The sequence below is a fragment of the Polaribacter sp. IC066 genome, assembly GCF_007997085.1.
Taxonomy (GTDB): Bacteria; Bacteroidota; Bacteroidia; order Flavobacteriales; family Flavobacteriaceae; genus Polaribacter.
On the sequence record NZ_VORR01000038.1, the window covers coordinates 1 to 41,664 of the forward strand.

The window sequence follows — 41,664 nt, forward strand, 5'->3', positions numbered from 1 at the left end:
AAAACTGAAAATGGTGCACAGATATATGCAGTTATTAGATCAGTAACAGATACCTGTATTAAGAATGGTCAAAATATTTTCGCTGCTTTTAAAACTATTGCTGTTTTAAAGGCTGAATAGTTACAAATATTTTTAATCGGACACCAATGTTTTTTTATAAATCAAATAAAGTTACAGCTTACATCTATTACTGAATCGACTCTATTTCTTTCAATAATTTTTTCGTTTCTGGTAAAGGAGAAATACCATATTCTTCTTCTAAAATTACCTCGCATTTCATGTAGGTTTTTATGGCTTGTGGTCTGTTTCCTTTTACAATATAAGCTTGCATTTGTATTCTGTACGCATCTTCCCAAGTATTATCAATGGCCAATGCTTTCTGCGCCAAACGGATACTTTCTAGGGGGTTTTCATCAATTAAAATTTCTGCCAATGTAATATAAGCGCCTAAAACCAAAAGTTGTGTTTTTTCTCGTTCCTCGGATGTCCAATCTTCGTAAACTCTATTCGGTAAATAAGCTCCTTTGTATAAGTTAATGGCAGTTTTATAAGCAGTTTTTGCCACGGAATTATCATGATTAAAAGCTTCATTACCAACAATTATATACCTTTCTAAAGCTTCTACATCAACCCAAACTTTCTCTAAATCAATTTGATAACTTACACCTTGTCTTAAAATATATTCAGGTTCTGTTCTAGAAGGTCTATGAGGTTCTAAAGCTTTATGGATTCCGTGTAAGGCAACTTTAAAATCACGATCATTCCAGTCTTCCCATAAGCCATCCATAATTTTTTCTTTATGAAGTGCATTTCTCTGTCGGTTAGAAATAAAATATTGTAGTAGCTGAACTGTTTTATCTCTTCCCCATTCCTTGGCTTCAATTTTTTGTTGATTTCTCCACACGCAAAAGCTCCCTAACGTTTCAATGCGAATTGTTGCATTTTCTTGAAAGGTTTGTAATTCTTGCAATTGTTGATGGAGGTCTGACATCGTGTTACGATTTCTTTTGTATCGCATCCATTTTAGTAGAAAGGTTTTTTATTTCTGTCGATAAACTTTCTATTTGATTTTGAATCTTATTAAAGTCAGATCTTGAGGCATTTCTCCATTCGTTCATTTGTACTTTTTCTGAAATCTCTTCGCCAAAAATATTTATTTTATCCTGAATTTCATCTTGAAAATGTGTGAACTGTTTTTTAGGATCTTTGAGGGTATCTCTCAATACTTTTGGTCCTACATTTTTAATCGTTTTCCACATAGAAAGGCTTTTATCAATAATACTCTCTTGTTTTTCTGATGTTTCGTATCTGGTTGCTTCTTCTGTTAATTCGGCTAATTTTTGCTGCATAAAAGTTAGCGCATCATTAAAATCTGAAAAGCGTTTTTCGTCTCCATCTTGCACATGAGAAATTTTACCACGCCATTGAATTTTAGATTCGCCATTCTCTTCAAAGATTTGTTGATGAAAACGAACCATAAAAGAGGCTGTTTGTTCTTGTGTTTTTGTCATGATTTTAATTTTATCCGGGTTCTTTTTCAGAACCCACTTCATATCTTATTAAACCTTTAAATGCTGCGGTTACCGTATTTCCTTTATATAAAACTTTATAGATTTCTTCAGATATTGGCATATCAACCTTGTAGTCTTTTGCTAACTCCATGACCACTTTTGCCGTTTTTACACCTTCTGCAACTTCATCCATTTCTTCTATAATTTGTTCTAAACTTTTTCCGCGTCCTAATTGAAAACCAACATGATGGTTTCTACTTTTAGAGCTAGAGCAGGTGGCAACTAAATCTCCCATACCGGCTAAACCAGCAAAAGTGCTTTTTTTACCTCCCATCGCAATGCCCAATCTTGTTAGTTCTGCCAAACCTCTTGTTATAATGGCAGCTCGGGTGTTATCGCCAGCATCAGCGCCATCGCTCATGCCTGCTGCAATAGCAATAATATTTTTTAAAGCGCCTGCTAACTCACAGCCAATAACATCAGAATTTGTGTACACTCTAAACAAGCCAGAGCTAAATACCGATTGTAATTCTGTTGCAATTGTCTTATCAACCATTGCAATTACAGCGGCAGCAGCATTGCCAAAATGAATTTCTTTTGCCAAATTTGGGCCAGTTAAAACTCCTGCAGGATGCCCAGGCATTATTTCGTTAATAATTTCTGTCATTCGCATTTTGGTACTAATTTCTAGTCCTTTTGCTAAATTTATAATCGGAACCCAAGGTCTAATATGTGGTTTAGCCTCTTCTAAAACTTTTCTAAAAACTTGTGCCGGAACCCCCATAACAATTACATCTGCTTCTTCTACTGTTTCTTTAATAGAATTAGATGCTCTTAAAGAATGTGTGAGTTTTGCGTTTGGTAAATATTTTTGGTTTGTATGTTTTTCGTTAATCTCTTTAACAGTTTCTGCATCTCTAGCCCAAATAATAGTAGCACTATTTTTTGCAGTTAAAGACGCTACTGTTGTTCCCCAAGAACCACCGCCTAATAAGCCAACTTTTAGTTTCATAAATTTAGTTTTATTAATTATCTAATTCTTTCAAAAATAGGTTTCTTACTTCTTCTACATAGGTGTTTATATGTTTTGGTTTCCATTCAGAGGTGTCTACAGGGTCTAAAACAACCACTTCTATATGTGTTGGCTTAAAGATTTTACTGCCTTTTGGCATCGCCATATACGCGTTTTTTATTACGATTGGTACAATGGGTACACCTGCTTTCATAGCCAGATGAAATGCACCTTTTTTAAATTCGCCTAACTTTTTACTACCGCTCCTTGTTCCTTCTGGAGCAATGGCTACAGAAGTTCCGTTTTTAAGAATGTCAGCAGCATTATTCATAGATTCTAATGCTTTTTGTTTGTTAGATCTATCAATAAAAATTGCGCCCATCGCTTTAAAAATTGGCCCAAAAGGAGTTAATTCTAATTCCTTTTTTGCAATTCCAGTTACATCTTTTCTTAATAGTTTTAAAATGATAAAAAAGTCTGCGGATGATTGGTGATTAAAACAAAAAACGGCAGGTCTATGATCTACCAAATTATGCTTCCCTTTTACGGCAATATCTAATCCTGCCAATTTAGTTCCGAGATCTCCAATACTTGCAATTGTAGCATTGGCGCCTTCTTGTCGAGACATCGATAAGGAACCTTTTATCAATCCTTTTACTGCAGATGGATAAATACTTGCCGCAGCCAAACCTGTTCTTAATCCGTTTACCAAAGGTTTCTTTGTGTTTTCTTTAAAACGTAGAATTGGCCAATTGTTTTCGAAAGCTAATTGAGAAAGCTTTGTATCTGGATTTGTAGCAATTGGTTTTCCTACAATTTCTAACAGCGGATAATCGTCGATACTATCTGTGTAAAAGAAACTTTTAGAAAGGTCGATATTGTTTGTTTTTGCAAAGGTGCGGCCGGCTCTTGCTTTGCCTTCAGACCAGCACATTTCTGAAATAACACCCGTAAATTTTTCTTTTTTGACTTCCATTTCCGTGCAAAAAATATTTTTAATCCCCAATTCGTTTGCAATGGGAGTTACTTGATACCGTGTTGCTGCCGAAATAATAACCACTTGATGGCCTCTTTTTAAATGCGAAGCAATTAAGGTTCTAGATTCAGGATAAATGGTTGAAGCCAAATGTTCTTGATAAATTTCTTCTCCTAAATCGATAAATTGTTTTTCTTTAATTCCTTTTACACCCAAACAAGAAATTTTAGTAAGGCTTTCAAAATCTCTATTACCAGCAGCATACGCAATAATAGCAATAAATTGAGAAAGCAATTCTTTAGGAGTCGATTTTCCGCTTAATAAACGGGATTTTACAAATTGCTTTGCAGAGAAATCATTGATAATCGTTCTGTCTAAATCGAAAAAAGCGGCAATATGAGGGCCTTCTTCATCTTTTTCTATTTCTTGAGAAATACTTTTTAGTTCCGAACCCGGAACAACTTCATTCTCATCCGTATTTTCAGTAGTAGATTTTTTTGCTTTAACCAATTCTAATTTCTGCAAAAAGCGTAAACGTTCGGTAAGATTGTCTAATAAATCCATCCAATTATCTAATTCTTTAAAATCGATTTTTTTATCAACAGGCGTTAATTTACTGTTTTTGGCTAAACGCAACGCACTTACTAAAAACGGTTTAGAAACACTATCTAATCGGCTAATTCTATTTTGCCAATGCAATTCTTTACCTTTAAAAAGGCAGAGCTCTATAAAATTGCCATCAGAAAACTCATCTTCTAAATCCCAAGTATTTAAAGTGTGACAAACTACTTTGTTAGATTCTAGGTAGACCAATAAAAGCCCTTTAGAAACAAATAATTCTTGTTTTGCTAATAAGTTTTCAATATTTCCTTCGGGATCACTAACAATCTCTCTCCAGTTTTTATCAAATAAATGTAATTCTGCTTCAATTTCAGAACTAAAATGGGGTTTATTGGTATAGAAAAATTCAAACTTAAAAAGGTTTCTTAAGCGCATTATTTCTTCCCAAAAAGACAAAATCCTATTTGTTTTTTCATCTTTAATTTTTACCAAAGCCATTTCTATAAAAGCTCTGTGATATAAATGTGCAGACGCCATATTTGCGTAATACGTTGCTGATAAAAATTCTGTTGGTGCTAAACTATATTGGGTTTTATAACCTGCTTTATTTTTTTGAACAATGCTTGAACTTTTTAATAAGTTTAATGCTTTTTGTACAGAAGCACTAATGCTTTTTCCGCGTTCAATTAAAACATCTTTTTTACGTTGCTCAATATAATTCATCAATTTAATTACATCGGCTTCAATCTCTTTTTTAGTGAGTGCAAAGTTGTTTAATAACACGTTACAGACTAATGAAACTGTAGTTACTGGGGTTATCATATTTGCTTTGTGAATCAATTCAAAAGCAAAACGGGGTAACGTGTTTTTATCAGAATAACTGTCTTCTTCAATATCCGGAATAATAGCATTTTGATGTTCGCCAACTTCAACAGGATCTCCAAACCTTAGGGCCGCTTTGCCATATTCATTGCCTAATTTTTTAAAATAGTTGACAAAAGCTTTGATGTCTTCAGATTTTTTTTCTCCTCCTTTTCCTTCTTCTGTCATTTGTTTTACATCCGGAATCAAATCATACACAATAGAAACGGGTACATATTTTATATTTCTAGTGCTTTCTTGCGCGCCCTCCATGATGTATTTTAAAATACCCATTTGCGGATAAACAATCTTGCCAGTTCTAGAACGAGTTCCTTCGATATTCCATGTTAAATGATCGCCATTTTCTATCATACAAGAAATATAATGTCTTAAAGCAGCTTTATAAATCTGATCGTCTTTAAAACTTCTTCGGATAAAAATTAAACCCGAGTTTTTTCCTAATTGTTTAAAACCAGGAAATGCCAAATTAATACCACCAAAAGTATAGGGAATTGGCATTCCATAACGTGCTAATGTGGTTACCAAAACCACGGTATCTAAATAGGTTTTATGTGTTAAAATAAATGCAACCGAATTTTGGCGCATTAATTTCATCAACTTTTTTATTTCTTGCGGATCAATGTCTATTTTGCTGTTGTACGCTTTAGACATCATAAATTGGAATCCTTTTACAGACAACATATTCGCAATAGGGTTTTGTTGCGAGTATAATTCTGAAATACATGCTGCGCCTTTTTTTTGAACTTCAGCAAGATCCATTTCTTGCTCTTTGGCAATTGCTGCTAATGTTTCTTGAAATTTAGGACTATCGATAACGTTCTGTAAATTATGTTCCATATTTAATTAAAAAAAAGGTTTGTAAATTTTGAGGCTCCTTTTTGTTCCCAAAATTTAGGGAAAAATAAGGTTTCAAATTTCTCAATAATTGTTTTGCTTTTTACCGTTTCTATATTGGCGTTTAATGCATTGGCCACGGTTAAAAGCACCGTTGCGTTTGCGCCCATTCCGCAATGACTCCCAAAAACTTCTACATTTTTAATATCATTTCTATAGGTTTCTGCTTCCATGCAATTTTTCCACGGAATTAAACCATCTGTTTTTGTGTAAATACAAGTAATAGGAAGGTTAGGGATTTCTTCTAATTCATTAATAAATTTAAGATTTCTTTCCTTTATTTTGGTACCTCTTAAAAATTCTAGTGTTTTTATAATCGGAGTTTTCATGTTTTTTACACCCCAAACAGGAGAACCGATAGTGATGAGTTGTTCTACTTTTTCTGGGTATCTATTGGCAATTATTTTAGCGAAAATTCCACCACCACTCCAGCCAACAAGGCTTACTTTTTCTTGATGCTTTTCATAGATTTCATCTAGCTTTTCAATTAATTTCGGTAATGATTTTGAGTTGATCATATTTACGCCCAACTCCCACTTATAGGTTTTAAAACCCGAAGATCTTAAATATTTTCTAACAAAGGTTGTCGAGGCATCGTTGCCTAAATAAGGGGGCATTAGCAAAACAGGTTTGCTTTTTTTACTTTTATGTTTCGGGATAAAAGGATACAACCAAAACATAGAAGTCCATTCTACCACAGAACGGGTTTCTAACAGCACATTAAATAATGGGGGCGGCGGTATGTTTGTGTTAATTCTATTAATTTCTGCTTTAAACTTATTGATAAGGTTTGCGATTGTATCTTTTTCAATATCTATAAAAACTTCGTTTTTATAGATACTTTCTAGCAATAAAACCAAGGTAATATAATCTCTATCAGGACCAAAATCTTCGCAAATAGAAATACATTGTGCACTCAGAATATTTAGATTTTCTTTTTCTAATTTCACTTTTTTAATGATTTTAGAAAGCTGTTTCGCATACGGATGCCTATCAAAACTATTGATAATAATTGCTTTTGCCTGCTTTAATGTTGCACCTTGAGAAACGGCAATGGCAACCGCAAATTTGGTGAATGCTGTATATACTATTTTGTTACTTTCCATACATTAATTTTTGGCTTTGAATCTTGCATTAAGCCAGATTAAGAGATCTTGCTCAACCTCATTTTTATGAACTTCATTTAGCATTTCATGTCTGCCACCTTTGTATAATTTTAAGCTAAGATCTTTAATACCTGCTTTTTTATAGTTTGCTGCAACTTTTTTTACGCCTTTTCCCATTTCTCCAACAGGATCTTTATCTCCAGAAAAAATATAAATAGGAAGTGTTTTAGGCGTGTTTTGAAACATTGGGGATTTGTTTATTTTTTTGCTTCCTTTTAAAATATCTAAAAAAACACCTAAAGAAAAATCTTCTACTCTTAAAGGGTCTGCTTCAAAAACATCAACTTGATGTTCGTCACTACTAATCCAATCTACTTTTGTTCTGTTTGGTTTAAATTTTTTATTAAACTGATTAAAAAAAAGGTTTTTTAAAATTTCGTTACTTCTGTGTTTTCCGTTTAGTTTGCTAAAAAATGTTGTGCTTATAAGACCAAATGTGCCCAAGCCTTTCATAAAACTTGCAGTTCCAGATAAAATTAAAGCTTCTACATCATCACCAAATAGCGTCACATATTCTCTGCTTAATAAAGAACCCATACTGTGTCCAAATAATATTATTTTTTTATGTGGATGTTCTTTTTTTATGATTTCTGATAGTTTTCTCATATCAAGAATCGCATCAGAAAAATAATCATCACCATCATAAAACCCTAAATGATCATGACTTTTTGCGGATAATCCGTGAATTCTATGGTCATGCGCGTACACCTCGTATCCTTTTTTTTGAAGCAGTTTTGCGATCGATTGATACCTGCCTGCATGTTCACCAACACCGTGAGAAATTTGAATAATTCCTTTTAAAGCTTTCTTTTTATTTGCGGGCCATTTATAATAAAAAATAGGCTCGCCATCAAAAGATTGATATGTATCTGTTTGAAAACTCATTAATTTTCTTCTAGAAATTGTATCAATAATTTTAAAAATTTATCAGAATTCTTTTTAGTACCGCTTATTTTAACTCTCCCTTGAATTATTATTTCATCCAACAATAATTTCTTTTTGTAGAGGTTGCTTAAATTTTCGTCATCAATTTGTATGTGTACTAGAGGTTTTGTTGTTTTTTTCTTTTTAACACTTACAGATTCTTCTGCAATATTCAGCTGATAATTTACGCTACTTTCTCCTAAATTTAAATGAAAATCATACAAACCAATATGTTGTTTTCGTGTTTCTTCATTTTCAGTAAGGTATTTTTTTAATGTGCTAAAAAATGCTGTACTTTTTGCTTTTTGAACGGTAGCGGTTGTTTTCTCTTGTGCTTTCTCTAAAATAACTTTTTCTAGTTCGTTTGCAGATTCCCTAATATATCTAGAGAATTTATCAGCATCTGGCATTGTTTTCGCGTCAGAAGTTGTGGTGATAGAAACCAAACCATTATAACTAAAAGCGGCAATAATTAACCCAAATCCGTCTAAAACAGGTGTTAATCCAAAAATAGATAAAATTTTCTTACCTCTTAAATATAAAGGTACTTGTGGGCCAGGTACGTTGGTAATTGTAACGTTAAACGGCGGCCTGTGAAATTCTTTAATATTGTATTTACTATACAAACCTGCGGCTAAATTTGCCAAGCCAAAAGGTACAGCATCTGCCATTTTAGAGAGTGCTTTTGCCCCAACTGCTTTGTGTTTGCTTTTGCCTACATTGGTTTGTTCTTGTATATATTCTAAACGCTCAATCGGATCTTTTATATGGGTTGCAATTCTAACCAACATATTAGAAATTTGATTGTTCATTTCTTGCTTTTCGCCTTTGCTTCGAATAGAAATCGGCACATTTGCCACTAGCGGCTGAACTGGTAATTTTTCTTTTTCTTCTAAATATTTCCTAATTCCGCCTGCACAAATAGCTAAAATTACGTCGTTAATGCTCACGTTCATAATTTTACGAAGTGTGTTTATTCTCTCAAAAGATAAAATAGCAGTGCCCCATGTTCTTTTAGGCGAAACCGATTTATTAAAAATTGTGTTTGGTACAGAAAACTTGCTTCTAGAAATTGATTTTTTATTATTCAATTCCCATTTTATTTGTCCTTTGATAAGAGAAAAAGCAGTTTTACCAATCAATCTAGGAGCTTTTAAAGGATCTTTAAAAAATGTTTGTGAACTTTTTAGTAATAAACTTAATTCGTCTGGTAAGGGTTCTGGTTCAAATGGCTTTGGTTTCGGAATTTCTTTATCTTGATCATCCATACTTTTATCAAATAAAAGACCCATAATTCCTACACCAGAACTGCCGTCTATCATTACATGATGTACTTTTGTAACAATGGCTACAGAGCCTTTTGGTACTTGAGAAACCGCATCTAAACCTTCAATAAAACTGATAGACCAAAGTGGTCTTCTTAAATCTAAAGGACTGCTAAAAATTAAAGACGTCATTTCTCTTAAAGTCTTCCAATCCGAAGGGTCTGGTAGTTTAAGTCTGTTGATGTGTAAATCAATATCAAAATTAGGATCATCTACCCAATACGGATAATCTAAATTCATAGGTACATTTAAAAGTCGTTTTCTAAATTTCGGAATTAAGTGAAGTTTAGAGGCAACGATATCTTTAAAATCTTCAAATTTTAAAGAACCTTCAACAATGGTTAAGGTAGCAATGTGCATCGGACTTGTAGGGGATTCTGCATATAAAAAGGCAGCATCTTGCCCAGATATTTGTTGCACAGAATCGTCTAAAGTTCCTTGTAAAATATCTTTAATTACTTTCTTGGACATGAATTTCTAAATTTATGTATTCAAATTGAGTAAAAATTATAGATACAATAAAGTAGTGTCTATACTTTTAGTTACTCTGCAAGATAATTAAATTTCATTACATTTTCTACTATGAAAGTTATTGAAGTTTTATCTAAATTAAGTCAAAATAAGAGGGTTTAAATTTTTAAATTACTATACTCTGATAAAACTATGCTGAATTTATAAGGGAAATTTAATTTTGAAAAATAGCGAAGTGATCAATTTAAAATTGTGAGTGAAACCATCCTGTGCTTTATATCTTGAACTTGTTTCAGTATTCGACGTAATACCTACTTAAATATGTGTGATATTTTATCAAAATTTAAAAGGATATTCTTTTTGAGACCTTAATGGAGAAGTTTTTAGGTTGTTTACTAGAGATGTGCCAAAAAAAAAAGCCTCAAAAAAATTAATTTTTGAGGCTTTAACAAATTGGAGCCGATGGAGGGACTCGAACCCACGACCTGCTGATTACAAATCAGCTGCTCTAGCCAGCTGAGCTACATCGGCTTTTATTTTAAGTTTGCAAATTAAACACAAAAATTGAAGTTGAGCAAATTAAAAATGACTTTTTTTTAATAAAGAAAAAAAATTATTGCACCGCTTCTTTATACACTTTTAAACAGCGTTCACGAGCAAATTTATGTGCTACAATTTCTTTAGAATAGGTAAACTCTTGAAATTCTGGCACCCATTTTTGAATGTATTTTAAATCTTTATCAAATTTCTGAATTTGTGTTGTAGGATTAAAGATTCTAAAATATGGAGATGCATCAACACCAGTACCAGCAACCCATTGCCAATTGCCAATGTTACTTGCTTGCTCATAATCGTGTAATTTTTCAGCAAAATAGGCTTCTCCCCATCGCCAATCAATTAATAAATGTTTGCATAAAAAACTACCCACTAACATTCTAACGCGGTTGTGCATAAAACCTGTTTGGTTTAATTCTCTCATACCAGCATCTACCAAAGGGTAACCCGTTTCTCCGGTACACCAAGCTTTAAATTCCTCTTCGTTATTTCGCCATATAATTCTGTCGTATTGTGGTTTAAAACTGTCTTTTGCCGTGTGCGGAAAATGCCATAAAATTTGCATAAAAAACTCACGCCAAATAAGCTCTTTTAAAAAGGTTATATTCTCGCTTTTAGAGGCTTTGTCTACCATTTTACGAACACTTACAGTGCCAAATCGTAAATGGGTTCCTAATCTCGACGTGCTGTTTTTTGCCGGGAAGTTTCTTGTTTCTTCATAGGTATCAATTAAGTTTTTAGAAACTTTGTAAGAAGCTACTTTAATAGCGGATTCAGTAAAACCAATTTCAGCTAGAGATAAAAATTGGTGATTTTCTTGTTGTATAAAGTTAGCAAGATTTTCTTCTGATGGGAAAAATTGAATTCCTTGAGATTCAAAAGCTGCGATCCATATTTTTGAAAAAGGAGTGTAGACTTTGTAAGGGTTTCCGTCTTTTTTTACAATTTCATTTCGCTCAAAGATTACTTGATCTTTATAGGTTTTAAAGTGGATTTCTTTGGATGTTAAAAAATCTTTTATTTCTAAATCTCTTTGAACGGCGTACGGCTCATAATCGTGATTTGTAAACACAGTGTCAATTTTATATTCTGCCGATAGTGTGCTGAAAATATCAAGCGGTTTTCCATGATAGATAGAAAGACTACTGCCAATTTCTAAAAGTTGGTGCTGAATATTTTCTAATTCTTGATGCAGAAAAGTTACTCTTGAATCGTCTTTTGGTAATTTGTTTAAAATATCTTCGTCAAAAATAAAAACAGGAAGCACCTTTTTATCCGAAGTTAATGCATGGAATAATCCACAATTATCTTCTAATCGTAAATCTCTTCTAAACCAGAAAATGTTTATGGTGGTTTTCATCTTTATTGTTTTTTGTTTGATTGTTAAAAATAATAATGCCACAAATTCACAAATATATAAAATCGTTTGATAGATTTAAGTGTGTAAATTTGTGGCAAAAATAAGCTGCTATTAGTTATTTTTTATATTCTCCAAAAAGCTCTAATAATTTCGTTTGTCTATAAGCAAAAATTTCTTCTAATTTAGGCTTTACAATAAATGGATGTACTATTTGACCCAAAATACCTAAAGGAACTTTATAGTCGATAATGTCTTCCATTTCTACGCCACCGTCTATTTCTTTTATAAAATGCTTATGATGCCATAGTGCATATGGTCCGTACATTTGCTCATCAACAAAATATTTTTTATCTTCTATATGTGTAATCTCTGAAACCCATTTTGTTTTAATTCCTAATAACGGAGTTACAATATACTGTATAATTTGGCCTGTATAGAGTGGTCTGTCAATAGTAGAAATAATATTGAAACTCATATAATCTGGCGTAATTATTTTTAAGTTTTTAGGATTTGATAAAAATTCCCAAGCGGTGTCTAAACTGATTGGTAACTTTTGAGATTTATGAAGTGTGTATATTTTCATGTTAATTATGGACTAAAATATAAAGATTTAAAGAGGTTGCGATACACAACCAAATTATATATGGGAGCAATAAAAATTTGTAATTACCTACTTTATCACTAAACTTAAAGAAGTATATACATAGCAGAGCGGTTAATAAAGTGATTGCAATTAAGCCAAGCAGCACCAAATGTTGATTGAAGAAAAGATAATTCCAACTTACGTTTAAAACAAATTGAAGCAGAAAAATAACTTTCATTTTCTGTGTATTTTCTACGCTAAAAAGTTTTCCTAAATACATAGAAAAACAAATCATAATCAACGTCCAAGCAGCTCCAAAAACCCAACCCGGAGGTGTCCAAGGAGCTTTGTTTAAATTTACGTACCAACCTGCCATTGGGCCGTTTTGATTGAGCCAGTTCCCAATTGCTAATCCTCCAAAATTTATAATGAGAAATAAAGTAATTAGCTTCGCCTGCTTCATAAAAGAACTATTTGTTTTTTAAAGCTTCAATTTCTTTTAAAATGTTGTCAGCTTCCAAGTATTTTTGGTCACTATCACTTCTGCTAATAGATTGAAGTTTGAAACCTTCTTCCATTAATTTTTTATATTTTTCTTGAAGCTTATCAGCTTCAGGTTTTTTTTTAAATATGCCGAACATTATTTTATGTTTTTTATGATTTTAGAACTTAATGGCTTCGTTAGAGAAAAATAATAATCAATCAATTCTCCATTTTTATCAACCATGTATTTTTGAAAGTTCCATTTTACGGATGAACTTTTGTTCCCGTTTAAACTTTTATCTGTTAACCAAGTATAAAGAGGATGCTGATTGCTTCCTTTTACATCAACTTTTTCGGTAATTAAAAAAGTAACCCCGTAATTCACTTGACAAAATTCTTCAATTTCATCAGAATTACCCGGTTCTTGTTTGCCAAATTGATTGCAAGGAACACCAATAACGACCAAATTGTTTTTATAGGATTTGTGCAACTCTTCTAGATCTTTATATTGCGGTGTAAAACCACATTTGGATGCTACGTTTACAAAAAGAATAGATTTATTTTTAAATTCGGATAAATCAATAGCTTTTCCTTGTAAACTATTTATTTTTATATCGTAAATATTTTTCATTTCTATACTTTAAGTTATATTTTAAAACTTACAATACCGCAATCTAGCTCAAATATCTGACCTGACATTGATACTGCTTTGTCAGAGATTAAAAAAGTAGCCATGTCTGCAACTTCTTGAGGTTGTAAGAATTTTTTTAGAGGATGACGGTCTGTGATATTTTCTATCATTCTGTCATTCCTTAATAATTTTGATGCTAAATCTGTATTCGTTACAGTTGGTGCAATTGCATTTACACGAATTAAAGGTGCTAATTCTGCGCCTAAAGTCTTTGTAAGCCCCTCTACAGCAGCTTTTGCTGCAGCGATACTTGCATGAAAAGGCATTCCTAATTTCACTGCAACCGTACTAAATAATAAGATAGAAGGCTTTGTGCCTTTCTTTAAAGCAGGCAAATAGTGTTGAATTGCTTTCACGGCACCAATTACGTTAATTTCGAAGTCATCTCTAAAATCTTCTAGTTTTAATCTTGCAATAGGTTTTAAATTGATGCTACCTGGGCAGTAAATCAGGCTATCTATTTCTTCTATTTCAGGTAAATCATCCGTGAGAATATCCAAAGAAAAATGAGTAAGATTTTGATGAGGCTCTAAAGTGTTTGATCTGCTAATATTAATTACTTTATGATTCTCAATTAAAGATGTTACAATCGCTTTGCCAATTCCTTTACTTCCTCCTATAACTACTATTTTCTTCATATATCTGTCTTTTATCGTCTTCCTTTTAAACGCTTTTCTATTTTCTGTTTCACAGCTGTTAAGCGTTTCATTTGATCCATAATTTCTGGATCTTTTTCTAACTTAAATACTTCGTTTAGTTCTAGAATAAGTGCTTTCACTTCTCTAGACGCTAAAATTCTGTCACTTGTTGTTTTAAAAGAGAACTTTCTATGTTCAAATTCTAATGCTCTATCTAATAATTCCATTCTTATTTCTCGGTTTTTTTCTAACTTTCGAATATAATTATAAAAGTTAGAAAACCAAGAAAAATATGTATATATTATGCAGTAAGCGGTTTTCCTTTTAAACGCTTCTCAATTCTTTGTTTTATAACGGTTAAACGCTTCATAATATCCATTAATTTAACGTCTTTACTCTTTTTGTATACTTCATTTAAACTTAAAATCAGGTCTTTCGCTTCTCTAGCCGCCATTATTCGATCGCTAGTTGTAGGAAATCTCATTTTTCTTGTTTCAAACTCTAATGCTTTTTTTACTAATTCCATAATTTAATACTTTAAAGTGTTTTGTAATTCTGCTATTTTCGACTGCTTTTTAAATTCACCCCCAAAATAAGAGGTAGTTGTAGAAGAAGTGTCATCTTTTATTCCTCGAGAGGATACACATAAATGTTTGGCATCTATGATTACAGCAACATCTTCTGTTTTTAAAACTAATTTTAATTCTTCTGCAATTTGGTTTGTTAAGCGCTCTTGCACTTGTGGTCTTTTTGCAAAATATTGTACGATTCTATTCAATTTTGATAATCCAATTACCTTTCCTGATGAGATGTAAGCAACATGCGCTTTGCCTATTATGGGTACAAAGTGATGCTCACAAGTCGAATAAACCGTAATGTTCTTTTCAACTAACATCTGATTATACTGGTAACTGTTCTCAAACAATGTTATTTCTGGTTTGTTTGCTGGGTTTAATCCTGAAAAGATTTCATCAACATACATTTTGGCAACCCTACTGGGCGTTCCTTTTAGAGAATCATCAGTGATGTCGAGGCCCATCACGTCCATTATTTCTTCAAATAAAATACTGATTTTTTCTTTCTTTTCTTCTTCAGAAATATTGAAAGCACTTGGTTTCATAGGTGTTTTTAAACCCGCACTAAAGTGATCATCTGAAGATGAATCAACAGAAAAACTACTTTTCTTCTTTATAATTTGCTGTCCATTAGATTGTAAGTCTGTAATCATATTGTCTTTTTTAGGTGCTGTCTTTAAGGACTCTAATCTTAAAAGCAAAGCACGGTTAGTTATCTTTTGGATACAGAGTTGTTAGAAATTGATTTTTGTCTAGAACATTTAAAACGTCCTTTTGCAAAAGTTCTTAATTTTTCATGTTTTGTTTTTCTTCCTTGTACTCTAGCCCGCCACATTCTAAAGCTGCTTGGTTTCATTTCTTTTCGCATCAAATCAATGACTTCTTGTTCTTTTAAACCAAACTGAAAGTCGATAGCTTCAAATGTTGTTCTGTCTTCCCAAGCCATTTCTATAATTCTATCAATAGCTATGCCGTCTAATTGTTCCATATATAGATTTAGTTTATTGCGTCATAAAAAGAATAGTTTTTCTCATTTTCTATCTTAAAATCTAGCAGTTTATCGAGAAAATTTTTATTTTCTTTCAATAATTTGTTGTCTTTAAATCTTACAAAATTACCTTGAGCATGAATGCTATATCCAGAGGTTTTGTAAATGTGCATTTGATAAAAAGGAATTGCCCAACTGTAATTTTTTAATCCTTTTGTAATATGAACTAAAATTCCTTTTTTTCTAATTTCGATATTCCCATAATTAATATCAGCAACACTATTTAAAATGTTTTTAAAACCTGGGCTAACGTCTTCGATAACCATTCTTTTAGAGCCGACACCTTTTACTTTAATAGCTTCTATAAAGGAGTATGAGTCACCGATTAAATCAGTAATTGTTAATTTGTCGCCCTTGTCTGAAAATGTTGTATTGAATATCATGCTCAAATATACGAAAAATAGATTTTGTTTAATCTATTTTACATATCGATAAACAGTATTTAACAAAAGATTATGAGATGTACCTAAATGAGCAGTAAATAGTTGAGATCTTAATCGCTTTTTAGCATTTTTTTTCGGTCTGTTATGGTGTGTTTTTTTAGAATTCTTTTGTTTTCTAATAGTACTTCTGGGTCTTGCCTCATTTTGTAAAGAATGTCGCTTGCCTTTTTTCTGGTAAGTTTGATATCTACAATAGGCTTCGGATAGTCTCTACCCAATTCAAAACTAGCAAATTGCTGATCTAAAGGAGTCATTAAATAAGGCTCATGGATAAAAGCTGTAGAAAGTTTTGTCAATTCTGGCACCCATTTTTTTATAAAAGTGGCATCTGCGTCATGCTCAATACTATTTTTTAGCGGACTGTAAATTCTAATCGTGTTAATACCCGTTTCTGCAGCCTGCATTTGCATTTGTGAAAAATGAATTCCGGGCTCAAAATCTAAAAATTGTTGCGATAAATGATGGGTAGCATCTTGCCAAGGCTGCCATAATATGTGCGTAAAAAACGATACCAACATAGAACGCATTCTAAAGTTTAAGTATCCTGTTTCATTTAAACAACGCATACTTGCATCTACCAGTGGAAAACCAGTGTAGCCGTCTCTCCATGCTTTTTGATATTTTAAAGAAACACTCTTTTTTAATTTGTGATAGCCTTTATTAACACTCGCTTCTTCCATGGTGTGTTCCATTTCAAACTTCTGAATAAAATGGGCTTGCCAACGCAATCTAGAAACAAATGCACCTAAATGTTTCTTATTAGCATCGTTTTTAGCGGCTAATGCTTTTTGAAAAACTTGGCGAATAGAAACATTTCCCCAAGCAAGATAAGGAGATAACCTACTACAACTTTCTCTAGCTAAAGCGGGTTTAGAAATATGATTCATGTAATTTACATGGCGTGTTTCAAAAAAGCTATTGGCGTATTTCCATGCCATTTTTGTGCCTCCTTTTTGAAAAATTTTATCTTTAGGAGTTTCTAATTCCGTCACAAAAAACGCTTCTTCTATTTTTTTAATTTCATCAATAGATACAAAATCACCTTCTTCTAATTGGTATTCTAATTGGGGTTTGTACATAAAATCGTCCCATTTAGTAAACCAATCATTTCTATTTAACAACCCACGTAAAACGCCATTGTTGTTGTTTTCTACCCAGTTTATAGAGTTGTTTCTACAATATCTTGTAAAATCTTTATCTCTGGTGTAGGTAATTAGTAAACCTGTTTCTTGATGAGAAAAAACAGTGTCAATTTTATAATAATTTAGCAATTGATTGCAAGTGGTAACAACTTCGGATGTGACACAAAGTACTTTTGTATCGAACTTTTCTAAATCTTCATTTAAATCTTTGATAGATTGTTTGATGAAATTCCAATGTCTTTCTGAATAATGAGCATCACTTAACAGGGATTTCTCAAAAACGTATAACAATAACACACGTTTTTTAGATTTTAAAGCATTAAAAATAGCCTCATTATCTTGTAAACGTAAATCTCGTTTTAACCAAATAACATTTATTTCTTCGTTAATATTCATCTATATTTTGAATAATATGATTCGCTTTTTCTTTAATTTTACTTCTATCTTCGGATGACATTTTGTTTAATAAACTATACATCATTTTCATTCTAAAGTTAGAAGATAACTTTTCTTGCTTTTCATCTAAAAAGTTCCAATATAAACTATTGAAAGGACATGCATCGTCTTCGAACTTTTTCTTTTTGTCATAATGACAGCCATCACAGTAATTACTCATTTTATGAATATAACTTCCGCTAGAGACATACGGCTTTGTAGCAATTTTGCCGCCGTCTGCAAACTGACTCATACCTCTGGTGTTTGGTAATTGCACCCATTCTATGGCATCTACATAAATACCTAAATACCAAGCATCAATTTCATCTGGGTGAATTTGCGTTAACAAAGCAAAATTACCCGTAATCATTAAACGCTGAATGTGGTGTGCATATCCGTTATCCAAAGAATTATTGATGGCATTTTTTAAACAATTCATTTTTGTGTTTCCTGTCCAAAAGAAATCAGGAAGTTTATTTTTATTTTCTAAAAAGTTTTCCTGCTTATATTCTGGCATTAACATCCAATACATACCTCTCATATATTCACGCCATCCAATAATTTGTCGAATAAAACCCTCTACTTGAGAAATATCTATTTCATCTGACCGTTCTCTGTAGGTTTGCAAAGTAGCATCAATAATTTCTTTAGGAGACATCATTTTTGTGTTCAAAGCAAAAGATAATTTTGAATGGAATAAATACCAATTATCGGTATGCATGGCATCTTGAAAGTCACCGAAATGAATTAATAAATGTTCGCAGAAATAGTCTAATTGCTCTAAAGATTGCGCTCTAGAGATTGGGTATTCAAAGTATTTCTGATTAATTTTTCCTATGGTTTTTACTTCGGCTTTCTCTAGGTCAGCAATAATCTCGGAAACATCGTTGTCAAAGTTTTTTGCTGGCGGAATGAAAGAATCTCCTTTCCATTTCTTTCTATTACTTGCATCAAAATTCCATTTGCCACCTTCAGGCTGCTGATCAACCATTAAAATTTGATGTTTTTTACGCATATTGCGATAAAAAGTTTCCATCAAAAATGTTTTCTTGCCTTTAAAAAATGTTTTTAAATCTTCTCTTTCAGTATAAAAATGTTCTGTTGAAAAAGTTTCAGACGCTATGTTAATTTGCTGACAAAAATCTTTTAGTTGTTTGTCTAATCGATATTCATCTGGGCTTTGATATTCAAACTTTTCAATACTATGCTCTCTGATAAGGTTTGATAAGTTCTCTGTTAAACTTTGCGTATTATTTTTATCATTTATCTGATAATAAACAACTTGGTGGTTTTTGCTTTTTAATTCGTTGGCAAAATTCCGCATAGAAGCAAAAAAGCCGGCAATTTTCTGAATATGATGCGTTACATAATCTGTTTCTTGACGCGTTTCGAAAAAACAGTATACGGTTTGCTCATCTACTTCTTGATACCAAGAATGATTGCTATTTAATTGATCTCCTAAAAGTAAGCGTAACTTTTTCATTTGTATTTTATTTCCTTCAGAACTTTAAGAACCCTGAAGGTTTTATTGAATTTTATTTTTATGTCTTAAAGATCTTACCTATTTGTAAAATTATTCTGTTGTTAAAACAATGTTTTTTCTAACCAGATCTTTCTAAACTTATGATTGCCATCATAGCGTTCTGCTTGCAATTGCGTATTGAATTTTCTGTCTCTAGGGTCATTGCCAACTCCGGCAACATACATCCAATTGCCGTAATTGCTGTGTACATCATAATCGAGTAATAACGATTCAAAATAAGATGCACCAATACGCCAGTCTAGTAATAATTCTTTGGCAAAATAAGAAGCTACATTTTGTCTGCCTCGATTGCTCATCCAGCCCGTTTCTTTAATTTCAATCATGTTGGCATTTACAAAATCATCTTTTGTTTCGCCATCAATCCATTGTTGAATAATTTTTTGGTCTGCACTCCAGTCGTACTCTCTGTCTAGAATTCCGCCAATTTTAAATATTTTAGACTCATATTTTAAAGAGATGTATTTAAAGTAATCTCTCCAAATTAATTCGAAAACTACCCAATAGGTAGATTGATTTGAACCAAATTCTTTCTCGTATTCTTTTACCTTATAATAAATAGTTTTGGCAGATAAACTGCCATTTGCCAACCAAGCAGAAAATTTTGTTGAATAATCGATGCCGACTAACCCATTTCTAGTCTGTTTGTAAAAGCCAACTTTTCTAGTTTCAAAAAAATAATGATCAATTCTTTTTAAAGCTTCAGTTTCGCCCCCTAAAAAAGGAAAAGCAGAATTTCTGTGCGTCTTAAAATCATCAAAACCTAATTCTTTTAAAGAAGGGATTTTTGTAGAATTTTCAATTAAATTCTCTGAATCTAATTTAGAAACATTATTTTCAGGTAAAATATCTACATACTTTTCTAGTTTTTTTCTGAATCCCGTAAATACATCTGGAATGTTCTCAAATTTATTACTAACTGTATCTGGATGATATAAAAACTGATCATACTCTTCTATAATACTGATGTTTTCAGGAATGGATTCTTTGATTGAAGTATTCGTTTTTATTTCTTCTGGAGTCCATTCTTTCTGTGAGTAAATAGCATCAACCTTAAAATTAGTACAAATATTTTTAAAAACTACTTTAGGATCCTCAAAATAGGTGAGGAGCGTAATATTTAATTTTGCTAAATTTTTTGTAAGATCTGCAATCGTTTCAATTAAAAACTGCGCTCTATATTTTTCTGTTTTTTTAAATCCGAATTTGTCTTTTTTAAAGAGTTTTGGATCAAAAACATATAGGGCAATCACTGTATCATGATTGTCAATTGCCTTTTTTAAAGAACTATTGTCTTGCGTTCGTAAGTTATTACGAAACCATACTACTCCGGTGTTTTTTTGTTTCTCCTGCATTTTTCGCTACAAAATTTAACTTCGTTCCAATTTTTTTCCCACTTTTTTCTCCATGTAAAAGGTCTTTTACATACAATGCAATCCTTTTCTGGTAAATGTTGTTTTTTATGCATTTTTCTGAAAGGGATCTGCTCCCTTGTTATTTTTATTTCAGCTTGTTAATATTGCTAATCATCCCATTAAAAACAAACCAATGAAAAGGCATCACTGAATACCAATACAATCTGCCTGCTAAACCATGAGGTCTAAAAGTTGCTGTTTGATGTATAATACCATCTCTAACTTTAAATTCTAACCAAGCTTCACCTGGCATAATCATTTCTGCATATAATAATAGTTTTCCTTTTTCTTTATCCGCATAAATAACACGCCAAAAATCTAAAGCATCCCCAACATTTAATTCCGTTGGGTGTCTTCTGCCTCTTCGCAGACCTGCACCTCCATAAAACTGATCTAGAAACCCACGAATTTTCCATAAAAAAGTACCGTAATACCAGCCCGTTTCACCACCAATTGCCCAAACTCTATCGAGTACTATTTTTCTGTCTTTTACTTCTCTTTGTTTAAAATCTCTAAAACAGCCATATTCTGGTACATTTATAAATTGATCTACAAAACCATGCAATTTCCCACTACTGATATAAGAATCTTTCCAACTAGAAATAATACTATTCTGTTCAATTTTTTTGAATGCTAATTCCAATGCTTTTTTGTAAGACATTGGTGTAATGTCTAAAATTTCATTGATGTTACTTTTATTTCCGATTACTTCTACACCCATAGAATTTACAAGGGTAGCGGCTAATTTATAGGAAGTTGAAGTTACAAAATAAAGCCAATAAGAAGAAAGTTTTGGTGTCATGACAGGCACAATAACAATCGTTCTTTTTAGTTTTCTAAACTCGGCAAATTGTAATAACATTTCTTTGTAGGTCATAATTTCTGGACCAAAAACATCATAAGAAGTATTATACAATTGTTCGTTAAACAAGGCTTTGTGTAAAAAGTTTAAAACATCTCTAATACCCAAAGGTTGTGTTTTTGTTTCCAGCCACTTTGGCGCTATCATAAAAGGTAGCTTTTCTACAATATCTCTAATAATTTCAAAAGAAGAACTGCCAGAACCAACAATAATTCCTGCTTTAAAAGTGGTTAGTGCATATTTGCTAGAACTTAATGTTTTTTCAACGTTTTTACGAGATAATAAATGTTTAGAGAGTTTAGTGTCATTGGTAATTCCGCTTAAATAGATAACTTGTTTTAACGCTGTTTTTTCTGCAAATCGTTTAAAATTAAAAGCACATTTCTCTTCTAAAATATGAAATTCTTTCGCAGAATTAGACATGGAATGTATTAAATAATAAGCAGCATCTATGTCTTTAGGAATATCATGTAATGAGCTTGATTCCAGAAAATCGGCCTCAATTAAAATAATATTTTTTTCTTCTCTAAAGTAACTTTCTGCCCTTTTAACATCCCTTACAGGACAAACAACTACATGGCCATCATTGATTAATAGTGGTATTAATCTTTTGCCAATGTACCCTGTTGCACCTGTAACTAATATCTTCATATTTTATGTTATTTTTTTGGTCGTTGATAACCGAATCTTTCTTTTAACGCAGGAACGGCATAGCCATCTAATCCGTTTATAGTTACTACTTTTCCTGCGGATAAATCTATAAATCCGTCTTCATGAATTAACTTTTCATTCACAAATAATTTTTCAATTTGCGCCACAATCATCAAAACATCATTCGATTTAATATACACTTCTTCTACATATTTCATTTCCATTTGCACAGGAGAGTTTTTTACAAAAGGCGCGATACAACCTTCTTTAAACTCTGATTCTAAACCAGTTATATCAAATTCTGAAACATCTCTTGGATATTTTGCTGATGTTTCATGGGCTTCTTCCATAATATCTTCAAAAATATGATTGATGGTAAAGACGCCGGTATCTCTTATATTTTTATACGTATCTCTAGGAACCGTGGTGGGTCTTAAAATAAAACCTAACGTTGGCGGATTTGAACCTAAATGCGTTACCGAACTAAAAACAGCAAGATTTGTATTGCCTTCTGTAGAAATACTCCCTAATAAATTGGCTGATTTAAAACCAGAGCAACTGTTAATTAAGTTAATTCTAAAGATTTTATCTAAACTATTAATGTCATTAATATCAAAATATTTCATGTATGCGACTGCTTATTATTTCAACAAATATACAAATTGTTTAACTTATTTACTTTTAAGCTAAACAAAAGTTACGTTAATTTTTTTTTAGAATTAAAAAGATAATTAGTAAAAACCTTATAACCATATGGTTATAGCTTTTTTATTCTTCTAGAATTATAAAGATATGAATCTTTTTTTTGAATCGTTTAAATTCGTTTATCAGATGCTCTATTTTCTGTTTTTCGTTTTTTTTGTGAAAGAAAAAGCTACCTCGGTCAATTTTGATCAAGGTAGCTTAAAAAAAGTTTATTATTGGATATTCATTTCCATATCATGATCATATTTGCAGCAACCTGGTAAATTTTCATAAGCTTCTTCATTTCCTGCCATTTTTTCGGTGTCATAACCAGAGGTTGCAATTGCTTTATGGATTGCCATTGCATCCGTTTTTGTAGCATCAAAAGAAACCGCTATTTTCTTTTTATCTTTATCCCAGGTGGCTTTAGAAATGCCTTCAACCTTTTTTACTGCATCTTCTATGGTGGTTTTACACATTCCGCAATTTCCTCGAACACCAAAAGAAATGTCTGTTGTCGCTATTTCTGCCGTTACTGCTGTTGTTGTTTCTTCTTTTGGTTTATTGTCGTTTTTACAACTTGTTAAACCCATTGCAGCGATTACAGCGATACTTAAAATTACTTTTTTCATTGTTTTAAAATTTAATTATTATTCTATTATTTGTTTTATTTCTCCGCAGGTAAGCATGGCATCTCCAAAATAAGGATTGATTACTTTTTCCTCTTTACTCAACCAATATGCACCTTTATTGCTATCTGCCATTGGGCAAAATTGATGATACACTTTTTCATTGATGCCAAAGACTTCAATAGCATTCGTGAGGTCGTATGATAGCTGTTTGAAATGATTTCTTTGTTCTTTAAGGTTCGTTGTTTTTGAAATTAAAGTTGCGGATGCTTTTATCTCTTTTTCAATCGACATCCAATGTTTATGCACTTCTTTGTCTTGTAATAATTTCATATCAACGTTAGATAGTTTGCTGATTAGGTTTCGCGATATTTCAATTCCGGTATTCGAATTGCCTTTCACAAAAGCATCTTTTAAGTGAATGTATTCCTCAAAAACCATTTTTAATTGATCTTGAAAATCGTTTGAGACTTTTATTCTTTTATTGATGTTCGTATAGCTTTCATTCTTTGCAGAAGCCGTTTCCTCCATGCCAAGATGATCTTCATGCCCCGTCATTGTTTTTCTGCCCTCTTTATTCATCATCGATTTTTTGCCTTGTAATTGAGCAGCAGCATCTACTGTAAAAGTGCCATTTGTTACGATTTCATCTCCATTTTTTAAACCCTCTAAAATTTCATAATTGTCACCAATTTTATTGCCTAAGGTAATTTCTTGCAGTTCAAAAATTGGTTCTTCAGGATTGGTTTGCACATACACTACAGATCTTTTTCCCGTCCATAAAACTGCGGATGCCGGAATTATGAATGTTTGTTTGCTATTGCTGTTTAAATTTGTAATTGCTCCTTTTACAAACATTCCTGGTTTTAATAATTGTTCTTTATTATTCAGAACGACTCTTAATTTTAAAGTTCTTGTATTTTGATTTAAAATAGGATCTATAAAAGCAACCTTTCCTTTAATTTCTGTACTTTTATTTGCATTTGTTGTGATTAAAATATCTTGCCCTTTTTTAAATTGATTCATCTGATTTTCATATACATCAAAGTTTGCCCAGACAGTATGTAGGTTTGAAATTTTTAGCAAAGGTTGCCCTTCTTTTACCGTTTCTCCTTGTGCAACTAATTTTTGGGATACAGTTCCTGAAACCGTTGCGTATACGGGGAAGTTTTGTGTTACTTTACCCGTTTCTTCAATTTTTGCAATCTGACTTTCAGAAACCTTTAATAGTTTTAGTTTGTTACGAACCGCATTGTACAATTCTGGCTGTGTATCTTTTAAGGAAGCCGTTGTAATTAATTCTTGCTGTGTTGCAAATAATTCTGGCGAATAAATTGTGGCCAAAAGTTGCCCTTTTTGCACTTTTTCTCCGGTCGAGTTTATATACAAACGTTCTATTCTGCCCGAAAAATAACTTGTTTGTATTTTATTTGTTTCTTCATTTTCTGCTATTTTTCCTGATAGGGTAGTAGTCACATTTTTATTTACGATATTACCAACAACAGAAGTTTGAATGTTTGCCAAAGCCATCGCGTTTTCTGTAAGTTTAAATTCATCTGCATTTAAACCATCTGCACTTGTTGCTGCGGGAATTAAATCCATTCCGCAAATAGGACAATCGCCAGCTTCGGGTTGCATAATTTGAGGATGCATAGAGCAGGTCCACATTTTATTCGTTTCTGAAACGGCATCATGATTGTGTGTTGTTTTTTCTTTGGATGAATTCCCGAAAAGAATCCAACCGAAAAGGAGTCCGATTCCTAAAATTCCGATATAAACAATGTATTTTTTCATTTCTATTTGTTTTTTCTTTTAATAATTTTCTTATTGAGAGAACTAGTAAGCGATAATAAAAAGCTATTTAAAACTGTAATTAATCCTAAAAGTTAAAAGCTCTTAAAGCAATTGTATTAAAGTTGTCTCTGCTTTCATAATCCATTGTGTGTGTCATCTACAAAAAATCAAAGCAACGCTAACCTTGGTGCCTAACATTTTGGAATTTACCATCTATAATTGATACATAAGCTTTGACATTTTTATTTAATGTATAGAACACAACATAAGAGGGTATTATTTCTTTTCGATATTCGTGATGCTTTCCTGTCCCTTCAATTTTATCAATAAAAGTAACTTCTAATCCATTTTTCATATAGTTTTTAGTCATATAAAGAGCCTCTTTTTCTGAAATTTCATCTCTTAATTTCACATCAATTGCATTAATTAGATTCTTAAGAGCTTGAGGTTAAAAGTCTAAATTTTTGAATTGATCTTCATGAATTTCATCCATATCTGTCTAACTAAAATATAAATCACTAAGAGTCAAAATAGAAATTGAATACCCAATAGCAATCTTAAATAATGATGTGTTTTTCTGATTTTTATTGCCGTTTTCTTATGAACCACCTTATTGATTTATAGTGAACGGAAAGCTAATTTTTACTTTTTCCCAATGAAGAGAAATACTGCCTTCTGTTTCGCTAATTTTACTTATTTTATATTCTAAATGCTCTTTTATTTCAGCTGAAATAATTGGTATTACCTTAAATCGAATTACATCTTCATCTTGATTATACTCATCTTTTCCATGTTGATTCCAATTTTTATTAATCATAATAGTCCAATCATCTTTTGTCGGAACTATAAAAAAACCATATTTACCAGCTGGTAATGTTTTACCATCAATAATTAAATCTTTGTTGGTTTCTATATAAGTTGCCTTTTGCGCACCTGCTTGCCAAACATTATCGTAACCAACTAAACCGCCAAATATAATTCTACCTCTAACTCCTGGTGATGAATAATCTATATGAATATGAGCATCGCCAATTATAGCCATGGTTTCTGTATGTGGACTTAATACTTTCTTTTTAGGTATTTCATTTTTTTTGTTTGTTATAACACTATTTTCCTTAATGTCTTTTTTCTTTGTTTCATTTTTACAACTCAACACTAATAATGTTAGAGCAACTACTACTATTATTTTCTTCATCATTATATTTTAATATTTTTTAATCTTAATGCATTCACAATTACAGAAACCGAGCTAAAACTCATGGCTAATGCCGCTATCATTGGTGATAATAAAATTCCGAAAAAAGGAAATAAAACACCTGCCGCAATAGGAACTCCAAGTGTGTTATATATCAATGCAAAAAATAGATTTTGCTTGATATTTCTCATTACAGCATGACTCAATTTTTTTGCTTTTACAATACCATGTAAGTCTCCTTTTACCAAAGTAATCATTGCACTTTCTATCGCTACATCTGTTCCTGTTCCCATCGCAATCCCAACGTCACTTTTCGCTAAAGCTGGTGCGTCGTTAATTCCGTCTCCAGCCATAGCAACAACTTTTCCTTGTTTTTGAAGTTTTTCTACTTCTTTCATTTTATCTTCTGGCAACATACCTGCTTTGAAATCGGCAAGATTTAATTCTGATGCTACTGCTTGTGCGGTATTATGATTATCACCTGTCAACATAATTACTGCAATTCCTTTTTCTTGCAATTCTTTGATGGCTTTTTTACTTGTTTCCTTTATTTTATCACCAATAACCACGTAACCAACAACTGCCTTATCAACAGACAAATAAGAAACTGTTTTACCTTGTTTTTGAAAAGATGCTGCTTTTTCTTTCATTTCTGATGAGATTTCTGCATTTGCATATTCCATCATTTTAGGATTACCCAATGCTACTTTTTTATTGTTGATAGTAGCCTCGACACCTTTACCAGTAACAGCAGTAAATCCCTCTGATTTTATTGTTTCCGCATTTTGCTCTTTCCCATATTTTACAGTTGCTTCTGCTAACGGATGTTCGCTATTGGTGTTTAGTGATACAATATATTGCAACACTTCTTTTTCGCTAAAAACAGCATCGAATGCACCTGTTTTTTCTACCGTTGGTTTTCCTTCAGTAATCGTTCCTGTTTTATCAATAATTAAGGTATCTACTTTGTCTAGTTTTTCAAGCGCTTCGGCATTTTTAATCAATACACCATTATGAGCACCTTTACCTACACCAACCATCACAGACATTGGTGTTGCCAAACCTAAAGCACACGGACACGCAATAATTAACACTGCAATTGCATTTACAAATGCATACACATAAACGGGTTCTGGTCCCCAAATTACCCAAGCGCCAAAAGTTAGTAGTGAGATTATAACCACAACAGGAACAAAATAACCAGATACTTTATCTGCTAAATTTTGAATTGGCGCACGACTTCTACTGGCATCGTTAACCATATGAATAATTTGAGAAAGAAGGGTATCTCCACCTACTTTTTCTGCTTTCATTAAAAAAGATTGATTTCCATTTATTGTTCCAGAACTTACTTTATCATCTTCTGATTTATCAACAGGAACAGGTTCTCCAGTAATCATAGATTCATCAATAGTAGTTTTTCCTTCAGTTATAACACCATCCACAGGAATTTTTTCTCCTGGTTTTACTTTCAGAATATCATTCAGCTTAATTGTATCGATTTTCACTTCAACCTCTTCACCATCAACAATTTTTACCGCTTTGTTGGGTGCTAATTTTAGCAATTCTTTTACTGCTGAATTGGTTTTGCTATGTGCACGCGCTTCCAACAATTGTCCCATTAAAACAAGTGTTAAAATTACAGTTGCAGCTTCAAAATACACATGAACTGCTCCAGAATCTGCTTTAAATTGTGCTGGAAAAACGTCTGGAAAAAATAGTCCGAAAACACTAAATAACCACGAAACTCCTGCTCCAATTCCGATTAAAGTAAACATATTTAAATTCCATGTTTTTATACTTTTATACGCACGTTCAAAAAACATCCAAGTAGCATAAAAAATCACAGGAATGGCCAATGCAAATTGCACCCAATTCCAATATTTCTGTTCCATTATATCATATAACGGATTGTTGTTTAGCATTTCGCTCATTGCAATTATAAAAATTGGCAATGTAAAAGCGACTGCAATTTTAAACTTTTTTAAAAGCTTTTTATATGTTTTTTCTTCTGATGAAAGATCTGGTTCTACAGGAACTAAATCCATTCCGCAAATAGGGCATGCACCAGCCTCATCTTCTTTAATTTCTGGATGCATTGAGCAGGTCCATTTTTCTGATGTTGTTGCTGATAAATTTTGTTCTTCTACTAAATCCATTCCGCAAACAGGGCAATCGCCAGCTTTGTCATACGTTTTTTCGTCTTCGCAATGCATTGGGCAATAAAAAGTACCTGTTCCGTTTTTTACTGGTTGTTTTTCTTTTGGATGCTGAGGTTCTCCTGATTTGTGAATGCTATAGCTGCCACCATCATTCTTTAATACTTCTTGAAATTTTTCAATTGAAATGTGAGATTCCATTTCAATTGTTGCGTCTGCTTTTTCTAAGTTTACATTAGCTTTAGAAACTCCCTCTACTTTAGAAAGTGTTTTTTCAACGTGATTTCTACATCCGTTGCAAGTCATTCCGTGAATTGAATAGGTATGCGACATCACTTTTTCTTGTTTTGAATGATGAGGTTCTTCTTGTTTATGAATATGATATCGATCACTATCATTTTTAAGCGCTTCTTGAAACTTTTCTATCGGAATATGAGATTCCATTTCTATCGTAGCTTCAGATTTTTTCAAATCTACCGAGGCTTTAGAAACTCCTTCTACTTTAGAAAGTGTTTCTTCAACGTGACTTCGACAGCCGTTGCAAGTCATTCCGTGAATTGAATAGGTATGTTTTATTGTTTTTTCTTCTTTTGGATGATGAGGTTCTTCTTGTTTATGAATATGATATCGATCACTATCATTTTTGAGCGCTTCTTGAAACTTTTCTATCGGAATATGAGATTCCATTTCTATCGTAGCTTCAGATTTTTCTAATTCTACCGAAGCTTTAGAAACTCCTTCTATTTTAGAAAGTGTTTCTTCAACGTGACTTCGACATCCGTTGCAAGTCATTCCTGTTATTTTATAAGTGTGTTTCATTGTTTTGGTAGTTTTAATATCATTTTATTTTCTAATTGTAAATCATCAACATGACCCGCAATCTTATGATCATCTGTTTTAAAATGTAAATGCATATTGGTGCTGTGATGTGTAAAAACTGCTTTATGTTTTGTGGAGTAAAAGCCTATAATTTGAACCGGAATATTTTTTAAATTTCCAAATAGTCCAGATTCTTTATGCTTTTTATGATTGTGAATGGTATCGCCTTCTTTCCAATTAATAACGTGCCAATCTAATGAAGCTAAAGTGCCTTCTAATAAAAAGGGAAAAGGCTTTTCTGTGTCGATTCCATTCGTTTTAGCGATTTCAAAAATGGTCTTTTCTAAATCGTTTTTAGTCGTCATATTTGAAATTTCGAGAGCATCCCATTCTTCAACTTCTGCAGATACCAGCAAAGCAGCTTTGAGATTATACGATTCTTTAATGTGTAAGCTACTATCTAAAACAAGGCTATTGCTAGGTTTGCTGTTGAATATTTGGATTTCGCCTTTTAGATTTTCTACAGCGCCTAAAGCGTAAAGGTTTTTTTTACTTGAAAGGCTATCTAGACTAATTACCGATTGAATATTTCCAGACATCATGGTTTTTAATTTTCCATAATGTTTTACTTCAGTGATGCTTGTTTTTTTGTCGGTATGTTGGCAAGAGACTAAAAGTAACACTAAAATTGTTGCGATTATATATATTGATTTACTCATTTTTTAATTGGTTAAATAATTAATAATTGTTGTTTGTAAATAATAGGTTTTCACCGATTCAATTTGATTGATTTGAAACTTTAATTGCAATTCTTGAATATCTAAAACATCATTAAAATTGATTATTCCCGTTTCGTAGCTTTTAATTAAAATTTCTTCTGCATTTTTGGCTTGTTGTAAGTTTTTGGTTTGGGTTTCATAACTTATTCTTGCTGAAGTTCGATCGCGCACTGCTTTGTCTAAAACGGTTTCTAATGTATTTAAACGTTCTTGCTTTTGGGCGCTTATTTCTTGTTGCTGCAATTTATTTTGTTTGGTTTGTGATTTGTATTTGTTATTGAAAATTGGAATCAAAACAGAAACCATCGGCATCAAAATATCCTTTCCGTTATCACTGAAATTCATATTTGGGCGTTCGGTAACATTGATATAATCCAACCCAAAACCAATCATCGGGGTGCTTTCTTTTTGATTTAACAATTCAGATTTTTCTACAGATTGATATAACTTATCGTACTTTAATACTTCTGGATGGAAGACTAAATTTTTAGTTTTGAATTCAAAATCTTCCGAAGGAATCTCTAATTGATCAACAACACGCACTAAAATACCATTTTCTCTATGTAATAAATTATTAAAAGCGGTTTGTTCTGCCAAGTATTGTTGCCCTAAAACATCCAATAATTGTTGCATTTCATTTTGGCGCATTTGCAAACGCAAAACATCTACTGCAGAGGCTTTGCCAATTGCTACAGAAGTTAATGCCAATGTTTCATAAGTTTCAAGCAAATTGATGTTTTGAGTTAAAACGATCTGTTTTGCTTTGTTCGCATACAAATCGTAATAAGACTGCGATACAGAAACCATTAGTTTCCTTTTGGCAATAACAATGTCTTCATATTTGGTATCTGCCAAAGAACTTATATAATTTTCTCTTGCGGTAATCTGACCAAACCAAGGCAACATTTGTTTTATAGAAATTCTAAAGTTTTGGGCTCCTGTGCGTGTTTCTGGTTCGCTTGCAAAGTAGCCAACTCCAAATTCTGTATTTGGCAAAGTGTTTGCTTCATTTACTTTTTCTACGGCGATGCTGTATTGCAATTCAAACTTCTGAATTTCAGGATTGTTTGCCAGTGCAACGTCAATAAATGCCTCTAATTGTTGACTTCTAATCACAGAAACAACGCTTATAAAGCAAACCAGAATACTAATTTTTATAGATGATTTCATTCTTTTTATGATTTAATAGAAATTGGTTGAGCTTTATTTTTTAGCTTTCTTTTTGCCATGATTTCTTTTTTCCAACTAAACAATACAGGCACAATAAAATAAGAGGTAATATCGATGATCATTCCTCCAAAAATCGGAATTGCCATCGGAATCATAATATCACTTCCTCTGCCCGTTGATGTTAAGACCGGAAGCAATGCTAAAACCGTGGTAACTGTTGTCATTAAACAAGGTCTAATTCGTTTTGATGCAGCTTCTAAAGTTGATTTTCTTATTTCTGATGTATCACTTGGATCATTTTTATCAAAAGTTTGTGTTAAGTAGGTAGCCATCACCACACCATCATCTGTAGCAATACCAAACAACGCAATAAAACCAACCCAAACAGCAACACTTAAATTAATCGTTTTCATATTGAAAAGATCTCGTAAGTTTTCTCCGAAAAAGCTAAAGTTTAGAAACCAATCTTGACCATACAGCCAAATCATGATAAAACCTCCTGCAAATGCCACAGAAATTCCAGTAAAAATCATGAGTGATGTGGATACCGAACGGAATTGAAAATACAGAATTAAAAAGATGATGAGCAAAGCTAAAGGGACTACAACCGATAAGGTTTTTTCTGCTCGAAGCTGATTTTCATAAGTTCCTGTAAATTTATAACTGATTCCTTTTGGCACAATGAGTTCTCCTGATGTAATTTTTTGCTGAATTAATGCTTGTGCATTTTCAACGACACTTACTTCTGCAAAACCATCTAACTTATCAAATAACACATATCCTACTAAAAAAGTATCTTCACTTTTAATGACTTGTGGTCCTTTTTCATAACGGATTGTTGCCAATTCGCTCAAAGGAACTTGACTTCCTTTTTCCACAGGGATATAGATGTTTTTCAAATCATCTGGATGATTGCGCAACTCTCTTGGATACCGAACGCGCACGCCATAACGCTCCCTGCCTTCAACGGTTTGGGTTATAATCATTCCGCCAACAGCCACTTTTAAAACATCTTGTACATCTTGTATCGAAATGCCATAGCGTGCTATTTTTTCTCTATCAATATCAATGAGCAAATACGGTTTTCCTACAATTCGGTCTGCAAAAACAGCTGCTGGTTTTACACCTTCAGATTGTTTTAAAATCGTTTCTAGTTGAACCCCAAAGGCCTCAATTTGTTTTAAATCTTGTCCTTTTACTTTGATGCCCATTGGCGCACGCATTCCCGTTTGCAACATCACCAATCGGGTTTCGATAGGCTGTAGTTTTGGTGCGGAAGTAACTCCAGGCAGTTTCGTAACTCTTATAATTTCGTTCCAAATATCATCTGGCGATTGAATTTCTGGACGCCAATTTCTATAAAACTCACCATCATTATCGGGAATGAGCTGTTTTTTGGCATCAACAAATTGCCACGCTTCACGAGGTTCAGATGGTAATGACGTTCCATTTTTTAATACATATTTACCTTCATCATTTACCCGATATCGTTGGCGTTCTCCGTTTTCATTCAGCATATATTCAGGTTTATACTGAATTATATTCTCGTACATCGATAATGGAGCAGGATCTAAAGCCGATTCTGTTCTACCCGCTTTACCAACGACCGTTTCAATTTCCGGAATACTGGCAACGGCCATGTCTAATTGCTGTAAAACTCTTTTATTTTCTTCGATACCCGCGTGGGGCATGGAGGTTGGCATCAGCAAAAAGGAACCTTCGTTTAAGGAGGGCATAAACTCCTTGCCCGTATTTTTCATGATATAAAAACCAAAAACCAATAAGGAAGTCGGAATCATTAAAAATAGCAGTCTATTTTCTAGTGCCCATTTTAAAATCTTGCTGTAATACTGCTGAAACAGCATAAAAATACCCAACAAGCCAAAGCAAATAATACAAACAAAAAGTAGGTTTAAGGCAATGCTCTTATCAACGCCAAGTGGTCTCCAATATTCAGCTAATAGAAATACAATTGCTAGTGAAGACGCAATAATATTGATGAGGTTTGCTCTTTTTTCAGTAAGGGTATGGTTTAGTTTTAAAAATGCTACAGTTCCATAACTAATTAATAAAATTCCAATCCAATAGCCTAAAAACATAATTAAGAGTCCAAGAGCTAATAACAATCCGTTTAAAACAAAACTGCTTGTCTTTCTGATGCTCACTTTTTTAAATATGGAAGCCGCGAAAGGCGGAATTAAAAATAACGCAATAAAAAGTGCCGCTGCTAAAGCAAAGGTTTTGGTAAACGCCAAGGGTCTAAATAATTTTCCTTCAGCACCAATCATTGTAAAAACGGGAATAAAACTAATAATCGTTGTCATTACTGCCGTTACAATGGCACCAGAAACTTCTGCGGTAGCATTGTAAACGATTTCATTAATTGAAAGTTTTTTATGCGGTTTTTCGGTACTCGTTGCTTGTTCTGTGAGCATGGTATTTTCGCTTTCATCAAGATGACGAATAATATTTTCAGAAAGTATAACGCCAACATCAACCATGGTTCCAATGGCAATTGCAATCCCTGAAAGGGCCACAATATTGGCATCAACTCCAAAGAGTTTCATGGCAATAAAGACCATTAAAACGGCAACAGGTAATAATCCTGAAATCAAAATAGAAGCTCGAAGGTTAAAAACCATCACTATAATGACTAAAAAAGTAATTAAAATTTCTAAAATTAACGCTTCGTTCAGCGTTCCTAAAGTTTCTTGAATGAGTTCGCTTCTATCGTAAAAAGGAACAATGGTAACTTGAGAAGTTCGTCCGTCTTCTAAAACCTTTGAAGGTAAGCCTGGACTTAATTCGTTAATTTTTTCTTTCACATTATTAATGACTTCCATTGGGTTTGCCCCATATCTGGCCACCACAACTCCGCCAACAACTTCGGCACCTTCTTTGTCTAATATTCCTCTACGGGCTGCAGGGCCCAATGATACTTTACCAATATCTTTTATTTTGAGTGCTGTAAAATCTTCTGAAACGACCACTGCATTTTCAAGGTCTTCAATCGATTTTACATAGCCTAAACCACGTACTAAATATTCTGCTTGGTTAATTTCTAACGTTTGTGCACCAATGTCTTGATTACTTTCTTTGACTGCTTTTACAACTTGTGCCAAACTAACATTGTATTGGCGCATTAATTCAGGATTTACATCAACCTGATATTCTTTAACATAACCACCAATAGAAGCCACTTCAGAAACACCACTTGCAGAAGATAACGTATATTTTACGTAGTAATCTTGAATGCTGCGTAATTCTTGTAAATCCCAACCACCAGTTGCATTTCCTTTTTGGTCTCTGCCTTCTAATGTGTACCAAAATATTTGTCCTAAACCTGTTGCATCTGGCCCTAATGAAGGATTTACGTCTTGCGGCAACAAACCAGTTGGCAATGAGTTTAGTTTTTCTAGGATTCTGCTGCGACTCCAATAAAATTCAATATCCTCTTCAAAAATGATATAAATACTCGAAAAGCCAAACATAGAAGAACTACGAATGGTTTTTACCCCAGGAATTCCGAGTAACGAAGTTGTTAGCGGATACGTAATCTGATCTTCTATATCTTGTGGTGAACGACCATCCCATTTGGTAAAAACAATTTGTTGATTTTCGCCAATATCCGGAATCGCATCCACGGCAACAGGATTGCTTGGTAAAAAACCTGTGTTCCAATTAAAGGGTGCATTTATCGTTCCCCAGCCAACAAAAAGGAGGAGTAGTAGCACTGCTACCAATTTATTTTCTATTAAAAATTTGATGCTTTTATTCAGCATTAGCTTAATTATTAAACAATTAGACAAGGATAGCATGCGGAAATAGCGCATACAAGAAAATATCCAAATAACACGATGGTTACAGGATGGTACAGTCTATTGTGAAAAAATTAAATTAAATAAGACTCGTCAATCTTAAAGAGTTGACTTCTGACGAGTGGTGGTTCATAGTCTTCATAAGAAGATATGTTTTTGGATAAACCTTGAAAAAGCTTGTTATAAGTGTATATAAAAGAAGTTAAAAATACTTGTTGTTCGAGAGAAATTGTATCTACTTGCAGTTGTAATTCGTCTTGCCCCTCTATGGAGACTTGTTCATTATTACAGCAACCTTTTTTAATGATAGCACAGCTATCAGAAGATGGTTTTTCCATTTCCATTCCGCAGCCTTCAACTTCATGGAAAATAGCAGTTTCAACCAACGCATCTCCACAATAATGCATGCTAATTGTAAATGACATTGTAGAGAGTAACACTACAAAAGCCATTAATATGGATGCTATTTTATGGACTATTTTTTTCATTGTTGTGGTAAAAGTACAAAAAAGGAACTTAAATTAATGTTAAATATTTAAAGCTTGTTCATTATCAAAAAAACCAGCAACAAAAGCTACTGGTTTTGGTCATTTCTATGAGCACAAGGATTGTGAAACCTAAAGTATCTAGGATTCATTTTCAACCACTTTACTACTATTTTTAGAGGAGGTTACTTCCCATTTAATAGATTTTTTATAGTGAAATATCTCATTTTTACTTGTAGGATCCATTACCATTAAATAAATCCATTCGTTGTCTAAAAGTGTTTTCATGCCTTCGTTTCTTGCAATAATTTCTGAAACTCTTGCAATTGGTGCCTGAATCATTACTGATAATCTTAAGGGTTGATGATACATATTTTCATCCGACCCGAATAAAGATTGCAATGGTAATCCCATTTTTAAATCGCCTCCGTTTCCTTGTACAACTCCGAATTTCCCAGTAATATTATGTGTTATTTTAGAACCACCACCGTACATGTTATTATCAACTGTAGAAAAATAATAATGGTTGTTAATCCATTGTGTTACGGTCATGGGGCCTTGCATAATGCCTTCTAATGCTTTGCCTTCCATGTCTAATTCCCATTCGTAAGAATGTAAAAAACAACGACTCTCTAAATTGGTGTTTTTGGTTAAATTTCTCGGGCCAACGATGAAACCTGCGTTTTTTGCAAGTCCCCATTCAGGTCTCGTTTCTCCCCAATTATTTGCTTTTTTTTCTGCGGATGAAACACTATTTCCTTTGTTTCCCAATCTATCTTTAGTGGCTGTTTTTTGAGCTGCAATTAAATTCGTTTTTAAATTTTGAATTAATTGTTTGTGAAAGTCTGAAGCTTCTGCATCAAAAAGTATAATTTCATCTGTTGTGGTATTGTGTTCAGCTCCTAAAAATAAAGTAGTTTTTGGAATTATAATTTTATGTGTCCTTGCCAATACCTTTCTAACTTCGGGTAAATTAGCCAATTTTGCTAACATTCTTGCATTATGCCTTCCTGGGCTGGCCGCACAGGCACCACAATCTAAACTAGAACTAAACGGGTTGTTTGCAGAATGACTTCCATGACCTGCAAAAACAACCAATTGTGCAAATTGTTTCCAGCCCATTAAATCGAACGCAGATTTTACAATGCCTACTTTTTCTGCCAAAGGAATTTCCAAAGAATCATTGGTTTCAACAAGAGCTTTGTTGATGTCTGGCTGACAAATCCCTTCAATTTTAGATGCTTTTTTATCCTCTAATTGATACATTTTTCTGGGCATCAAAGTCCTTGCAACTAAAGAAATTCCGTAAAAAATACCTGAACCTTCTACATATCCAAATGCAGACGGAATCATGTTTTTCATTCTCTTTAAGAAATATTCTTTAAAAGAAGCAACCTCATTTTTATTACTATAAGATAAAAGTTGTGCTGCTTTATTTTCTTGGGCAATTTCAGAGACTGTGTAGGCAGAACCAACAATTGGCGGGCAGGATTTACGGGTAATTCCGTCGTTTAAGCTCTTGTAATCCATGGCAATTCCGAAAAAACCAGCATACCCAAAAGTTTCATAATTTCCTTTAGATTCAACATGTCTTCGAATTAGTTCAGAACGTGTATCAATGCAAAAAACCAACTGTGCATCAGGAATTGTGTTTTCTTTAGATGCGGTTGCAATTGATTGGTTTTCTAATGTTTTTACCAAACCATTTTGCCAGCTTTGTTCCCAAGCTTTTAATAAAATATATTGAACTTTTGAAACTAATTTATCCGAAGATACATCAACTTTTTTGGGTAAAATAGATGAATTTAATTTTCGTGCCGTCCATAGTCGAGCCGCCAAATAATCGATTGCTTCTATCGGATATTCTTTTTGCCAATCTGAATTAGAAGTTGTTCTATGATTTATATAGCCCGTCCAACCTGGAAGCGCCGCTAAATGATGCGTGAAGATTTTTACATACTCACTTTCATCAACATCTTTTAAAATTTCTTCTAAAGCTAATGTGCTTGTTTTCGGAATGTCTTTTAAAGCTGTTTTTCCTGTTTCAGAATCGTAGACAACTAAAAGTCTCCAAGCATTGTAAAATCCTTCAGTTTTATAAGGCATTTCCCATTCTGCAAGTCCTTCATCCATAAAAGAAGACAACCATTTTGCCATAATTACATCCACAGCGTGGTTCTCATTTAAAACATCTGTTTTATTTTTTGATGTTAACAGCTTTAGATAAGATTCTGGCGATTCAGAAAGGTTATTTTCATCTAAAAGAGCTGATAGCACATCTTTATTGATATCTCCTTTTTCCCAAGCTTGTCCATATAATTTTGCTGAAGGATACGCGTTTGCATTAAAATTCTTTTCAGCCGAATTTACTGCTTCATGAAACGTTGAGTTTTCATATCCAGATAGTGGGTTCGAAGCAACAAATGTGTAAAGAGGCCAAGTTTTTCCGATAACTTTTGATGCTTCATCAATACTATTTATAAGATGCTGGTTCATATCGATTTTGATTTATACATTAAAACTGACTTTTTATTGGGTTGTGAAAGGTTCATTAATTTGACATAGAGCCAGGGAATGTTTTTGTAAGTGCCTAGTTTCATGATAAAAAAGCCGATTAAGAAAATAAATCCGAAGATAATTTGCACCCAAGATAATGGCATTGGTTGATCGATCATTGGCATATCTGCCATTAAAATAGTAACGCCATTATACATTAAAGCATAAAGACCTATGCCGGCAACAAATAATAAAGAGGGTACTACAATTTTTTGAACAACAGATAAACTTTGTTCTTTTAAAATATTATACGTTGCTTGCCCAACGGTAATTGCTACGACAAGTGTTAAAAAAACGCTACTATTTAGTTCCATTCCTTTACCAGTCCATAAGGTAAAAAGATAGGCACCTAATCCTCCAAAAATTAAAACAATAAAAGTTTGAAACGGTTTAATTTTTAATAGTTCTGTTTTTTCTGGTTTGGTTTGTGCTATTTCTTCTCCTGATGATAAAAATAAATATGCTTTATAAAATCCGTGAAGAATTAAATGCACTACTGCGGCGTTGAAAAAACCTAAACCACATTGCATAATCATAAAGCCCATTTGAGCGATGGTAGAACATGCTAGTTTTTGTTTGACATTTACTTGTAATAGTTTTGTGAATTGAGCAATAATAGCTGTTAATCCGCCAATAACAAATAATATATTTAACGTGTTCGAAGCAAATAATAGTGTTGCGAAAAGCGCTAATAAAATTCCCGCGCCGTTTACAAAACCAGCGTGCATCAAAGCAGAAGCTGGAGTAGGAGAGGTCATTGCCGATAATAACCAACGATGAAAAGGATAAATTGCAGATTGTACAATGGCAGCAGCAATAATGCACAAGGCAGCGATCATAGTAATATAAGGAGGCAAATCTGCAATTGCTAACGCCAGTCCGCTAACTGTAAAAACATCACTGGCAAAGGCTAAAAGAAGCAAGCCAACTGTTAAAAAGAAAGTTCCGGTTAAAAAGTATTTTTGAGTAAATTTTGATGCCTCTCTTGCTTCACCCCAAGTTTTATCGATGCCAATTAATTGAGACATAAAAATCCCCATCATCAACCAACTAAAAAGTAGTAGAAAAATATGATTAGACATCACTAATAGCATTACAGATAATGTAAAGGCTAGACAAAGAATCATAAATTTAGAATGATATCTAAACCCTTTGAGATAATTTTTTGCATAACTACTTACTATGGCACTAAAAAAGCTAACGGTTGTCCATATTAAAATAGTAAAGCCGTTAATTTTTAAGAGATCTCCGAGCGTCCACGCTGGCATGCTAAAGAAATTAAGAAGGAGGTATACAAGGTTTCCCGCAAAAAGAAGCCATAATACGCCAGTTATAAAGACAGCCGTAACAGATTTGTTTAGATCTGCCTCTGAAGTCTTTCGCACTGTTTTTAAATTATTTTCAAAATTCATTTTAAGAGTTTGGTTTTGTTGATGTTTTAATTGGTTTGTATTGTTTTTTAACGGCGCAAAGATTCAATAAATTATTTATGTATTTTTATTTATAAATATTATGCATTCCATAAATTATATTTATAGAAAGTATGTTTTGGCTCCAATTTCAAAATTCTTTAAGTATAAATATTTTCTATAAATTAATGCTTGTACGAATCATTTATTGCTTATTTATTTATTTATGAAGAAAAGCCGTTTGTTAAAAGTACGATTCACAAATTCATTTTTTATCGATGTCTGTTTTTATAAAATGATGGTCGTAAAATTTTAGTAATGTTTTATAATTTCTTTAGCGTAAAGTTATCAATCACTTAAAAAATAACATGTACTTGTTGTTAGAGCAATTTAGTTTGAGATGTTCGTTTAAATAGCAGTTAAGGAAACTATTATCCTTTAACTTGAAGTGAAAATAAAATTCTTTTGATATTCAGATAGAAATGTAAAATTTTATCGTAGTTTTAAATTATGTATAACATAATATTTATAAAAAAAGAGAGAAGTTGAGTATTGCACACTATTATATTCAAAAAAGTAAGATGCTAAAAGCATTTATTTAGAGAGGTATGTTATCAACATCAAGTTCTGATTCGTGAAAAAAAAACAGCAACTATAATTGATAAGAGTAAAAATGGGGTGTTATCGTTATTGACTCTCTTTAAATAAAGAGGTGAAGTGTTGCGCTTTTTTTAAATACTGATGATATTAAATTATTTGAAGTTTTAAAATGCGCATAAAAAGTTTATTTAAATCTAAAATTAAAGATTGTGTTCATAAAGTTGATATGATTTGATGAGCCACTCTGCTAAACCAAAAAAAATAAGCACACAAAAGAATCATTAAATAGTTTTGTTTTTTCATTTGATTTTGTTCATGAGAGTTCTAGTGTAATGTTAATCATTAATTGTCGGGTAAAGTCTTTTTAGTTTAATTCTTGATTCTTTCGTTGTGAACTGCCAGTCTATAGTGCTATCCTTTTTGTTTCGGTGTTCTTGCCACGCTTTTACTTCTTTTTTTATTTCGCTCATCGTTGAAATACGCCTATTAAGGCATTGTCCGGTTAGCACGTTGAGTTGTATTTCTGCCATATTCAACCAACTACCGTGCTTGGGGGTGAATATAAATTCAAATCTGCTCGCTAGACGTCGTGCTTCCGCGGGTTCAAAAGTTTCGTAGAATGCCGAAAATGCGTGTGTTTTAAAATTGTCCATGACTAGTGTTATTTTTTTAGCTTCTGGATAGAGGTCATCAGCTATCATTTTGACGAAAATAGCCCAGTCTTTTTTTGTCTTTCTTTTAGTGATTTCCACTGTTCGCTTCCCTTTTAAAGGCTCATTAGCCATAAATATGTTAACCATTCCGTGTCTCACATACTCGTAATCTTCTTTGGCGTCCATTCCTTTTTTCATTTTGATTGATTGCTGGCTTCCTGATATGAGTTGCTTTGGCGACTCATCCATGCACACAACTGGTCTTTCTCGGTTATACGGTCTTTTGTATACGTCTAGCACTTCTTCCATACTCGCCACAAAAGCACTAATTTGCTTGGGAGGAATCACCCAACCCCTTACTCTCCAAGGCTTAAGTTCATTTTTTTTAAAAGGTTTCCCACGGACACATGAGATATACTATCTATATATTCCAGTTCAACTAATTTGTCTGCCAAGAGTCGTAAAGACCACTTAGCGAAGCCGTCGGGAGGGTTACTGCAGCAAAGTTTAACGAGATTAGCCTCTACATCACCATCAATCTTCTTTTCGTAAACTCTAGAAGTGGGTTTACGCTCAAGAGAGTCGTCTAGACCGTCCTCCAAAAACCTTTTTTTGATGCGGTCTATGGTTCGCAAACTAATTTTGTAACTATTCAGCCTAGATTTCAAAAAAGAGCTAGTTATTAACAATTCTATCCTTGCTTTTAGGAAAAAGAACGTTCTTGTTAACATTTGTTAGTTACTAGGTAACAATTACATGTTTGATTTTTAG

35 protein-coding genes, 1 tRNA gene and 1 pseudogene are annotated in these 41,664 nt (G+C 32.9%); all 37 read right to left on the reverse strand.

Annotated features, from left to right (window positions below):
* Window positions 1-187: 187 nt before the first annotated feature.
* Window positions 188-991: a bacterial transcriptional activator domain-containing protein gene (locus ES044_RS12740; protein ID WP_147119793.1), complete on the reverse strand. Its 804-nt coding sequence runs from the start codon at window positions 989-991 to the stop codon at window positions 188-190.
* 4 nt (window positions 992-995) lie between these two features.
* On the reverse strand, window positions 996-1,511 hold the full coding sequence (locus ES044_RS12745; protein WP_147119792.1) for a hypothetical protein: 516 nt from the start codon (window positions 1,509-1,511) through the stop codon (window positions 996-998).
* A gap of 10 nt (window positions 1,512-1,521) precedes the next feature.
* Window positions 1,522-2,523 (reverse strand): NAD(P)H-dependent glycerol-3-phosphate dehydrogenase, encoded by a 1,002-nt coding sequence (locus ES044_RS12750; protein WP_147119791.1) that lies wholly within the window; start codon window positions 2,521-2,523, stop codon window positions 1,522-1,524.
* Between the two features lie 13 nt (window positions 2,524-2,536).
* Window positions 2,537-5,779, reverse strand: a complete 3,243-nt coding sequence (locus ES044_RS12755; protein WP_147119790.1) for an HAD-IB family hydrolase — start codon at window positions 5,777-5,779, stop codon at window positions 2,537-2,539.
* A 2-nt stretch (window positions 5,780-5,781) separates the two neighbouring features.
* Entirely contained in the window at window positions 5,782-6,942 is a 1,161-nt protein-coding gene (locus tag ES044_RS12760) for an alpha/beta fold hydrolase (RefSeq protein ID WP_147119789.1), read from the reverse strand.
* A 3-nt stretch (window positions 6,943-6,945) separates the two neighbouring features.
* The gene (locus ES044_RS12765) at window positions 6,946-7,887 is read right to left on the reverse strand and encodes an alpha/beta fold hydrolase (protein ID WP_147119788.1); all 942 of its coding nucleotides are present in this window, start codon (window positions 7,885-7,887) and stop codon (window positions 6,946-6,948) included.
* A complete protein-coding gene (locus tag ES044_RS12770; protein WP_147119787.1) occupies window positions 7,887-9,722 on the reverse strand; it encodes a WS/DGAT/MGAT family O-acyltransferase in 1,836 nt (611 codons plus the stop codon). Before ES044_RS12770 ends, ES044_RS12765 begins: the two co-directional genes overlap by 1 nt.
* Before the next feature lie 454 nt (window positions 9,723-10,176).
* Window positions 10,177-10,253: transfer RNA gene (locus tag ES044_RS12775), tRNA-Thr, on the reverse strand.
* An 82-nt stretch (window positions 10,254-10,335) separates the two neighbouring features.
* On the reverse strand, window positions 10,336-11,637 hold the full coding sequence (locus tag ES044_RS12780; protein WP_147119786.1) for a cryptochrome/photolyase family protein: 1,302 nt from the start codon (window positions 11,635-11,637) through the stop codon (window positions 10,336-10,338).
* Between the two features lie 115 nt (window positions 11,638-11,752).
* Window positions 11,753-12,220 carry an SRPBCC family protein gene (locus ES044_RS12785; protein ID WP_147119785.1) on the reverse strand — a complete coding sequence of 156 codons (468 nt, stop codon included), beginning with the start codon at window positions 12,218-12,220 and terminating at the stop codon, window positions 11,753-11,755.
* Between the two features lies 1 nt (window position 12,221).
* On the reverse strand, window positions 12,222-12,683 hold the full coding sequence (locus ES044_RS12790; RefSeq protein WP_147119784.1) for a TspO/MBR family protein: 462 nt from the start codon (window positions 12,681-12,683) through the stop codon (window positions 12,222-12,224).
* Window positions 12,684-12,690: 7 nt separating this feature from the next.
* A complete protein-coding gene (locus ES044_RS12795; RefSeq protein WP_147119783.1) occupies window positions 12,691-12,861 on the reverse strand; it encodes a Lacal_2735 family protein in 171 nt (56 codons plus the stop codon).
* Window positions 12,861-13,334: a glutathione peroxidase gene (locus tag ES044_RS12800; RefSeq protein ID WP_147119782.1), complete on the reverse strand. Its 474-nt coding sequence runs from the start codon at window positions 13,332-13,334 to the stop codon at window positions 12,861-12,863. Before ES044_RS12800 ends, ES044_RS12795 begins: the two co-directional genes overlap by 1 nt.
* Window positions 13,335-13,348: 14 nt before the next feature.
* Complete coding sequence (locus ES044_RS12805) at window positions 13,349-14,032, reverse strand: SDR family NAD(P)-dependent oxidoreductase (RefSeq protein ID WP_147119781.1); 684 nt, start codon at window positions 14,030-14,032, stop codon at window positions 13,349-13,351.
* 11 nt (window positions 14,033-14,043) lie between these two features.
* Window positions 14,044-14,259: a hypothetical protein gene (locus ES044_RS12810; RefSeq protein ID WP_147119780.1), complete on the reverse strand. Its 216-nt coding sequence runs from the start codon at window positions 14,257-14,259 to the stop codon at window positions 14,044-14,046.
* 74 nt (window positions 14,260-14,333) lie between these two features.
* The gene (locus ES044_RS12815) at window positions 14,334-14,558 is read right to left on the reverse strand and encodes a hypothetical protein (protein ID WP_147119779.1); all 225 of its coding nucleotides are present in this window, start codon (window positions 14,556-14,558) and stop codon (window positions 14,334-14,336) included.
* 3 nt (window positions 14,559-14,561) lie between these two features.
* Window positions 14,562-15,260 carry a GTP cyclohydrolase I FolE gene (gene folE, locus ES044_RS12820; protein WP_147119778.1) on the reverse strand — a complete coding sequence of 233 codons (699 nt, stop codon included), beginning with the start codon at window positions 15,258-15,260 and terminating at the stop codon, window positions 14,562-14,564.
* A gap of 59 nt (window positions 15,261-15,319) precedes the next feature.
* Complete coding sequence (locus tag ES044_RS12825; protein ID WP_147119777.1) at window positions 15,320-15,595, reverse strand: TIGR03643 family protein; 276 nt, start codon at window positions 15,593-15,595, stop codon at window positions 15,320-15,322.
* An 8-nt stretch (window positions 15,596-15,603) separates the two neighbouring features.
* Window positions 15,604-16,038: a hypothetical protein gene (locus ES044_RS12830; RefSeq protein ID WP_147119776.1), complete on the reverse strand. Its 435-nt coding sequence runs from the start codon at window positions 16,036-16,038 to the stop codon at window positions 15,604-15,606.
* Between the two features lie 110 nt (window positions 16,039-16,148).
* Window positions 16,149-17,636 (reverse strand): cryptochrome/deoxyribodipyrimidine photo-lyase family protein, encoded by a 1,488-nt coding sequence (locus ES044_RS12835; protein WP_147119775.1) that lies wholly within the window; start codon window positions 17,634-17,636, stop codon window positions 16,149-16,151.
* A complete protein-coding gene (locus ES044_RS12840; protein WP_147119774.1) occupies window positions 17,626-19,158 on the reverse strand; it encodes a cryptochrome/photolyase family protein in 1,533 nt (510 codons plus the stop codon). Before ES044_RS12840 ends, ES044_RS12835 begins: the two co-directional genes overlap by 11 nt.
* Before the next feature lie 101 nt (window positions 19,159-19,259).
* Entirely contained in the window at window positions 19,260-20,570 is a 1,311-nt protein-coding gene (locus ES044_RS12845; protein ID WP_147119773.1) for a DASH family cryptochrome, read from the reverse strand.
* Window positions 20,540-20,683, reverse strand: coding sequence for a DUF2256 domain-containing protein (locus ES044_RS12850; protein WP_147119772.1), 144 nt, complete (start codon window positions 20,681-20,683; stop codon window positions 20,540-20,542). Before ES044_RS12850 ends, ES044_RS12845 begins: the two co-directional genes overlap by 31 nt.
* Window positions 20,684-20,715: 32 nt before the next feature.
* Complete coding sequence (locus tag ES044_RS12855; RefSeq protein WP_147119771.1) at window positions 20,716-22,143, reverse strand: SDR family oxidoreductase; 1,428 nt, start codon at window positions 22,141-22,143, stop codon at window positions 20,716-20,718.
* An 8-nt stretch (window positions 22,144-22,151) separates the two neighbouring features.
* Complete coding sequence (locus ES044_RS12860; protein ID WP_147119770.1) at window positions 22,152-22,769, reverse strand: flavin reductase family protein; 618 nt, start codon at window positions 22,767-22,769, stop codon at window positions 22,152-22,154.
* Window positions 22,770-23,060: 291 nt separating this feature from the next.
* A complete protein-coding gene (locus ES044_RS12865; RefSeq protein WP_147119769.1) occupies window positions 23,061-23,459 on the reverse strand; it encodes a heavy-metal-associated domain-containing protein in 399 nt (132 codons plus the stop codon).
* Between the two features lie 18 nt (window positions 23,460-23,477).
* Window positions 23,478-25,250 carry an efflux RND transporter periplasmic adaptor subunit gene (locus ES044_RS12870; protein ID WP_147119768.1) on the reverse strand — a complete coding sequence of 591 codons (1,773 nt, stop codon included), beginning with the start codon at window positions 25,248-25,250 and terminating at the stop codon, window positions 23,478-23,480.
* Window positions 25,251-25,428: 178 nt separating this feature from the next.
* Window positions 25,429-25,662 carry a hypothetical protein gene (locus ES044_RS19380; RefSeq protein WP_317131229.1) on the reverse strand — a complete coding sequence of 78 codons (234 nt, stop codon included), beginning with the start codon at window positions 25,660-25,662 and terminating at the stop codon, window positions 25,429-25,431.
* Between the two features lie 198 nt (window positions 25,663-25,860).
* Window positions 25,861-26,445 (reverse strand): DUF2911 domain-containing protein, encoded by a 585-nt coding sequence (locus tag ES044_RS12880; RefSeq protein WP_147119767.1) that lies wholly within the window; start codon window positions 26,443-26,445, stop codon window positions 25,861-25,863.
* Window positions 26,446-26,447: 2 nt separating this feature from the next.
* The gene (locus tag ES044_RS12885) at window positions 26,448-29,423 is read right to left on the reverse strand and encodes a heavy metal translocating P-type ATPase (protein ID WP_147119766.1); all 2,976 of its coding nucleotides are present in this window, start codon (window positions 29,421-29,423) and stop codon (window positions 26,448-26,450) included.
* The gene (locus ES044_RS12890; RefSeq protein ID WP_147119765.1) at window positions 29,420-30,142 is read right to left on the reverse strand and encodes an acetolactate decarboxylase; all 723 of its coding nucleotides are present in this window, start codon (window positions 30,140-30,142) and stop codon (window positions 29,420-29,422) included. The genes ES044_RS12885 and ES044_RS12890 overlap by 4 nt, the downstream gene beginning before the upstream one ends.
* 3 nt (window positions 30,143-30,145) lie before the next feature.
* A complete protein-coding gene (locus ES044_RS12895) occupies window positions 30,146-31,372 on the reverse strand; it encodes a TolC family protein (RefSeq protein WP_189663288.1) in 1,227 nt (408 codons plus the stop codon).
* 5 nt (window positions 31,373-31,377) lie between these two features.
* The gene (locus ES044_RS12900) at window positions 31,378-35,154 is read right to left on the reverse strand and encodes an efflux RND transporter permease subunit (protein ID WP_147119763.1); all 3,777 of its coding nucleotides are present in this window, start codon (window positions 35,152-35,154) and stop codon (window positions 31,378-31,380) included.
* 110 nt (window positions 35,155-35,264) lie between these two features.
* Window positions 35,265-35,678: an HYC_CC_PP family protein gene (locus ES044_RS12905; RefSeq protein WP_223269206.1), complete on the reverse strand. Its 414-nt coding sequence runs from the start codon at window positions 35,676-35,678 to the stop codon at window positions 35,265-35,267.
* A gap of 138 nt (window positions 35,679-35,816) precedes the next feature.
* Complete coding sequence (locus ES044_RS12910) at window positions 35,817-38,171, reverse strand: DUF2309 domain-containing protein (RefSeq protein ID WP_147119762.1); 2,355 nt, start codon at window positions 38,169-38,171, stop codon at window positions 35,817-35,819.
* Entirely contained in the window at window positions 38,168-39,643 is a 1,476-nt protein-coding gene (locus tag ES044_RS12915) for a proton-conducting transporter membrane subunit (protein WP_147119761.1), read from the reverse strand. Before ES044_RS12915 ends, ES044_RS12910 begins: the two co-directional genes overlap by 4 nt.
* 932 nt (window positions 39,644-40,575) lie before the next feature.
* Window positions 40,576-41,534, reverse strand: a pseudogene (locus ES044_RS12920) (IS630 family transposase); the annotation flags it as partial.
* Between the last annotated feature and the right edge of the window lie 130 nt (window positions 41,535-41,664).

Bases quoted from the DNA above. Each gene is read 5' to 3' on its own strand.
- ES044_RS12795 (WP_147119783.1), bottom strand. From the start codon at position 12,861: ATGTTCGGCATATTTAAAAAAAAACCTGAAGCTGATAAGCTTCAAGAA.
- ES044_RS12840 (WP_147119774.1), bottom strand. From the start codon at position 19,158: ATGAAAAAGTTACGCTTACTTTTAGGAGATCAATTAAATAGCAATCAT.
- ES044_RS12780 (WP_147119786.1), bottom strand. From the start codon at position 11,637: ATGAAAACCACCATAAACATTTTCTGGTTTAGAAGAGATTTACGATTA.
- ES044_RS12800 (WP_147119782.1), bottom strand. From the start codon at position 13,334: ATGAAAAATATTTACGATATAAAAATAAATAGTTTACAAGGAAAAGCT.
- ES044_RS12905 (WP_223269206.1), bottom strand. From the start codon at position 35,678: ATGAAAAAAATAGTCCATAAAATAGCATCCATATTAATGGCTTTTGTA.
- folE (WP_147119778.1), bottom strand. From the start codon at position 15,260: ATGATTACAGACTTACAATCTAATGGACAGCAAATTATAAAGAAGAAA.
- ES044_RS12855 (WP_147119771.1), bottom strand. From the start codon at position 22,143: ATGAAGATATTAGTTACAGGTGCAACAGGGTACATTGGCAAAAGATTA.
- ES044_RS12790 (WP_147119784.1), bottom strand. From the start codon at position 12,683: ATGAAGCAGGCGAAGCTAATTACTTTATTTCTCATTATAAATTTTGGA.
- ES044_RS12880 (WP_147119767.1), bottom strand. From the start codon at position 26,445: ATGAAGAAAATAATAGTAGTAGTTGCTCTAACATTATTAGTGTTGAGT.
- ES044_RS12740 (WP_147119793.1), bottom strand. From the start codon at position 991: ATGTCAGACCTCCATCAACAATTGCAAGAATTACAAACCTTTCAAGAA.
- ES044_RS12760 (WP_147119789.1), bottom strand. From the start codon at position 6,942: ATGGAAAGTAACAAAATAGTATATACAGCATTCACCAAATTTGCGGTT.
- ES044_RS12860 (WP_147119770.1), bottom strand. From the start codon at position 22,769: ATGAAATATTTTGATATTAATGACATTAATAGTTTAGATAAAATCTTT.
- ES044_RS12890 (WP_147119765.1), bottom strand. From the start codon at position 30,142: ATGAGTAAATCAATATATATAATCGCAACAATTTTAGTGTTACTTTTA.
- ES044_RS12825 (WP_147119777.1), bottom strand. From the start codon at position 15,595: ATGGAACAATTAGACGGCATAGCTATTGATAGAATTATAGAAATGGCT.
- ES044_RS12765 (WP_147119788.1), bottom strand. From the start codon at position 7,887: ATGAGTTTTCAAACAGATACATATCAATCTTTTGATGGCGAGCCTATT.
- ES044_RS12895 (WP_189663288.1), bottom strand. From the start codon at position 31,372: ATGAAATCATCTATAAAAATTAGTATTCTGGTTTGCTTTATAAGCGTT.
- ES044_RS12750 (WP_147119791.1), bottom strand. From the start codon at position 2,523: ATGAAACTAAAAGTTGGCTTATTAGGCGGTGGTTCTTGGGGAACAACA.
- ES044_RS12835 (WP_147119775.1), bottom strand. From the start codon at position 17,636: ATGAATATTAACGAAGAAATAAATGTTATTTGGTTAAAACGAGATTTA.
- ES044_RS12815 (WP_147119779.1), bottom strand. From the start codon at position 14,558: ATGGAATTAGTAAAAAAAGCATTAGAGTTTGAAACAAGAAAAATGAGA.
- ES044_RS12755 (WP_147119790.1), bottom strand. From the start codon at position 5,779: ATGGAACATAATTTACAGAACGTTATCGATAGTCCTAAATTTCAAGAA.
- ES044_RS12830 (WP_147119776.1), bottom strand. From the start codon at position 16,038: ATGATATTCAATACAACATTTTCAGACAAGGGCGACAAATTAACAATT.
- ES044_RS12745 (WP_147119792.1), bottom strand. From the start codon at position 1,511: ATGACAAAAACACAAGAACAAACAGCCTCTTTTATGGTTCGTTTTCAT.
- ES044_RS12865 (WP_147119769.1), bottom strand. From the start codon at position 23,459: ATGAAAAAAGTAATTTTAAGTATCGCTGTAATCGCTGCAATGGGTTTA.
- ES044_RS12910 (WP_147119762.1), bottom strand. From the start codon at position 38,171: ATGAACCAGCATCTTATAAATAGTATTGATGAAGCATCAAAAGTTATC.
- ES044_RS12915 (WP_147119761.1), bottom strand. From the start codon at position 39,643: ATGAATTTTGAAAATAATTTAAAAACAGTGCGAAAGACTTCAGAGGCA.
- ES044_RS12885 (WP_147119766.1), bottom strand. From the start codon at position 29,423: ATGAAACACACTTATAAAATAACAGGAATGACTTGCAACGGATGTCGA.
- ES044_RS12770 (WP_147119787.1), bottom strand. From the start codon at position 9,722: ATGTCCAAGAAAGTAATTAAAGATATTTTACAAGGAACTTTAGACGAT.
- ES044_RS12870 (WP_147119768.1), bottom strand. From the start codon at position 25,250: ATGAAAAAATACATTGTTTATATCGGAATTTTAGGAATCGGACTCCTT.
- ES044_RS12810 (WP_147119780.1), bottom strand. From the start codon at position 14,259: ATGGAATTATTAGATAGAGCATTAGAATTTGAACATAGAAAGTTCTCT.
- ES044_RS12845 (WP_147119773.1), bottom strand. From the start codon at position 20,570: ATGCAGGAGAAACAAAAAAACACCGGAGTAGTATGGTTTCGTAATAAC.
- ES044_RS12900 (WP_147119763.1), bottom strand. From the start codon at position 35,154: ATGCTGAATAAAAGCATCAAATTTTTAATAGAAAATAAATTGGTAGCA.
- ES044_RS12785 (WP_147119785.1), bottom strand. From the start codon at position 12,220: ATGAAAATATACACACTTCATAAATCTCAAAAGTTACCAATCAGTTTA.
- ES044_RS12805 (WP_147119781.1), bottom strand. From the start codon at position 14,032: ATGAAGAAAATAGTAGTTATAGGAGGAAGTAAAGGAATTGGCAAAGCG.
- ES044_RS12850 (WP_147119772.1), bottom strand. From the start codon at position 20,683: ATGCATAAAAAACAACATTTACCAGAAAAGGATTGCATTGTATGTAAA.